This is a genomic window from Dyadobacter ginsengisoli DSM 21015, assembly GCF_059568735.1.
The window spans coordinates 1-57,671 of sequence record NZ_JCANTY010000015.1; the positions used below are offsets into that span (position 1 = coordinate 1).

General features: G+C 48.4%; 35 protein-coding genes and 3 pseudogenes. 27 read left to right on the forward strand and 11 right to left on the reverse strand.

All coding sequences use genetic code 11. The features are described from left to right. The 3 genes from BP71_RS36235 to BP71_RS36245 all read left to right on the forward strand — a co-directional run. A partial coding sequence (locus tag BP71_RS36235) for an integrin alpha (RefSeq protein ID WP_496386566.1) occupies positions 1-720 on the forward strand: 720 nt, incomplete at its 5' end. Beyond that, positions 687-3,821 (forward strand): FG-GAP-like repeat-containing protein, encoded by a 3,135-nt coding sequence (locus BP71_RS36240; protein WP_496386567.1) that lies wholly within the window; start codon positions 687-689, stop codon positions 3,819-3,821. The genes BP71_RS36235 and BP71_RS36240, both read left to right, overlap by 34 nt. Positions 3,822-4,379: 558 nt before the next feature. Then, positions 4,380-5,249, forward strand: a complete 870-nt coding sequence (locus BP71_RS36245; RefSeq protein WP_496386568.1) for a hypothetical protein — start codon at positions 4,380-4,382, stop codon at positions 5,247-5,249. Between the two features lie 518 nt (positions 5,250-5,767). Here the strand turns inward: BP71_RS36245 and BP71_RS36250 are convergent. Then, positions 5,768-6,136 carry a hypothetical protein gene (locus BP71_RS36250; protein WP_496386569.1) on the reverse strand — a complete coding sequence of 123 codons (369 nt, stop codon included), beginning with the start codon at positions 6,134-6,136 and terminating at the stop codon, positions 5,768-5,770. Positions 6,137-6,346: 210 nt separating this feature from the next. Here BP71_RS36250 and BP71_RS36255 point away from each other — a divergent pair. Further along, positions 6,347-6,808 (forward strand): annotated as a pseudogene (locus tag BP71_RS36255) (transposase family protein); the annotation flags it as partial. Then, positions 6,795-7,470 (forward strand): annotated as a pseudogene (locus BP71_RS36260) (IS1595 family transposase); the annotation flags it as partial. The pseudogenes BP71_RS36255 and BP71_RS36260, both read left to right, overlap by 14 nt. Positions 7,471-7,574: 104 nt before the next feature. Here the strand turns inward: BP71_RS36260 and BP71_RS36265 are convergent. Beyond that, a complete protein-coding gene (locus tag BP71_RS36265; RefSeq protein ID WP_496386570.1) occupies positions 7,575-8,570 on the reverse strand; it encodes a phosphotransferase enzyme family protein in 996 nt (331 codons plus the stop codon). A 388-nt stretch (positions 8,571-8,958) separates the two neighbouring features. Then, a complete protein-coding gene (locus BP71_RS36270) occupies positions 8,959-12,975 on the reverse strand; it encodes a two-component regulator propeller domain-containing protein (protein ID WP_496386571.1) in 4,017 nt (1,338 codons plus the stop codon). Between the two features lie 262 nt (positions 12,976-13,237). On the opposite strand from BP71_RS36270, the pseudogene BP71_RS36275 reads away from it, so the two are divergent. The 13 genes and pseudogenes from BP71_RS36275 to BP71_RS36335 form a co-directional block, all read left to right on the forward strand. Beyond that, a pseudogene (locus tag BP71_RS36275) lies at positions 13,238-13,645 on the forward strand (GMC oxidoreductase); the annotation flags it as partial. A gap of 99 nt (positions 13,646-13,744) precedes the next feature. Continuing rightward, positions 13,745-14,818 carry a LacI family DNA-binding transcriptional regulator gene (locus BP71_RS36280; RefSeq protein WP_496386572.1) on the forward strand — a complete coding sequence of 358 codons (1,074 nt, stop codon included), beginning with the start codon at positions 13,745-13,747 and terminating at the stop codon, positions 14,816-14,818. 123 nt (positions 14,819-14,941) lie between these two features. Further along, positions 14,942-16,741: an ulvan lysase-like protein gene (locus BP71_RS36285; protein ID WP_496386573.1), complete on the forward strand. Its 1,800-nt coding sequence runs from the start codon at positions 14,942-14,944 to the stop codon at positions 16,739-16,741. A 333-nt stretch (positions 16,742-17,074) separates the two neighbouring features. Further along, positions 17,075-17,992, forward strand: a complete 918-nt coding sequence (locus BP71_RS36290) for a sugar phosphate isomerase/epimerase family protein (protein ID WP_496386574.1) — start codon at positions 17,075-17,077, stop codon at positions 17,990-17,992. A gap of 35 nt (positions 17,993-18,027) precedes the next feature. Next, positions 18,028-19,557: a glycoside hydrolase family 28 protein gene (locus BP71_RS36295; RefSeq protein WP_496386575.1), complete on the forward strand. Its 1,530-nt coding sequence runs from the start codon at positions 18,028-18,030 to the stop codon at positions 19,555-19,557. A 48-nt stretch (positions 19,558-19,605) separates the two neighbouring features. After that, on the forward strand, positions 19,606-24,942 hold the full coding sequence (locus BP71_RS36300; RefSeq protein ID WP_496386634.1) for a glycoside hydrolase family 20 zincin-like fold domain-containing protein: 5,337 nt from the start codon (positions 19,606-19,608) through the stop codon (positions 24,940-24,942). Continuing rightward, a complete protein-coding gene (locus BP71_RS36305) occupies positions 24,929-26,176 on the forward strand; it encodes a hypothetical protein (RefSeq protein WP_496386576.1) in 1,248 nt (415 codons plus the stop codon). The genes BP71_RS36300 and BP71_RS36305 overlap by 14 nt, the downstream gene beginning before the upstream one ends. Before the next feature lie 29 nt (positions 26,177-26,205). Beyond that, entirely contained in the window at positions 26,206-29,043 is a 2,838-nt protein-coding gene (locus BP71_RS36310; RefSeq protein WP_496386577.1) for a TonB-dependent receptor, read from the forward strand. Between the two features lie 51 nt (positions 29,044-29,094). Further along, positions 29,095-29,886 (forward strand): glucosamine-6-phosphate deaminase, encoded by a 792-nt coding sequence (locus BP71_RS36315; protein ID WP_496386578.1) that lies wholly within the window; start codon positions 29,095-29,097, stop codon positions 29,884-29,886. Between the two features lie 178 nt (positions 29,887-30,064). Then, positions 30,065-31,354: an MFS transporter gene (locus BP71_RS36320; RefSeq protein WP_496386579.1), complete on the forward strand. Its 1,290-nt coding sequence runs from the start codon at positions 30,065-30,067 to the stop codon at positions 31,352-31,354. A 17-nt stretch (positions 31,355-31,371) separates the two neighbouring features. Continuing rightward, the gene (locus BP71_RS36325; RefSeq protein WP_496386580.1) at positions 31,372-33,315 is read left to right on the forward strand and encodes a primary-amine oxidase; all 1,944 of its coding nucleotides are present in this window, start codon (positions 31,372-31,374) and stop codon (positions 33,313-33,315) included. Between the two features lie 22 nt (positions 33,316-33,337). Beyond that, positions 33,338-33,754 (forward strand): hypothetical protein, encoded by a 417-nt coding sequence (locus BP71_RS36330; RefSeq protein WP_496386581.1) that lies wholly within the window; start codon positions 33,338-33,340, stop codon positions 33,752-33,754. Between the two features lie 109 nt (positions 33,755-33,863). Next, complete coding sequence (locus BP71_RS36335; protein WP_496386582.1) at positions 33,864-34,727, forward strand: AraC family transcriptional regulator; 864 nt, start codon at positions 33,864-33,866, stop codon at positions 34,725-34,727. A 21-nt stretch (positions 34,728-34,748) separates the two neighbouring features. Here BP71_RS36335 and BP71_RS36340 read toward each other — a convergent pair whose 3' ends face one another. The 3 genes from BP71_RS36340 to BP71_RS36350 form a co-directional block, all read right to left on the reverse strand. Then, positions 34,749-36,041, reverse strand: coding sequence for a sugar MFS transporter (locus tag BP71_RS36340; protein ID WP_496386583.1), 1,293 nt, complete (start codon positions 36,039-36,041; stop codon positions 34,749-34,751). A gap of 1 nt (position 36,042) precedes the next feature. Beyond that, positions 36,043-36,816, reverse strand: a complete 774-nt coding sequence (locus BP71_RS36345) for a phytanoyl-CoA dioxygenase family protein (protein ID WP_496386584.1) — start codon at positions 36,814-36,816, stop codon at positions 36,043-36,045. Between the two features lie 139 nt (positions 36,817-36,955). Further along, positions 36,956-37,114 carry a hypothetical protein gene (locus BP71_RS36350; RefSeq protein ID WP_496386585.1) on the reverse strand — a complete coding sequence of 53 codons (159 nt, stop codon included), beginning with the start codon at positions 37,112-37,114 and terminating at the stop codon, positions 36,956-36,958. A gap of 65 nt (positions 37,115-37,179) precedes the next feature. Between BP71_RS36350 and BP71_RS36355 the strand changes: the two genes are divergently transcribed. Beyond that, entirely contained in the window at positions 37,180-37,530 is a 351-nt protein-coding gene (locus BP71_RS36355) for a DDE-type integrase/transposase/recombinase (RefSeq protein ID WP_496386636.1), read from the forward strand. Positions 37,531-38,021: 491 nt separating this feature from the next. Next, a complete protein-coding gene (locus BP71_RS36360; RefSeq protein WP_496386586.1) occupies positions 38,022-43,259 on the forward strand; it encodes a S8 family serine peptidase in 5,238 nt (1,745 codons plus the stop codon). Positions 43,260-43,484: 225 nt separating this feature from the next. Here the strand turns inward: BP71_RS36360 and BP71_RS36365 are convergent, their stop codons facing one another. The 5 genes from BP71_RS36365 to BP71_RS36385 form a co-directional block, all read right to left on the reverse strand. Next, positions 43,485-43,640 carry a transposase gene (locus BP71_RS36365; RefSeq protein WP_496386638.1) on the reverse strand — a complete coding sequence of 52 codons (156 nt, stop codon included), beginning with the start codon at positions 43,638-43,640 and terminating at the stop codon, positions 43,485-43,487. Positions 43,641-44,004: 364 nt separating this feature from the next. After that, on the reverse strand, positions 44,005-45,114 hold the full coding sequence (locus tag BP71_RS36370) for a serine hydrolase domain-containing protein (protein ID WP_496386587.1): 1,110 nt from the start codon (positions 45,112-45,114) through the stop codon (positions 44,005-44,007). A 758-nt stretch (positions 45,115-45,872) separates the two neighbouring features. Then, positions 45,873-46,514 (reverse strand): DNA alkylation repair protein, encoded by a 642-nt coding sequence (locus BP71_RS36375; protein ID WP_496386588.1) that lies wholly within the window; start codon positions 46,512-46,514, stop codon positions 45,873-45,875. Positions 46,515-46,615: 101 nt separating this feature from the next. Beyond that, positions 46,616-46,822 carry a helix-turn-helix domain-containing protein gene (locus BP71_RS36380; RefSeq protein ID WP_496386589.1) on the reverse strand — a complete coding sequence of 69 codons (207 nt, stop codon included), beginning with the start codon at positions 46,820-46,822 and terminating at the stop codon, positions 46,616-46,618. A 2-nt stretch (positions 46,823-46,824) separates the two neighbouring features. Then, positions 46,825-47,364 carry a hypothetical protein gene (locus BP71_RS36385; protein WP_496386590.1) on the reverse strand — a complete coding sequence of 180 codons (540 nt, stop codon included), beginning with the start codon at positions 47,362-47,364 and terminating at the stop codon, positions 46,825-46,827. A 555-nt stretch (positions 47,365-47,919) separates the two neighbouring features. Between BP71_RS36385 and BP71_RS36390 the strand changes: the two genes are divergently transcribed. The 7 genes from BP71_RS36390 (at position 47,920) to BP71_RS36420 (ending at position 57,595) form a co-directional block, all read left to right on the forward strand. Then, positions 47,920-52,029, forward strand: coding sequence for a hybrid sensor histidine kinase/response regulator transcription factor (locus BP71_RS36390; protein ID WP_496386591.1), 4,110 nt, complete (start codon positions 47,920-47,922; stop codon positions 52,027-52,029). A gap of 141 nt (positions 52,030-52,170) precedes the next feature. Continuing rightward, positions 52,171-53,394, forward strand: coding sequence for an amidohydrolase family protein (locus BP71_RS36395; RefSeq protein WP_496386592.1), 1,224 nt, complete (start codon positions 52,171-52,173; stop codon positions 53,392-53,394). Between the two features lie 67 nt (positions 53,395-53,461). Then, positions 53,462-53,971 (forward strand): hypothetical protein, encoded by a 510-nt coding sequence (locus BP71_RS36400; RefSeq protein WP_496386593.1) that lies wholly within the window; start codon positions 53,462-53,464, stop codon positions 53,969-53,971. Positions 53,972-54,235: 264 nt separating this feature from the next. Beyond that, on the forward strand, positions 54,236-55,369 hold the full coding sequence (locus BP71_RS36405) for a redoxin domain-containing protein (RefSeq protein ID WP_496386594.1): 1,134 nt from the start codon (positions 54,236-54,238) through the stop codon (positions 55,367-55,369). Between the two features lie 466 nt (positions 55,370-55,835). Then, positions 55,836-56,183, forward strand: a complete 348-nt coding sequence (locus BP71_RS36410) for an Atu4866 domain-containing protein (protein ID WP_496386595.1) — start codon at positions 55,836-55,838, stop codon at positions 56,181-56,183. Positions 56,184-56,200: 17 nt separating this feature from the next. Further along, positions 56,201-56,638: a hypothetical protein gene (locus tag BP71_RS36415; protein ID WP_496386596.1), complete on the forward strand. Its 438-nt coding sequence runs from the start codon at positions 56,201-56,203 to the stop codon at positions 56,636-56,638. 51 nt (positions 56,639-56,689) lie between these two features. Beyond that, on the forward strand, positions 56,690-57,595 hold the full coding sequence (locus BP71_RS36420) for an AraC family transcriptional regulator (RefSeq protein WP_496386597.1): 906 nt from the start codon (positions 56,690-56,692) through the stop codon (positions 57,593-57,595). Positions 57,596-57,671 lie beyond the last annotated feature (76 nt).

Sequence of the window (57,671 nt, forward strand, 5' to 3'; positions counted from 1 at the left end):
CAAAATTTCATTGTTCAAAAGCCCTTGTCGGAAGATGAAGAGCTGAAACTGAATTTCAGTGTGCAGACCACATTGAAACAACGGTTGAGCAGCGACCGGCTGCAATTTGTGCATGAGCAGAGCGGTGTGGTTTTGAATTACGAACAATTAAAGGTTTGGGACGCCAATGGCAGGACACTGGCCGCAGCTTTTGAAAAAAATAAGGATGACTATGCGATTCATGTCCAAACAGCCGGTGCAGCATACCCCATCACCATTGACCCGATCAGCACTACGGCTGCCGCGATGACCGAAAGCAACCAGGCAAATGCCAATATGGGCTTTTCCGTAGCCAGTGCAGGGGATGTCAACGGGGATGGGTACAGTGATGTCATTGTAGGGGCCAACCTGTACGACAACGGCGAAACCGATGAAGGTGCCGCCTTTATTTACCACGGTTCCTCCACCGGGATCAGCACCACAGCCGCGGCAACGATGGAAAGCGACCAGGAAAATGCAGGAATGGGGATTTCGGTAGCCAGCGCAGGGGATGTAAACGGCGATGGTTACAGCGATGTCATTGTAGGCGCTTATCAATACGACAACGGCGAAATCAATGAAGGCGCCGCCTTCGTCTATCATGGCTCGGCGACAGGGGTTAATACCATCGCAGCCGCCATGACAGACAGCAACCAGGAGAGGCATGGTTGGGCTATTCAGTGGCCGGCGCAGGGGATGTAAATGGCGACGGATACAGCGATGTTATCGTTGGGGCTTATCAATACAACAATGGAGAAAGCGATGAAGGTGCTGCTTTTGTTTATCACGGTTCAGTCACCGGGATCAGTATTACAGCCGTCACTGTAGTAGAAAGCAATCAGGAAGACGCATACATGGGCATTTCCGTAGCCAGCGCGGGCGATGTGAACGGGGATGGATACAGCGATGTCATCGTGGGCGCTTATGTTTATGACAACGGAGATACTGATGAAGGAGCTGCTTTTGTCTACCTTGGTTCGACAGCGGGTATCACCATTGTCACAGCTACAATGATAGAAAGTAACCAGATAGCCGCATGGCTTGGCTATTCAGTAGGCGGTGCTGGTGACGTCAATGGTGACGGTTACAGCGATGTCATTGTTGGTGCTCAATATTACGACAACGGCCAAGTCAATGAAGGTATCGCCTTTATCTACCATGGTTCCGCAACAGGAATCAGTAACACCGCAGCCGCTACAATAGAAAACAACCAGGCAAATGCACAAATGGGTGTTTCCGTATTCTGCGCAGGGGATGTAAATGGGGATGGGTACAGCGACGTCATCGTGGGCGCTTTGCAGTATGACTATGGCGAAAATGATGAAGGGGCAGCTTTTGTTTACAATGGCTCGGCCACAGGGATTAATACCACAGCGGCCGCAATGCTGGAAAGCAATCAGGTGAATGCACAAATGGGCGTTTCTGTAGGCAGTGCAGGGGATGTAAACGGGGATGGATATAGCGATGTGATCGTGGGCGCCGATCTTTACGACAACGGCGAAGCCGATGAAGGTGCTGCCTTCACCTACCATGGCTCGGCGACAGGGATCAGTACCACCGCAGCGGCCATGACAGAAAGCAACCAGGCAAGTGCATTTATGGGCGGTTCCGTAGCCGGAGCAGGGGACGTAAACGGTGATGGGTACAGCGATGTCATCGTGGGAGCTCGTTTTTACAACAACGGCGAAAACGATGAAGGTGCTGCTTTTGTTTATCATGGTTCGGCCACAGGGATAAGTACGACGGCCGCCGCGATGGTAGAAAGCAACCAGATAAACGCACAAATGGGCTATTCCGTAGCCGGAGCTGGGGATGTAAATGGGGATGGTTACAGCGATGTCATCGTAGGCGCCCGGTTTTACGACAATGGCGGAACCGATGAAGGTGCGGCATTCGTCTATCTTGGCTCGGCAGCAGGAATCAGTACCATTGCGGCTGCTATGGTAGAAAGCAATCAGGCAAATGCAAATATGGGCTATTCCGTAGCCGGTGCAGGGGATGTAAATGGCGACGGATACAGCGATGTGATCGTTGGGACCAATCAGTACTTCAATGGCCAAGTCGGTGAAGGTGCTGCTTTTATTTATCATGGTTCGGCCACAGGGATCAATACCACTGCCGCAGCCATGGTCGAAAGCAACCGGGAAAGTGCACAAATGGGCTATTCCGTAGCCGGTGCAGGGGATGTAAACGGAGACGGATACAGCGATGTGATCGTGGGAGCTCGTTTTTACAACAACGGCGAAAGCGATGAAGGTGCTGCTTTTGTTTATCATGGTTCGGCCACAGGGATCAATACCACCGCTCCCGCTTTGGTGGAAAGCAACCAGGCAGGTGCCTATATGGGCTTCTCGGTAGCCGGTTCAGGGGACGTGAACGGTGATGGGTACAGCGACGTCATCGTAGGGACTCCTTACTACAGCAATGGCCAGAATCAGGAAGGCGCGGCATTTATTTATCACGGTTCAGCCACAGGGATCAATACCACTGCGGCCGCCACGACAGAAAGCAATCAAATTGGTTCAGGTTTTGGCGTTTCCGTAGGTGCCGCTGGGGATGTAAACGGTGATGGGTACGGCGACGTAATCGTGGGCGATAACACGTACGTCAATGGCCAAAACGGTGAAGGCGCTGCCTTTATATATCATGGCTCAGCCATCGGAATCAGTACCACCGCTGCCGTCATAGTCGAACCTAACCGGATTAATACAATCATGGGCTCTTCTGTAGCCGGCGCGGGCGATATAAATGGTGACGGGTTCAGCGATGTCATCGCAGGAGCCCAAGCTTACGACAATGGCCAAAACAATGAAGGCGGCGCATTTGTATACCATGGCAACGCGGCAACGACCAGCAACCGTAATAACCTTAATCTGTATAATGTTGATCTTGCGACCCTTATCAGCAGCAGCAATTTCCCGCTTGCCAATTTTGGCACAGGGCTCTTTGCCAAATCGTTCCTGGGCAGAAGCAAAGGCAAGCTGGTCTGGGAAACCAAGGTTAGCTACGAACCTTACAGTGGTACACCCATTACCAACAGTGTGTTGTATACGTCCCAGCAAGCCAGCTATACTGATCTGACCATAATGGGTACGGGGCTTAAAACCCTGGTTGACAAACAAACAGGCAAGTACACCAAAATAAGGGCCAGGGTTCATTACGATCCGGTTACAGCTATCACCGGGCAAATGTATGGCCCGTGGCGGTATGTGCCTTCTGTGAGCGCCGGTTCAACGGGTGGCGCTTTGCCGGTAGACCTGATCTCATTTAAAGTCGCCTGGCAAGACCAGGGCCAAACTGCGCGAGTCAACTTTGTTACTGAGAATGAAAGCGAGATCTGCTGCTACGAAATTGAAAAAAGCGACAACGGGTTTCATTTCAATGTAATTGGTCATCTGGATGCCAGAAACGCACCGGAGCTATATACATACAATTTTATTGACCTTGACGCCACTGGCAAAAAACAGTATTACCGGTTAAAGACCATCCATGCTACCGGTGAGATCGACCACAGCCGGATTGTCCTATTACAGGATAATACGGTGACGGAAATCCTGGTATTCCCCAACCCCACCGACGATGTATTGCAACTGCAGCTCAACAAGGCTTACAGCAATATCCAGGTGCAGATTGTAAGCAGCACCGGGCGGGTGGTCAAGCAGTTTACCGCCAGCTCCGATGCGAATCAAACGATAAAAATACCGGTTAGTAATCTAATCACCGGCACTTACTTTTTGTATTTGCAAACGGCTGGGCCAGCACGAGGAGAGGAAAAACAGGTGTTACAGTTTATCAAGCAATGAGAAGGGGCTTGTGGGCTGTAGTTCATAGCTGCGGCTCATAAGCCTGTTTAACATAACCACAAGTTATACAACGGTCTGGTAAAACCATTTCAGACAAAACATTCCCAACCGGATTCGCCGCACTTCACGAATCGCTCTCAATGTATCACAAACAACCCGGCATTTCCAGACTTAGCCACACGGCCGGCCACTACCCTCGGGAACAAAGCGATCCTCATCTGCAAACACTCAGAATGGGCCGGTAATTATCAATAATCTTGGAAATGTATTGGAATATTAGGTTCTAGGCATCATTTCCGGCTCTTTCCGGCTATTGTATACCTTTTGTACACTAAAAATTTCTCATCGGAAACCTTTTGTATACCTCCAAAAATTGCCGGGGGTTTTAATCCAGCCTACGTTTGTATCGTCTTCCGGGACACATTCAAACTGGACTTCGGAAGCATATTTATTATTCAAAACCATTGTAGTAACACAGTAAAGCAGGGGACGCCGAAAACCTGAAATTGAGTAGGCAAAAACGAAAAAAAAAAATTTTTTTTAAAATCCAACAAAGCCATGTTAAACAAAACACATTTTTTCAAAAGTACCCTTTTTATTGCCCTTGCAATTGGCTCCTTTGCCTGCCAGAATGACAACCTGGTGGATCCCATGTCGACTGACGCAGCCTCGGCAGCCACAGCACGGATCGGAAGTGATGTTGACTCACCTAACTTTCCCCAGGTGCACAAGCTCACTAGACATGGTCAGGCAACCCTGACTTACGACAACGATGGCCGACTCATGAACGTGACCACCCCCGTACGTGGCAGTCTGGCTATCCAAACCGATTACACCTACAGCCCCGGTAAGATCAGAGCGTTTACGCATCAGGGAAAGATCAAACTCCGGGATGAAACCTTTATGCTGGATGCCAGCGGGCGCTGCAAGGAATCAGCAGAAGTGATTACCGTTGTCAACAACAATGTTCCTTTAACTTACCTAAGGGAGTGGAAGTTTACCTACAATGAGAAAGGTCAGTTATTGAATTTCCAAAATAAAAACAGCTGCGTCGGTGGATTCGGGTATGGTTACAATGCTGACGGCGATGTGACCTCGGTGAGTAAATTTACAGGAATAGGAAGCAGTGATAATACAAAAATTGGCTACACTCCGGCAGGAGGCGACCCGATCATGAACGATAAATATCCTTTGAACGTGCTAGGGGTGAACGAACACGACGCTTACCTGCGGATTTTCGGTAAGCCGGGCAAGCACCTGGTCACGCTCGTAACCGAGCAGGGTTCACTCGACGGAGATTATTACAATTACGTTCTGGACGCGGATGGCTACGTGACCCAACGAAAGCAGTACAAACTGATTGGTAGCAGCCTGGTCGATACCAAGTCGTACGCCTACGTGACAGCCAACATCGGGATGCCGTTCTGAGCTGCCCGCCCCAGAAACTCGCGGGCCAACAGCTCCTAATAACGGGAAAGGTAATCCCGACAGAAAGCCCATCGATGTCCATTCCGGAGGGCTTTCTGATTTTAACCGAACGGGTCAATCGCCTGCTTGTGACTGGCTCAATAGGCTGATCAACAGAATTATTGGACAGGAGTTTATTAAGCTTGGCGTATTCCCGGATCATTATTTTATGTATAGCCTCACCAAGGTTTTTTAACAGATGCCAGCGATCGGTAACGGCTCCGGCCGCCCGGTTGTTGAGCCTGCGGCGCTCCGGATGTGATTGCTCAATGATATTTTCCTTAACGGTCCCTGGTAACAATCTTTATTTCTGGACGAACCTGTAGCCAGTCCCGTAAACTGTCTTCTTCCCGATCTGGCAGAAGGTCAATTATTTTCCAATGTGTAGGTCTACCAGGATACTTCCATATTTCTCTCGCTTCTTAAAAGTCCGGACGGGCGGCCCCCCAATCATCAACGCCAACCGCGGTTATGGTGCATTAGTTCGGTAGAGAAACTTTGCTTATCATTCTCAATAATGTGGTGTCGCTGACCGAAATAGAAAATTGCCGACTGATGCGTTCAGCAGGCTTGCCTCCCGCTTCCAAGGCGATGTTCAATAGCTTCTTTTCCAGCCTTTCAGTTGTTCTTTTATAGGCCTTAAAATGGTAGTCAAACCGCTCGGTAAAAATCCTTAAGGAGCACAAACAATTGGGGCATCGTCCTGTTTTCTGTTTTCCCTGAAAATGAATATTAAGCTGGTTTCCATGGCTGTCAACTGAAATCACTTTTAAAATATCGTCAGAATCAAAAATTATCTTGGAAGCACTCATTAATAGCACAACGAATGCCTTCCATTTTTGACGCATCTACCACTAAAAGTGGGGATGAGCCAGTTTCCCGTAATTTCCATTATGTTATGGATTTTTCACTTTAATCGAAGTCAAATCAACATAACCCGTTGTGCGGTTGAAATTTAAAGAAAAAAGGATTGTGCATTTCCTGAAATTCAGTAAGTTAATAAGGGTACCAAACCGTATTAACAATGCACAATCGCGCGGCGAACCGTCTGAAAGCCAATTTCAACCGCATCGGCGGTCCGAAAATTTTTGACTATTACCAAATCAGTTTTTCGGGACGAAATCAACGCGGATGGTAATTTTAAATTCTATCCAAACAAGCCTAAAATGGCTGATATACAGATCATAGCGCTTTCATGTTTAGCAGAGTCTCTGTCGATAGATTCAGAAAACTGGCTGTTTGGAAAGCTTCGTTCCGGGCATTCGAGATTGTTTCCCAATCTGGTTCATAGAACAAATTATAACAGGCGGCGACGCAGACTTTCCGAGAAGACGGCCCAATTATCGAAGCTGATCTGCTTGAAATTTTCTGGACATGATACTGAGTATGTTATTGACTCAATTCCGGTTCCGATTTGTCAAAAACCTCGTATTGCTCGTCTGAAAATATGCAGAGACGATGAGTTGGTTCTGCCTTCCACAGCCTGGCATGCAAGTCATAAGAGCTACTACCTTTCATTTGTGCAGATTTTCGCTGTTAAAAGCCTTTTACATGGTTTACTATATTTCAACAAGTAAGAAAAGGATTTCTAGTACCGAGCTAAGCCGTAAACTGGAATTGCGCCAAAAAACTTGCTGGCTCTTTAAGCAAAAGGTTATGAAGGCCATGGAAAGTAGCGGGAATTTCCCAATGGAAGGTACGATGAAACCTACGTTGGTGGCCAGGATGATGAAGCTCTGGGGCGTAACGAGGGAAAGAAGAAGTTGGTGGTGATAGGTATTGAGAAAAAAGGAAGGGGTATTTCAAGGATGTACGGAAAGGTTATTGAGACGGCCGAAAAAAAGCATCTTAAATCGTTTATGATCGACAATATCCACTCAAAAGCACGTATCCGAACAGATGGGTGGCCCGGAGATCGGGGACTTTTGACTGAATTTCCCAACATAGTCCATGAAAAATCGGAGAAGAAAGGAAAGAATTTCCCGCAATTACATCGTGCGATAATGATGTTTAAAGCCTGGTTGAGGGGCATGCATCATTCAGTCAATTATTACAGGCCTATCTCAATGAATACACCTACCGGTTTAACAGACACAAAATGAGCGAAGGGATATTCGAGAATCTGATGAATAGAATGATTTCGAAACCACCGTTTATGTATAAGATGATTATTAATCAATAGCCTAATTCAATAATTTTATTATTTTTCTGTTGAAAACGAATTTAGGTAAATATTTTTTTACTCCAAAAGAAAAGTCAAAGATAATTCTTACGAACAGAACGGCTTCACACACTCCAGTATTGCTTTGACAAATGCTGTAAAAAGCCGGTATATGCCTTCAATGTAGGCGCCTGCAAAAAAACAGAGAACTGATCATGGGTGGTATGAAACCCCATGTAAAACAACCAAAAACCGAGCGCGAGATAAGGTACGAGCTGCAATTCTTCTTCTGTGAGTGATCGTTGACTGCGATAAGCGTCAATAAAAACAGCATACATATGATCAGCTGTTTCTTTTTTCATTCTGCCAGCATACACATCTAACTGCAGGTGTTGCCAGTAAGTCATGATGTCATTCACCAGCCAGCCATACCCCATGAAGTCGAAGTCAAACAACGTTATCTTATTATTGCTGTCAAAATGAAAGTTCTTTGGTAGAAAATCAAAATGACAATAGCCGGCTGACAACGTTGCCTCATCTACGATACGCAATCTCTGTGCTACCTGGGCCGCAGCATCTTCTAGCCAGGCATACTCTTCAGGAAGTGTGTCAAAATAACCTTTCAGTCTATTAAGTGGCGTAAAAAGTGTTGTGTCCGTATCAAAGGTCCAACGACCGGATGCCAATGGAAGCGTAGATGATACATGATGAAAACGGGCCATCTCATGTCCCAGCGCCTGTAACTGTTCATCATTCAGTACCTTTACGGATGTGCCGGGCGCATACTTAAATAATACCGCATACCGGTCTCCCTCAATGGCGTTAATGACCTGTATCGCATGTCCAGCGACGTCTGCAATAGGGTATGCAACAGAAACGGATGCACGTTGCAGTGCAAATAGCAGGTCCACTTCGGCGCTGACCTGTCCCATCGTCCGATGGCCGTAACGATGTACTTTTAGTATAAACGATTCACTGCTGCCTTCTATCAGGTATGTATCGCCTACCCCTCTCTCCAGTAGCCCGGATTTCGCGCCGTACAATGCATATCTTTCAGCAATCAGCTCACCTAATGAAGCAGGTGCAAGTGTTGAATAAACAGCAGGAAATGTTATGGTCATGGAACGAATATATTTTGGCAATAAACTGCCTATAAGCATTGGTAACAGGTCTCAAATCAATGTGTCAATTAAAATATATATGTTGATGTCTGATTACATGAATTTATATCTGGGCTCACTTACTATCCAACGTCTTGATAGAATAAATATACAGTGTTCGATTTAATTATTCAATGCTTGTAATAAAAATACTTTGTTAACTTTTTTGTGATACATAACCTGCATTTCAATGAATACACCTACCGGTTTAACAGACACAGAATGAGCGAAGGGATATTCGAGAATCTGATGAATAGAATGATTTCGAAACCACCGTTTACGTATAAGATGATTGTTAATCAATAACCTAATTCAATAAGTGGTAGCTAATTTTAGCTGTCTGGTTGGGTTATTTTCTCGATGCGGGGATTTGCTTTTTAATTTCCATCGGTGTTTTACCGAATACCTTTCTGAATTCCTTACTGAAATATTTAGGGTCCTCAAATCCAACGATTGTAGCCACATCGCTGACATTATAAACGCCAGATTCAAGCAGTTTTTTCGCTTCATTTAAACGGAGGGTTTTGACAAATTCATTGATCGTCATACCGGTAAGCGATCGCAGCTTTCGATACAGCACAGACACACTTATCCCCGCCTCAAAAGCAAGTTCATTGACTCCGAAGTTGGCCTCCGAAATATGATCGATAACGAGATTTTTCAGCTTTGCGATGAAAACCTCATTCTTATCTTGGGCAATACTTCGCTGGACTTCCGGTGCCTCCAACACCGACTCCCGATAGCGCTGCCTCATTTGGTCGCGCAAACGGAGCAGATTATCGATTTTCAATTTGATGATTCTAGGATCGAATGGCTTCATCAAATAGTCGTCTGCCCCTGCTCGAAGCCCTTCGATAATTTGTTCGCTCTGTGTTCTGGCCGTCAGCAATATAACCGGAATATGAGAGGTATCAGTGCCATTCTTCAGCCGGCTGCATACCTGCAATCCATTTACTTCGGGCATCATCACATCGGTCAGGATAATATCAGGGATGTGTTCATTGGCTAGTTCAATGCCACGAAGGCCATTTTCTGCTTCAAGTGTGTTGTATTCTCCTTCGAAAAGTTCGCTGATGAAGCCTCTCAGTTCATCGTTATCTTCAATGATCAGGATGGTATTGAGTTGTTTATCTGCGATTTCGTCGCTGGTCAATGTAGCTGCGACTGTTTCCGTGAATACGCCAGAAACGTAATGTTGACCCCTTGGTGCAATTTCCTGGGGGGAGTAATGCATGTTTTCGCGCAGTAAGCGGATAACCAGCGCTGTTGAACCTGGTTCGGTTTGGGTTGAAAGCCGGCTTTCGGCAGAGAGAGAGCCGTGGTGCTGCTCGACAATGCTTTTCGAAAGAGCTAGTCCGATTCCGTAACCGGGCTTTTCCGAGTCGGCTTGGTAGTAGTAGGTAAATAGCTTCTTGAGATGATCGGGCGAGATTCCCTTGCCGTTATTCTCCACCATGATGTTGACTTCTTTGGAAATTTCGGTGATCCGTACGGAAACTTTGCCGCCCTCGGGAGTGAATTTGTAAGCATTACTCAGCAGATTGTAAAAGACTTTTTGCATCTGGGCGATATCAAACCAGAGCAGCACCGGCGTATCGGGGCAAATCAGCGAGGTCTCGATCTCTTTTTCGAGGGAAATATGTTCAAATGCAGCAATGATGGACTTGATGACCTTGACCACATCATGCTCGCGCACCTGCAAGCGTACGCCCCCGCTCTGGATTTTACGGAAATCGAGCAGTTCATTGACCAGTAGCATGAGTCTGTCGGAGCTGTTTCGTGCGTAATTAACGTTGCGCTCGACGTTCTCTCCATTCTGTAATTGCTGATGGACCTTTTCCAACGGCCCGCTGATCAGCGAAAGGTGGGTCCTGATTTCGTGGGACACGTTGGTGAAGAAATCCAGCTTGACCTGGTTCAGGGCGTTCTCCTTTCGGAATAAGCTTCGCAGCCAGAAAAAGCGGTTGATGGCATAAATGGCCCCTGCTATTACGAGCAGATAGAAAAGATAGGCATACCAGGTTTTCCACCAAGGCGGGAGGATGGTGATTTTAAGTTTTAATGGCTCCTTCATCCAGAAGCCGTCGCCGTTAGCGGCCTTCACGACAAATGTATAGTCGCCGGGAGGCAGGTTCATATACGTAGCTGTCGGCACAGAAGTCTCGTTCCATTTCTCGTCGAACCCTTCCATGCGGTATTGGTACAAGTTTTCACTCGACCGGGCAAAACTCAGAAGCGCAAAGTCCAGCGAGAAGATATTCTGATTGTGCCTGAATATGAGTTCTTTTTCCAAGCTTGCGTCCTGATTCAGTATTCCCGTTTCGTCGTCAGCTTTGACTACCCTGTTGAATAGCCGAAGGGAGCTGAGAACAATTTTCTCTGATCGGTCGTTTAAGAAAACCTTGTCAGGATCAAAGGAGAACATCTCCTTGTTGGTATTGTAAAACAACATTCCCGCCTGATTTTTTGCGGCAGTGCTGGCAGCTAATACTGATTTTCTGGGAATTCCATCCTGATAGGAGTATGTCTGGATCGTGCGTCTGTCGGGGTGGTAACGTACAAGGTCACTTCGCTGACTGAGCCAAAGAAATCCATTTCTGTCTGTCTGGATATCGTCTATGCTTGTGGCCAACGAACGCGAGGTGGCGTCGATGTATGAGAAGTGTCGGCTTCGCGGATTGTACAGCTGCAATCCCTGATTCGTTGCGGCCCATATTCTTCCCTTTCGATCTTCCGTTACCCGCCACGCAGATTGGAATCCCCCGGATTCGGCGGATTCCGGTTTGGCTAAGGGAAACCGCTCAGGAGTTTGGGAGCCGTTGGGGATTCGCCATACGTCAGTGCTTCCCCCAACCCAGATATTACCTTTCGAATCTTCGAATGTACACACAACAGTTGTTTCAAGTCCCCAGTCACGGCTTACTCCCGTTCTTTTATCGAAAGAAAACAGACCAAACCAGCCTGCCGCCCAAAGTTGTTGATGGCTGTCCTGAAATATCCTGAAAATCGTACTTCGCTTGAATGGAGCGTCTGTTCGCTTGAGAAACGGATAATCTTTGCGCGTACCTTTTCTGAAATCGTAGCTTTTCAAAAGCCAATTTTCTCCACACCAGATAATACCCTGTTCATCGATGAAGAAGTGATTGACGCCCTCTGTAAAATCCAGGTTCAGGTTGTGAATGGAAGTTTGGTTTGTCGCCGGGTCATACCATATTAATTGCTTCTTATCGGCAGAGATCATCCAGGGCTTTTGATCAGGCGTGAACCCCATCCAGCCATTATTGAATTTACTTTTCGTGAGCCGGTCGACAAAAAAAGGCCATTTTGAGAACAGCGGTAGGGAGATATTGAGATAATCGATTCCGAGGTCGTATGTTCCGAGCCAAATACCATTTTGCCCGTCCTTGAATAAGCACATAATCGCATTATCGCCCAGGCTCTGATCGTCAGCGGGGTTGTTAATATACCATTTTGTCTCAAGTGTTTTTACATCTAAATACGCCAGCCCCGCCATTGTGGCGATCCAGATTTTTCCGGGACTGGCAATTGCCATGCCTGAGAGATCGGGGAGATTGCCGTACCAGCCCTTGAAGTGTTCGACCAGCTTGAATTTTCCGGAGGCGATGTTGAATTGCATTAATCCTCCCGGCCTAAGTCCAAGCCAGATATTACCTGAATCGTCTTTGAACAACGATTTGAAGTCATTGACGGAGATAAATCGGGAATCCGGGTTTGGCTGGAAAAGTCGGACCTTCCCCTGGTCAAACGAAACGAGGCCATTATTGGTGGCCAGCCATAGCTGTTGCTTTTCCCCGGGAGTTATTCCGTTTATTACATACGTCGAGCTGCCCACTCGCGTATTCAGAAATCGTTTGAATACTATTTTCCCATCTTTGAGCTCCACGCGATTTAGCCCGTTGCTTGTCCCAACCCATAAGTTCTGCTGGCTGTCTTCGGAAATACTCAATATCGTATCCGAGCTGATAGAATTACCGTTTGACCTGTCGAGTCTGAACGTTTGAAAGGATTCGCTTTGCCGGTCGTACCTGCTGAGCCCATTCTGCGAACCGGCCCAAAGAACGCCCTTTGCATCACAAAATACCACCCTTATGAAATTTGAGGCTACGGATTTTGTATCCTTCGGATCATGACGGAAGGCCTTAAACGCATAGGTGTCAAACCTGTATAACCCGCCGGTTGTGCCAAACCACATAAAGCCGGCTTTGTCCTGCGTGATGGATATGATCTCGTTTGTTGGTGCTCCCGGTTTCTCGACAATATGCTGGAAGACCTGGGCAAAAAGGGAGGGGGCTGCAGTGCTTAGCCCGAGGAGAATGATGAATAGGACACGAAGTAAAAAGTTCACGATATAAACGGGGGCTTTGCTCGAAATATTTCTATCTAGGTCAATACAGACAAACTTATGCATTCGTTATCATTCTATATTGAATAGAAAAAGTTTGAATACTATTTGGTGAAAAAATCGCCCATTTTGACAAAAAATCACCTTTATGTGCAGCTGCCCAGCGATAGAAATGGTTGGATTGGGCATTGCTATGTAAGGACACCACGCCGAATAGCGCAAACCGGGGCAACGAAGGCCCTTTTTTTAGTGATTTTCCAAAAACAAGCGGCAGAACCACGTAAGGCTCAGCACCGAAGAAGTTGACCAATGGGGGATCCCGCTGCTGGTTACCTCGGTCGGGTGCGAGGATAATGGTGAAAAAATGTTAAAGGATTTCCTGAAACAAAGCGCGGAAATGCTCGAAAAAGCAGGTTAGGACATCGGAACACGTGATACCAAACAGCCTCCCGGACTGGATGTTCACGAGATGGGCGGCGTGCATATGGGAAAAGACCCGAAAACTTCCCTTCTCAACGAATGGAACCAACTGCACCATTGCAAAAATGTGTTCGTAACCGACGGCGCCTGCATGAGCAGTACAGGAAATCAAAGCCTGTCAATCTTGTATATGGCTCTCACTGCCAGGGCGGTGGATCACGCAGTGAAAGAGGTGAGAATGGGGAATCTGTAATCAGGACTTGCTGAAAACGCTATACTGTTGACTTCAACGGCAATCATAAATTATCGGGCGATTGTTTATATTTGGCCGGTATTCAATGATTTATGTATTGTGGAAGGAAAAGAAGACAATTCGCTGAGCGGTGTCAAGGAAATTGCACGCAGGGCGAACGTTTCTCTCGGCACCGTGGACCGGGTGATCAACAACAGGGCGGGGGTAGCAGTAAAAACCAGGAACCGTGTCAACGCAATTATCGAAGAGCTTAATTACCAGCCCAACGTGCTCGCCCGGCGACTCGCCCTGACATCCAGAGGTCCCCTGCGGCTTGCCGTGCTGCTGCCTGACATTTCGGAAGAAACAGAGTACTGGAAAGCCCCGCTGGAAGGGATTAATAAGGCGGACCTGGAAATCAGGCAATATGGCGTTCAGGTGGAGCACTACTTTTTTGATCAGAATGTCCAGTCTGGATTTGCAGAACAGGTGAAACGGATCATGGAAAATGCGCCCGATGGCGTACTGATCACGCCCACTTTTGAGAAGGAGTCGATCGTGCTGATGAAATTCTGCAAAAAGAAGGAAATTCCCTGCGTGCTGATGAACTCGGACATTCCGGATCAGCAGCGACTTTGCTATATCGGGCCCGAACTTTTCGACAGCGGGTATCTTTCCGGTCAGCTGGTCCACTATTGTCTGAAAGACGGGCAGAAGGCAATGATTGTCAATATCGCCCGGGAGATCGAAAACAACGTGGCGATCCTGCGCAAGGAAGATGGGTTTCTGGCCTATTTCAGAGAAAAACTTTCCGAAGACCTGCTCGTTCATCTGAATATGACTGATACGGGCTATATGGCGGTTGCTGGAAGGCTTACCGCCTTGCTGGAAGAACACAAGAAGATTGGCATCATTTATGTAACCAATTCCCGGGTAGCATTGGTTGCAGAATGGCTGGAATCGATTGGGAGAAGCGATATTGTACTCATTGGTTATGACTATCTGGACAAAAACCTGGATTATCTCAAAAGGGGAGTGATCGACTTTCTGCTTTGCGAAAAACCTCAGGAGCAGGGTTACCGCGGGGTGATGTCGTTGTTTCAATATCTGGTATTTTCCACAACGGTCCAGGAGGATTATCTGATTCCCATCGATATTGTTACCAGCGCCAATTACAGGTATTATAGAAATTAAGCGAGGACTATATTTTTAATCTCATTTCGTGCACGTGCACAGTTTCAGATGAAGTACCGATCTTTTTTTTCGCTGCTGGTTTTAATGTGCTTTGCCGGGGGAGCCCTGTCGCAATCCTTCTCCATGAAGAAAGAATATGCCTCGACTCTGGTACAACTTTCGGGCACATTGCTGGACCTGCAAATAAAGGACCAGGAAAAGGCCGATTGCGGCGCATTGGCATGTAACACCTGCCACGTGCTGCATACGCGGGCGGCGGAGGCCGTTTACCCTTTTGCGGTCTCCTACAAAATCACCGGAGAAAAACGGTATTTAAAAGCCGCCAGGAACGCAGCATTGTGGCTGATCAGTCAGCAGCAGCCCGATGGAAGCTGGAAAGAAACGCCCGAAGAATGGACAGGTACCACCACCGACCAGCTGCTGATGCTGTTACTTGCCTATGACGTTGTTTCAGGAGACTTGGACAAGGAGGAAAAGGCTTCATGGCTCGCAGCGATCACCAAAGCTGCCGACTATCTTTACCAGGTGATGAAACCAGAATTTGCCAGCATCAACTATGTAGCCACTACCACCGCCACACTCGCCAAGGCGCACCATCTGACAGGAACGGAACGCTACCTCACCCGTGCACGCGGGCTTGCGCACAGGACGGTCTCCAAAATGGATGAAAATGGGTTTATCAATGGAGAGGGCGGGAGAGGAGTAGGGGCCAAATCAGGCATCGACCTCGGCTATGAAATGGAAATGTCACTTTGGGGGCTGGGCCTTTATGCCAGGACTACGGGCGATACTCTGGTTGACAACCGGGTACGCAATGCTTTGAAATCGCATTTAAATTTTATTTATCCGGATGGGTCTACGGATAACTCGTGGGGGATTAGGTCCAATAAATGGACGATGTATGGCGGGGCTACTTCCGACGGATGCCAGGCGCTGTTCTCGCTTTATGCGGATGAAGATCTGCGGTATGCCAGCGCATCTTACAAAAACCTCCTCTTTTTGAGAGAGAATATCCTTCCCAATGGCCTGATTGGCTATGGCCCGCACCATAACCGTGTTTTCGAAACGCAGCCGTGCATTTACCCCACTTTTACCAAAGCAAAAAACCTGGCGATGGCTTACCAGTTTGAGACAAAGGAAAGCAGGCCCTATCAATCTTTGCCGACGGAGGAGACAGGGTGGGTCAAATATCTCGACAACCTGGATGTGGCGCAGGTGCGGACAAAGAATTTCATGGCAACCATTACAGGTTATCGTTATAAAGACCAGAAGGCGGGCTCTAAAAGCAAATATATGTTCCGGCCGGATGGTGGTACCATGTCGTACCTGTGGGTGGAAGGCCACGGTGCATTGCAGGTGTCGAGCGTAACCGAATATTCTCGTCCAGAACCCATGAGCTTTCCTGAAGCGCCGGGCGTAAAATGTCTGACGCCCCAGATCGCTTACCGGGATTCTATTGGGTATTTTACCAATTTGTTCGAATTCGACGCCCGATTGAGTACAAGTGCTTTGGATAACGGCCGGTTCAATGTCAAAGCCAATGGCGAATTGAAAAACAGGGATTGGATCAATGGCGGTGTGGCTTATACCATTATCTATACTTTTACTGACGATTTCATAGAAAAGAAAGTGTTGCTGACTTATCATGACGCTTTTCCGACCGTGACTATTATCGAACCTTTTGTGATGCAGCCGGGGATGGAGATCAGGCAGATTAGTGATAAGACGGTTGGAATAAAAGGAGGGAAGAAGCATTTTGTTTTTACAACTGACGGAAATGGCAAGCTAATTGTGGGCAGGGATGCTGCCCATTACTGGACACCCTATCCGGCGATCAAGGCGTTTCCAATAGAAATTGAGGTTACTCCGCCGAAGGAAGGCTTTACACAGACGGTGACCTATCGGATTGCATTGGAGAAATGATGCTCTCCTTTTTATTGCCACGAATACGCGAATGAACACGAATACATTGGTGTTCATTCGCGTATTCATGGCATATCATCATTTTGAAAAATTATAAACGATTAATTGTTCAAAAGACCTTCCTGTACTCTTTTATGCAAATCATCTTCAAAAAAACGATAAATAATTTGGACGCTATTTTTTTTATTTTAATTTTGTGCACGTGCACGATTGTTGATCACTCCTCATAAATATCTCAGGAAACCAGTGATAAGTCAGGCACATTTTATTTTAATCATTTTTCGTGCACGTGCACGAAAAATGCATTCGGGAGAGAAAAATATGAATAGCCCTATGGACATATGTTGTGCATACCTCTATATCATTTCACGATATGGATATCCGCCGCCCGTCGAGGATACGGTCGGCCATATCCGGGAAATGGCCGCGCTGGGGTTTTCGTCCATAGAGCTCGAAGGAATTGGAAAAAGGAATATTGAATACCTGTTCAAGCATAAAAAAACGATTAAAGAATCACTGGAAGAATACGGTTGTACTGTGCCAATTTTATGCATTGTATTGCCACAACTGGGAGCTGATCTGGATGCAGCGGGCCAGGCAGACTGTCTGGAATTATTTGAAATGGGCTGCGAAACGGCCCGGTTTTTCGGGGCTGAGGGTGTATTGGATAACGGGCCGCTTCTGCCGCTCCGATATCCTGTCAACATGCCCGTCATGCGTCATTATAGCGGCAGTGAAATTGATAACCTGCGACCTTTATCCGCTTCCCGGTGGGATCAGTATTGGGGGGCGTTAACCGACAGATACCGTTCAGTTTGTGCTTTGGCTGCACAATATCGTCTTGATTATCACCTTCATCCTTGCGAAGGCAGTCTGACGCCGTCTACTGATTCTTTTTTGTTTTTCGCGGAAGCAGTTGGCGCGCCCAATCTGATGTTCAGCCTGGATACGGCAAACCAGTTTCTGATCCGGGAAAACCTGCCGCTCAGTCTGATCCGTTTGGGTAACCGTGTTAAATACATTCATATTTCAGATAACACAGGTCAAAAGGCTGGTCATCTTCCGCCTGGCAGCGGGAATATTAATTGGGAGATGTTCTTTTCCGTGCTACGGGAAATGAGTTTCAGCGGCAGGCTTGCAATTGATGTAGGCGGGGCCGAAACGGAGATCCAGGATCTGGATGCCGCTTATATAGCGACGGCAGAGTGGCTCAGGCAACAATGGTCCAGCAATGTTAGTGTATTGTTGTAAGTATTTTATTATGAATTAATTAGATTGAAATATCAATGAGTGTGCCTGATAAAAGATATGCCGGGTTTGTTTGGATAATGCTTTACGCATTTCAGTTTCTGCTCGCCGGAAACCTGAAAGCGCAGCAGTACGACATCCGTAATTCCGGCGCGGTAGGGGATGGTATCACCGATAATACCCTCTTCATACAAAAGGCAATCGACTCGTGTAACATTACCGGCGGCACCGTGTACGTTCCCAAAGGCATTTACCTGATTGGAACCCTCTATCTAAAAAGCAACGTAACCCTCCATCTGTCAGTGAACGCGACTTTGCTCGGCCAACCCGCGGCAAAATTTTATCCATACCAGGATTCAGGAATCCATTTTTATGGTGAGGATTGGGCAAAACAGGCTTTGATTTTTTGTAGAAACCAAAAAAACGTAGCCATTGAGGGCAAAGGGACTATCGACGGACAGGGAGCCGCATTTGTGACCACTACTTTGAAAAAGCCGGACCGGTATAAAAACAGGCCTTACCTCCTCTGGTTCGCGGGATGTGAAAATGTCTCGGTAACAGGGGTGCAATTGCGAAATTCAGCATTCTGGATGCAGCATTATTTAGGCTGCAAAAAAGTACGCATCGAGGGCATCAGCATCTGGAACCACTCCAATAAGAACAACGATATGATGGATATCGACGGCTGCAGCTACGTGACTATCTCCAATATCACCGGCGATTCGGATGACGACGGGATTACGATCAAAAGTACTTCACCGCTTGTATCTGAGCACATTGTGATCTCCAACTGTATCCTGAGCAGCCATTGCAGCGCCATCAAGTTCGGCACCGAATCCGTCGGGGGCTTCCGGAATATTGCTATTTCAAATTGTGTGATCAAACCCTCGGCGCAAACGACAACCATTTATGGCAAACCCGCGGGGATCGGTGGCTTGGCCATGGAGATCGTCGATGGCGGTATCATGGAACATATTGCGGTCAGCAACCTTGTGATTGATGGCCCCGAGGTCCCACTTTTCCTGAGACTGGGAAACCGGGCCCGAAAATACATTGCCACAGCAGAAGTGCCCAAGCCGGGTATCATACGCGACATCAGCATTTCGGACGTGGTCGCTACCGGCGCGGGAATAACAGGCTGCTCAGTTTCGGGTATCGCCAAAGCCAATGTCGAAAATGTTTCATTTAACAACATCCGCATTGTATTTGCGGGAGGCGGGGTAACCGCCGACGTGACCAGTAAAATAGAAGAACTGGAAGATCTGTACCCGGAAGGGACGATGTTTGGCAAACTTCCCGCATTCGGTTTTTTTATCCGGCATGTGAAAGGGCTGAGAATGTCCGGCATCAGTATGTCGTCTCACACTCCCGAGCAAAGGCCCGCTTTTTTCGTAGACGATACCAAAGATTTTGCAATCCTTGACATTGACACAAAACAGGCGGGAACATCGGTGCTTGTAAGCAATAGTGTGGACGGACTCGTGTCGGCAAAAAGCAGTGGTAAGCCTTTGGAAGATTTTCTAAAAAAGGATGGATCTTCGAAAAACATCAAAGCCAGGCTCGATTAAGTTTTAAATAAAGGTAGAAAACCAGTTAACGTATATTCATTGTCGTTAGTGAGAATCGTCGGTCTGCTCGTGGGAGCGCTATTTACCTTCTGTCATGCAAACGGAAGGCAGGCTGATCATTTTTTGTTCGATATGGGATCTCCCGTTTCCAAAGTCGAAAAGGGATTTATCCGGGTAACACCGGCCACCACGTATTCCAAAGAGCGCGGTTATGGCTGGCTTTCGGCTCCCCGGCAGGCTTTTGATACCACCTACCACCGCATTCCGGATTCGCTTTTTCGGGATGGGGTTACCGGTAAGGGAAGTTTGGTGTTCAGGGCCGATGTTCCGCCGGGCGATTATTTTGTGTCGCTTACGGTGGGCTACCCCGGAGAGCAGGCAATACCCATGGAAATGATGATCAACGACAGCGCTCTGGCCAATATTACAGTTCCCTGGTACCGGCTTCCCTACCGCTCTGTGTGCAGGAAAGTGACGATTGGAAGTAAAGGGGCAATTGTAAAAGTAATAGGGACCGGATCCGCTCAATTAGTAGGTATTTATAGTCTAGAATTCAGGCCAGTGGCAGCCTGGCCGGTAAATACCTTTACCAAAGGACCTGAAACAGATCTGTCCGAAATGACTTCGGTGGCACTATCATTGGAGAAAGAACTTGGAAACGATCCCGACAATTTCGCTCTGGAAACCCGGTTGAATATCTTGCAAAAACACATCACTGCCGCGACATTTTACGAGCAGGCAGGCTGGTCTGCGGAGGTGCGGAAAACCAGGATGAACCAGATCCAACGCATGTATGCGGCGATCGATCTGCTGGATCAGGTAGTGGCAGACCGGACGTCCCCGTTGTATTATAAGTCCCTTTACCTTTTGGCCAAAATACATTACTGGCTTTATAAGGAAGATAGTGAGCTACTTAGCGAAAGCAAGGCATCGGTGTTTTTCAATGAACTGGCGAAGGCCTTCCCGGATCATCAGCTGATCAGAATGTACAAAGGAGATCAGATTGAAGATCCTTACGTTTCGGATGTGGATATGCAAAATGCGCCGGATTGGGTCAGGTTCCAGCGCGAAGCAATGGGACGAATGCTCAAAGTAATTCACTGGTGGGTGAAAGAACGCCAGGCTCCCAATGGCGAACTGGGTGGCAAATACGCCGACGATGTGGAAATGCTCCGCTGGTGGCTGCCCGCGATCCTGGGTGCGGACGATGAAACTGCCCGCAAAGGTTACACCCGTTTGGCCGATGGGATCTGGAACAGCGGGGAACTTATAAGGGGTTATGACAAAAAGATAGACGACGTCGAGCACGCTGCAGAGCTTTTCCGGGATTCGCATGCGGGCATGTTTTTGGTGCGTTATGGTGACCCGGCATATGTGGAGCGCGCGATGATCAGCATGCAGAATTTTGATAAGGTGTGGAGTGACACCACGCATTTGGGGCACAGGCATTTTAAATCTTACTATTTCTCCGCCACAGAAGCATTGGAAAAATCGCCTTACGGTGTGGACGTGCCGCTGAATGCCCGGGCATTGCTCACCGGATTATGGGCAGCCTGGTACAATCGCAACCCTGCTTTGCTTCGGCAATTTTCCGAGTGGGCCAAAGCGTGGGTAGCCGACGCAGGAAGAACTGAAAACGGCAAACCTGCGGGCATCATTCCGCCGGCAATATCCTTTAAAAACGAGGGAATCGGAGGCGATTCAGACAAATGGTACAATCCCAGACTGCGTTATAGTTACTACCAATGGGACCATCTGGGGCACATTGTGGAGCTTTACAGTTTCCTGAACGGCATGCATGACCTGACCGGAGACAAATCTTTTCTGAATCCGATCAATAAGGTGGCGGAATTGATGAGACACCAGCAGGAAGAGACGGAGACAGCCGAACCAGGCACCCTGAAATGGGTAGAACAGACATTGACCGCAGGAGGCGACGATAAAACGGCTGGTGCAAATCCATTTGGAAACTTGTTTGCCATGACAGCCAACCTGAGCGGGGATAAGCAATATGACCAGCTGATCAGGCAATATGCGTCGCCTTACAACAAGTACCAACTGACCGGCGACGTGAAGGAGTTGCTCGGCGGTTTTGACCAGATCCTGAATTCGCTCCACTACAATTTCCCGCTGTTGACCAGCGAAGTAAAATTTACCGACCGCGTTTATGTGCGGGGAAGTGACCTGCTGACGGGCATGTACACGGGACATTTCGGAAGAGGTTTTGAATATCCTGCATTGGTGGCAACCTGGAAAAATACAGGCAGAAATGTATCCGTATTCGTCAGAAAAGGCGACCGTTCTTCGGCAGTCGTTTCGCTTTACAATGCGGGAGCTGCCAGGCAGGTGGAAATGAATACCTGGATGCTGGCGCCCGGCCAATATAAGCTACGCATTGGGACCGACGAAAATGATGATACTGTCGCAGAAAAGCTGATTCACGAGGAATTGGTTACGATCCGGGAGCGGGTCGGGGTGATCCGGATTGACCTTCCTGCCAGAAGTCAGATAGTGGTCAGGATAGATCCGGAGAAATTATTTGAGCCGAATCAAACAGCATTACCGGATATTGCAGTTGCAGGCAGGGATATTCAGGTTTTGAAAAATGCAAATAAACCGGGTATTGATGTCAATGTACATAATATCGGTAATGCAGAATCAGGCAAGTTGATGGCTTACCTGATTGTAAATGAATCGGTTTCTGACAGTGTTGCACTGGCTTCCATTGAAGCCCCAAATGACCTGGTACCACGTGTGCAGAAAGTTTATTTCAATTTTAGTCCCAAGGCCGGCCAGGATCAGATCACAATTAAGGTGAAAAGTGACGGTCAGGAACTGAATTCCTATAACAACATTGCGACGATCCAATATGCAGATACGGTTGCCAAAGTGCTGCCGGTACTTCCTTTTCCTCAGGTGGTGAAGCAGGGAGGGGGTCAAATGTCTTTTGCGGCTTCGGCTGATTTCAAAGCAACCGGATTGGACGCCAGACAGTTGCAGCGATTGAAAGCGCATTGGGGAACATTTATATCCGAATTAAAAGGAACAGTTACAAATCAGAAACAGGTGATTGAGCTGGTTTTTGTGAAAGATCTGTCTGCCGCGGATACTGCATTTTTAGCCAGATCAAAACCTTACCGCGATAGCATTGGAAGCGAAGGTTACCTTCTGCAGGCACGCTCCGGAAAAATTACAATCGCCGCCAATACCGAAGCCGGGCTTTTTTACGGATTGCAGACCTTACGCCAGCTCGGGCGCGGCGGCTGGAAACAGGAGCTTTTCATTGCGGACTGGCCCGCATTTGCTACCCGGGTGATTTTCGATGATATCAGTCGTGGCCCGATTTCGACCATTGGCTATATCAAAAAGCAGATCGAAAGATTGGCCGAGTTGAAGATCAACTACCTCTCTTTTTACATTGAGCATATTGTGCAGCCACTATCTCACGCGGATTTTGCGCCCAAAGATGGTAAGCTGACTATTGCGCAGATCAGGGAATTATCGGCTTACGCAGATCAATTTCACATGAAATTGATCGGTGGTTTTCAGTCGTTCGGACATTTTGAGAAAATATTGGCTTTACCTCAATACAAATCCATGGGAGAAACCAGCTCGCTGATTTCCCCGCTGGACCCGAAAGCCAGACAGTTTCTGGAAGATGTGATCGGGGAGCTGGCGGATGCATTTAATGCGCCCTGGTTCAATGTCAATTGCGACGAAACATTTGACCTGAACAAAGGAAAATCGAAGGCATATATCGATAGTATTGGCGCAGACCGGTTTTATGCCGATCACCTGAATTTTCTGTACGGGGTTTTAAAAAAACACAACAAGAAAATGATGCTTTGGGGAGATGTGGCGATGCAACATGACAAAATTCCCGAAATGCTGCCCAAAGACGTGGTGTACCTGACCTGGGAATACGGCGACGCCAAAAGCTACGACCATTGGATCAAACCATTTGCGAGCCGCGGACTGGAATTCATGGTATGTCCCGGCGTGCTGAATTCGTACCGGATGTTCCCGGATATGGTGATGGCGAAGGGCAATATCAAAGGTTTCCTGGAAGCTGGAAAATCGCAGGGTGCCACGGGGGCATTCACGACTTTGTGGGACGACGGTGGTACCTATCTTTTCTCGGCCGACTGGTATGGCGTGTACGCCGCAGCGGAAAAAAGCTGGAACCTGGCCGTAAAAAGTGAGGCAGGATTTGACAGTCGGTACAGTTTAGCTGCATACGGATCCTCCAATGACAGTTATGTTAAAGCTATTTTTAAATTATTGGAATTGAGGAGCTTGCCGCTTACTTATAATATGAACGATGTTTTGTGGCAGCAGGAATTATTGCCGGAAAAAGGGCAGTCGCTGTGGTTGAACAATACTTCGGTACCGGAAGCAAAAAAGATCCTTTTGGAAGCCTCGGACTTCCTGGCGAATGCAAAATCGCAATTCAATACCGGCGATATCCAAACCGTCGAACACTCGATTGCGCAATACACCTTGATGATGGATTCCCGCCAAATATTGGCCTCCGCCTCGACGACCTACAAACAGGCTTTTGACCTAAAAGCTGAAAAACCTGCTGAGGCAAAAAAGCTGGTACAGCAATCCGCAGACGCGGTGAAGAGGCTCAGAGAAAGGTATGTTGTTTTAAAAAATAGTTATCGGAAAAGCTGGCTGGACGAGAACCAACCCTATTGGCTGGACGTGGTAATGGGTACTTATGATGTCAAAATCAATGCATTGGCGGGATTGGAAAGTGCGCTTGGGAAAGTAATAATGCCAACCTCGGGAAAGCTGACTTTGCCTGCTGCCAACAAGATCGGTTTCGATATTTCCGAAACGCCGCATACTTTTTTTAGCTATTGGCTGCTAAGTGGCCCGTTTCCGTCGGAAAAAGAGGGTATTGTACCTCCATTTCTTTATTCTGAAAATGAGGAATACAACAAACCGCCAATCCCCGGAGGCATTGCGAGTTTTAAGGGGAAAATCTACCGCTGGCACAAGTTCGCTTCCAAAAGCGGCGGGATGATTGATTTGGGCAACTATTTCGGAAAAACAAATACCGCAACCGGCTACGCGTACTGCACTTTGAATGTGACCGGCAAAAGTGTCGATGAGGTTTTTGTGACTTCTACGGCGGGGACGGAAGTTTTTTGCGATGGGAAGAAAATAGCCACGATTCCGGGTGATCAGAAAACTGCCGCCGAGCAGCGGATACCGGTTTCCCTCGGAAAGGGTACCCATTTATTTGTTTTAAAAATACCCCAAAAAACAGGCGTGCCCTGGGCATTCAACATGCGGCTCAGCGACGATCTGCAGGTCGTAAACACCAAGCATAAATACCAGACGAATTCTAAAAATAAAACCTATGAAGTGGAATAACCCCAATCGCTATTTGTTCGTGTTCATGCTTTTTTCGCTCTGGGTTACTGTTGCCCGGGGCCAGGCGAAAAAGGAGGATTATCTATTGGCCATCGACCAGATCGCCCAATACATTTCCGGCCCGATGATGGACGAGCAAGGCAGGTCGAGATGTGATTACAATATGACCGAGGGGAAATGGTACGAGTATGAAGTTCCATGGCATACCGGTCAGGCTGTCAATGCGTTACTGGCGGCTTACAAGCAAACAGGCAAAAAAAAATATCTGGCTTCGGCGATCAAAGGCGGCGAGTATTGGGCTGGATTGGAAATCAAAAACCATCCGGTGCTCAAAGGCATGGTGAACGCGCACCACGGGGATACGATCGGGGAGGATTTTATCATTTTCGCGACCGTATCCGATGGTACCCCCGGCATTTACGAGCTCTCGCGGGTGACCAAAAACGATAAGTATGCAAAGGTCGCCACGTCGGCCGCCTATTGGATGATGAAAAATATGTACGATGCTGAAAACGGCATTTGCTACGATAACATCGATGCCAAAACCGGCGAAGTGCTGAAAGAAAACAGTCCGTTCTGGAAGAATAAGGCGGAGCAAACGTTGTTCGATGTTTCGCGGCCCAATACCGAAGGCTGGTTGTTTAAAGATGCTTTTGAGTTTTCCGGGGATACCAAGTTTAAGGATGCTTTTATCAACCTGTGCAACAGTTTGATTGAAAAACAGGGCCCGGAGGGCGTTTGGATGAGCTTTATGCCCAATTCGGCAGAGGCTCGCTCTTTTCACCCGCGCTTTTCATTGTGGTATGCCGAGTCGCTGATCCAGGCATTCAACCTCACCGGTGACAAAAAATACCTGGACGCCGCTTCCCGCACCGCGGAGGTTTTTGCCAAAGCACAGCAAAACGACGGGACGATCTATTACGATAACTACCTCAACGGCCGGCAGCCCGACAAAGGGTCGATCACCGGTTCGGCCACGGCATTGGCCGGGATCGTCTGGATGCAGCTTTCCCAAAACGGCTACAAGCAGTTTGACCCAAACATTGAAAAATCGGCCAGCTGGATCCTGAAAAACCGTTACGCCCAGGACCACCCCGATCTCAACCTGCGCGGTGCAGTGCTCGAAACACGCATCCGGTTTAGAAAAGGCAAAGCCTGGCTTACCAACCGCGACACCGGAAGCACTTTTGCCCTTCGTTTTCTGGTGGATTACATCGGCTACAAATTCAAATAAATCCTACATACAACCGCTCTCGATTCTCTATGAAAAAACTATTCACTGACTATTGTGCCCATCTGGGCATGCTGGCCGCCTTTTTGCTCTTATTTTCCGGTTCGCCTGTTTTTGCGCAGCAAAGCCACGGCAGTATAAAAGGGCAGGTTACGGGTGTCAACGGAGAAATCCTTCCGGGAGCCTCGGTTTTTATCAAAGGGACCAATATCGGTGGCGTTACCGATCTGGCGGGAAACTACACATTGGTTAATGTTCCCGCCGGAGGCCAGACGGTCACGATCAATTACATGGGATTTGCGCCTGAGGAACAATCGGTTGGGGTTATTGCGGGCAAGACGGTTTTTGCAAATGCCAACCTGAAATCCGCCGACCTGAACCTCGGCGAAGTAACCGTCACGGCGCTCCTGGAAGGGCAGCGAAAAGCGCTGAACCAGCAACGGAATTCGGACAACATCAAACAGGTGATCTCCGCCGATGTCATGGGCCGCTATCCCGACCTGAACGTGGCCGAATCCTTGCAGCGTTTGCCGGGGGTAACCATTGGCAGGAACAGCAGCGGGGAAGGCGCAACGGTACAAATGCGTGGTACGCCGGGTAATTTTACCAACATTAATGTGAATGGCGAGCAGATCATGGGAACCCAGGAAGACGGTTCGCGGAACGCGCAACTGGATGTGATCCCCATTAATGTGCTTTCGTCGATGGAAGTAGTCAAGACGCTTACGCCGGATTTGGACGGGGATGCAATTGCAGGTGTGGTGAATATGAAAACACCGACTGCGGCTACATTGAAATCGAGATTTGCGGTGGATTTAGGCGCGGGGTATAACAACCTCCGCAGCAACCTGAACGGGATTGGTAATGCTTCATGGGGCAAACGGTTTCTTGCGAGCGATAACAGTCCGAACGGAAAGCTTGGCGTGATCGTGACGGGAAGTTATTTCCGTACTAAAAACGGCTATGATGAGATCAGGGCGCAGGTTTGGGAGAAAAACGATTATGGAAAAGGTGAGATCTATTTCCCGACAGATATCAGGTTGTTATATGTTGAAAACGAGCGTACGCGCATTGGTACTTCGGCTACGGTGGACTACAATTTCAGCCCGACGACCAATATCATCGCGAACTTCATGTACAGCACCCACGACAACGAGCTTACCCGCTACCGCAAACGTACCCGGATGCAAACTGCGCGGAACGTGCTGGGTGAAGACGGCGAATACACCAATTCGAGGGGACGCGGTTATAACGAGATCAAAGCGGCGACGGAAGATAACAGCAACCTGAATTTCAATATCCAGGGCGAAACCGTTGTGGGCAAAGTGAAGCTGGACGCCGGGGTTTTTATGAATAAATCAAAATTTGTAAACAAATCGGGGATCTATAACTACATCACCGGCAACATCCCGCTGGAAATCTTCGATATCAGTACCGACTACCTTTCGGCCTCCGGCACGGATTGGAAAAACGATGCTTCTCTTTATACCTACAACACCGTGGAACGCGACTGGTGGAATACCAATGGTACCAACTTCACGGCAAGGCTGAATGCCAGTGTGCCTTATCAGATCGGCAACAATTCGGCATTTTTCAAAGCTGGGGTGAAAGTGAAACGCATGCATAACGAACGTTCGCGCCCCGACGAAACCATTGTAACAACCTATGCAGGCGATGCCGCCGCTGGAAAGCTGACCAATTTCTCGGGATCGCCAGAAGTATCCGACGATCTGCTGGACGGAAATACCAATTTCGGATTGGGTGTGGATAAGGACAAAACGATCAATTTCCTGAATGATAACCTGGGTACAGACCTGTTCCCGATCAATGTGGGTGCCACCAGGAACAGCATTGACTCTTACTATTATGATGCCCTTGAAACCGTTTCGTCGGCATACCTGATGAACCGCATCCAGTTCAATAAGTTGATGTTCCTGATCGGTGTGAGGCTGGAAAAAACCGATGTGAATTATAAAGGCAATGTTATTCAGACGGACGCTGACGGAAATTGGGTTTCGACTACCCCTAATCAGCAAACGAACGACTACGTGAAAGTGCTTCCGAACATTCAGTTCAAATACGATATCGACAAATCGTCGCTGGTACGTGCGGCACTTACTTACGGCTACTCCCGCCCCAACTTTGTGGACCTGGTACCGGGCAGGCTGATCAGCATTTTGAGTGAAACGATTACGGACGGTAACCCGCAGCTCCAACCTGCTTTTTCAACCAATTTGGATTTGATGTATGAAAAATACCTGGATAATCTTGGTATCATTTCAGGAGGGTTCTTCTATAAAAAAATCAACAAGTTTCAGTACAACAGTGTGTTCGCATTGGCTGGAAACGAATTTGAAGGTGCAGAGCGCTATGAAGGATGGAGATGGTTCAGAACGTTAAACGGCGAAAGTGCCAATGTACTTGGGATGGAACTGAATGTACAGGCTAATCTGACTTTCCTGCCAGGCATGTTGAAAGGCATTTCGCTGATGGCCAATTATACCTATACCCATTCTAATGCGGACGCACAGTTCAGAAAAGACCTGCGCCTGCCTGGCCAGGCCGATCATACTGCCAATGGTTCGCTGGCTTTCAATCACAAGAAATTCACCATCCAGGGTAACCTCAACTACAATGGGGCTTACACGGTATTGCTCGGCGACCAGGATGCAACCGACGTGATCCGTAACCAGCGGATCCAGATCGACGCCAATGCGAGTTACCGGATCACCGACAAGATCTCCTTTTATGTGGAGGCACAAAACCTGACCAAAGCACCGCAAACGGACTATTTCGGGGAGCGTAACAGAATGTATCAGAAACAGTTCTATTCTTTCTGGGGCCGCGCCGGGGTGAAATTCAGGTTCTGAACTGGAAAAACAATGCTATATAAAAATCGATTAATTTAAAATATCTATTAAATGTCTATTATTAAAAAAGGAACAGCGGATCAGCTGGAAGTCAGGATTTTTGAAAACAGGGAACAGCTGGGTGAAGATGCTGCGACGACGGTTGCAGACAAGATCAACGAGCTGCATCAGACGCAGGAAGTAGTCAATATTATTTTTGCCGCCGCTGCTTCCCAAAACGAATTTCTTGCCAAACTGATCACGCTGGATATAGATTGGACACGCGTCAACGCTTTTCATATGGACGAATACATTGGTTTACCTGTCGGTGCTCCGCAGCATTTCAGTCATTTCCTGGGCGGGCAGATCTTTAACAGGGTACCTTTTGCGAATGTATTTCGTCTGGATGGGACCGCGGAAGATACGGAGGCAGAATGTGAACGTTATTCGACCTTGTTGCTACAATATCCGACCGACATTACCTGCATGGGAATTGGCGAAAACACGCATTTGGCATTCAACGATCCTTTTGTTGCCGATTTTAATGAAAATAAATTGGTCAAGGTGGTAGACCTGCAAGTTGAGAGCAGGCAGCAGCAGGTGAATGAGGGTTGTTTCGACGCGCTCGAAGAAGTCCCGAAGGTGGCCTACACGCTAACGGTTCCCGCCTTACTGAAAGCAAAAGCCATTTACAGTATGGTCCCCGGCCCTTCCAAGGCCCAGGCGGTATATCATACTTTGGTGGATGAAATTTCGGAACAATATCCCTCCTCCATCATGCGTACTTTGCCCAATGCAGTTTTATTCCTGGACGAAGCCAGCGCGGAAATGGTTTTCCAGGAGCAGCGGGTTGTTTTTGAGTAACTGCTTAGTTTGTCATGCTGAGCGAAGTCGAAGCACGTTACTGGCTCGACACGATGCCTTTTTTAGGTAATGCTTCTCGTCCTTCGACCGCCGGGCGGCCCCGTCCGCTCGGGATGACAAAGGAGAGGTAATCCCACTATTCATTTTTGCGTCTATCAATAACCCTTAACCCAAAACAATGCTAAACAACACGACCGGAAATTACAGGTGGGCGATCTGCACCTTGTTGTTCTTTGCTACGACGATCAATTACCTCGACCGGCAGGTATTGGGTTTGCTGAAACCGGTACTCGAATTGCAGTATGGATGGAGTGAGCAGGATTACGGTTATATTGTGATGGCTTTTTCCGCCACTTATGCGGTAGGTCTGGTTGTTTTCGGTCGGGTCGTAGATCGGATTGGGGCTAAAGCAGGGTATACCATTTCCGTTACAATATGGAGTATTGCGGCGATGTGCCATGCTTTAGTGACCAGCTCCCTGGGTTTTGGAATTGCACGCGCGGCATTGGGGATCGGTGAGTCGGGGAATTTTCCGGCGGCTGTGAAAACAGTGACCGAGTGGTTTCCCAAGCGGGAACGGGCGCTGGCGACGGGTATTTTCGATTCCGGCTCCAACATCGGGGCTTGCGTGGCACCAATATTGGTTCCCTGGCTTTTGGGGGCTTATGGTTGGCAGGCGGCATTTATCATTACCGGTGCGATTGGTTTTATCTGGCTGGTTGCCTGGCGGCTGATCTACCAGCATCCCGATCAGAATGCGAAATTGTCTGTCGGAGAGCTAGCTTACATCCGCATCGACGACGAACCAAAAGAGGATCTTACTCCGGCAGACAAGATCCCCTGGACGAAGCTTTTCACCCTGAAACCCACCTGGTCTTTTATCATGGGAAAATTCCTGACCGATCCGATCTGGTACTTTTTCCTATTCTGGCTGCCTTCTTATTTCAGTACAACCTTCAATTTGGATCTCAAAAAGCCGGGCTTGCCGCTGGTGATTGTGTATTCGGCGGCCACCATCGGGGCTATCGGGGGCGGTTTGTTATCGTCCTGGTTTATCAAAAAAAGCTGGTCGGTTTCCAAGGCACGGAAAGCCGCACTGCTGATTTCTGCACTTTGCGTAGTCCCCATTATCGGAGCTCGTTTTGTGTCGGATATGTGGGTGGCTGTGGGGCTGATTGGTTTGGCAGTTGCGGGTAACGCTGGGTGGAGTTCCAATATCTACACGATTGTTTCCGATATGCTTCCCAAAAGTGCGGTCAGTTCCGTGATTGGCATTGGCGGGATGGCGGGTGCAATTGGCGGGGTTCTGTTCCCATTGTTCATTGGTTATACCCTTGATTTTTATAAAGATGCAGGTAACCTCGTCGCAGGTTACAACATTATATTCATTGTGTGCGGCGTCTCCTTTCTGATCGCCTGGCTCACGATCCATTTCATTACTCCCAGGATGAGGCCTGTGGAGCTTTAAGTATATCTACTCAATTTATGAAAACCATCACTCCTTTACTACATCCCCTGCAATCGCTCACTGCTGAGGAAATCAGCAAGTTCGTTGCATTCGTCCGCCGTGAGAAAGGGTTTCCCTACGACACCACCCGGTTTGTTTCCATTGTACTCAAAGAACCTTCCAAAGCAGAGGTTGCCCGGTTCGCTAATGGCGGAGAAGCACCTGCCAGGGCTGCATTTGCAGTTATTTACGACAGCCTGACCGGCGTTACTCATGAAGTTACCGCGCTGATCCACGAGGAGCAAATTATCAAATGGAATTCAATCGACGGCGTGCAGCCCACGATGACTGCCGACGAACAAATTGAATGTGAGGAAGTGATCAAAAATGATCCGGCTTTTGCAGAAGCTTTGAAAAAACATGGCGTGATCAATCCCGAGCTGGTGATGATCGACATCTGGACCGCCGGTAATTATGGCGCAGAAGAAGAAAGCAAGTTGCGGCTGGCTCGACCGCTTTGTTTTGTGAGAAGCGACGAAACCGACAATGGTTATGCCCGTCCGATAGAAGGTTTACGCCCGGTGGTGGATTTGCGGCTGATGAAGCTAATCCGCATTGAGGATTATGGCTATACCCCGCTTCCTCAGCAATCGGCCAATTACCGGGCTGATCGCGTGAAAACGTTCCGGACGGATATCAAACCACTGGAAATTTCGCAGCCGGAAGGGCCGAGTTTTACGGTCAACGGGTACGAAGTGGCGTGGCAGAAATGGAATTTCGTAGTGGGTTTCAATTCGAGGGAAGGGCTGGTTTTACACAACATCACCTACAATGACGAAGGCAATGTACGGTCGATTCTCTACCGCGCATCTCTTTCCGAAATGGTAGTGCCTTACGGCGATCCGACTTCAACCCAAAAACGGAAAAATGCTTTCGATACCGGTGAATATGGAATGGGACAATGTGCCAACAGCCTCACGCTGGGCTGCGATTGTCTGGGTTATATCCATTACCTCGACGCGGTGATGAACAACAGCCGGGGCGAGATCGTGACCATCGGGAATGCGATATGCATGCACGAAGAAGATTACGGTATCCTTTGGAAACACACCGACCGCCGCGATGGAAAGGCGGAGGTGAGGCGGTCGAGGAGATTGGTTATATCCTCTGTTTCTACGGTCGAAAATTATGAATACGGATTTTTCTGGTATCTCTATCAGGATGGGAATATCCAGTTTGAAATCAAGCTGACGGGTATTTTATCGCTTGGTACCTTGCCGGAAGGTGTGAAATCCAAATATGGTACGCTGGTCGCGCCGCAGGTTTATGCACCCAATCATCAGCATTTCTTCAACATGCGCCTTGATTTCGACCTGGACGGAGAATCCAATTCAGTATATGAGCTGGATGTGGTCGCCGAACAGGAAGGGGAGGATAATCCTTTTGATAACGCATTTTATGTGAAAGCAACCCTGCTGGATACCGAGAAGAATGCAAGAAGAAAAATGAACCTGCCCACAGCCCGTACCTGGAAAATCGTTAACCCCAATTCCAAAAATGCATTGGGCGAGTCGGTTGGCTACAAGCTGATGCCGGGCGATAACTGTTTTCCGTTTGTTAACGAGCGTACCAGCTGGTACCGCAGGGCAGGGTTTGTACAAAACCATTTGTGGGTTACGCCATTTGAGGAATCCGAAATGTTTGCAGCCGGGGACTATCCCAACCAGCATCAGGGTGGCGATGGGCTGATCAAATGGACGGAACAAGACCGGGATGTTGCCGGGAAAGACATTGTGGTTTGGTATACCATGGGACATACCCATATTCCTAGAATGGAGGATTATCCGGTAATGCCCACGGCATATATTGGGTTTTTATTGAAACCAAACGGATTTTTTACCCAAAATCCCGCCAATGATGTACCACCGTCTGTTCCCCAGAAAGCCGGAAACGCAGCACAGGGATCTTCTTGCTGTCGTTAAAAGCGCTTAAAGGAATCAGGCGATGGATAGAAACGGAGACATTCTGAGACGGCCTTTTGGCTGGATGCATGAGGCTACCAAAATGGCTGCCGCTATTGGGATTTTACTATTGCCCAAATGCGGATTATGCCTGGCAGCCTATCTGAACCTGTTCAGCATATTTGGGATTTCTTTTCGAAGTTATGCTTCGTGGGTTATGCCGGTATTGCTGTCGCTGCTCGTCATCAATCTTCTGGTAGCCTACCTGAAAGCCCGCAAAATGGATAGCTACCATGCATTTGTGATTTTGACGGTGGGAGTTGGGTTGCTTTTTATGGGTAAGGTTTGGTTATTGAAGGACGCTTTGAGCTATGTGGGATTATTATTCCTGACGACCGGTTCAATTATCCAGCTACGGCAGTCGCGCAGGATTTGCAGTCGTTCGTTTTATAACAGGTAGTTCCAGAGCGACTACCAGTTTATAGCATTATGACAGGCATTAAATAATTATTGTCGGGTCCCGGCAGGGCAGCCTAAATTACAAGGTAAAAACGTAAAAAGGTCAGGCAATGAAAACAAAATCGACACGGACCATATTGGATCTGGAGGCGCTGGGGGTGTACAATGCGGTGCTGCTTGGAAGGTATTCGTACTGTGGCGCGTCTAGCAGTTTGCAGCCCCATATGCATGAGAACATCATGGAAATTGTTTATTGCGACAGAGGCCAGCAGGTTTATGAAGTGGAGCAGGAACAATTCGTGATCCGCGGCGGAGACGTATTTGTAACTTTCCCCAATGAGCAGCACAGCACCGCCGACCAGCCGGAGGAAAAGGGAATTGTGTATTGGCTTCAGATTGAGATTCCAGCAAATAACAGCCATTTCCTGGGTTACAGCGGTAAAAACGCAGCCAGTTTGCTAAATGCGCTGAAAAGCCTTCCTGCCAGACATTTCAGGGGGAACACGATGATCCGGAAATGTTTAGACGAAATCTTTCAGTTCGGCAAAGAAACCGCTACCGATTTTGACAGATTATCGATCCATATCCGGCTCGCTCAGTTATTGCAACTGATCGTAGTATGCTCGGAGACAGCCCGGACCCAACCCGGCAATAGCCTGAGAATCGAAGGGGTGAAAAAATACATTGAAGACCATTTGGATACAAATCTTTCTATTCCGGTACTCGCCAACCAACACAGGATTTCCCAGTCCCATTTTAAGAGATGGTTTAAAAACGAAGTCGGGGTTACGCCGATGGATTACATCCAGAGAAGGAAGATCGAGCGGGCGAAAAAAACTTTGGCCCACCACAGGGAGTTCAATGTGATGGATATAGCTTACCAACTCAATTTTTCATCATCCCAGTATTTCGCGACCGTTTTTAAAAAGTACGCCGGCCAGACGCCGCTGGAATACCGCAGCCGGTTTTTATAGAAAACCTGGCAGATTATAACCTTAGCGGCTTTTTCCCACCTTGTAACCGGAAACGGAATAATATAAAAGGAACAGATAAGATGGGATCAGCACGAGATAGGCGATTTGCGGATTGTACCGGTCGCTGAGCCCGCCATAAACCACGGGAGAAAGCGCGGCGCCGATTAGCCCCATGATCAGCAGGGCCGAACCTGTTTTGGTGAATTTGCCCAGCCCATCCATCGCCAGCGGCCATATTGCAGGCCAGATGAGCGCATTTCCCAGTCCCAGAATCGCGATCATCCAAAGCGATGCTGTTCCTTCCGATACCACGGCAATCATCGTAAATACAATACCGATAACAGACGAAAACAGAAGTGCCTGCCGCTGGTTGATCCACCTGGGAATGGTAAAGATCCCGATGATGTAGCTGACGATCATGATCAGGAGTGTGTAGGTCGAGAAGAACTTGGCTTCCTTAAATGTAGCTCCCTGAAATTCTCCGTAATTAATGATCGTATCTACTGCCAATACCTCCACAGTCGATCCGAAGAAAATAGCCACTGCACCCAGTAAAAGATATGGAAATTGGAAGATGCTTGTCTTTTCCGTCGAGGCAGGTTCCGCATTGATATCCTCATCGGCGACATCCGGCAGGGACGCGAAGCGGATCAAAATGCCCAGCACCAGCAATGTAACACTTAGGATCATATAGGGTACGATCAGTCTCGCAGCCAGGTCGTCGAGCAAAGTAATTTGTTCCGGGGCTGACAGGTTTGGCAGCATGGCGGCGAGCCGGTCGATCTCGTCCGGATCTTTTGAAATCGCGCCTAGCAGCAACAGCGGGGCGATTGCACCGGCTACCTTGTTACATACGCCCATCACACTCATTCGCATCGCGGCACTGTCGATCGGCCCTAAGATGGTAATGTACGGATTGGCGGCAGTTTGCAGAAGTGTAAGGCCCGTTGCCTGCACGAACAGGCCGGCCAGGAACAAACCGTAAACCCTGTGCATCGCCGCCGGAATAAAAATGAGGCTTCCGGCTGCCATGATCCACAAGCCAAGTACCATTCCGTTTTTGTAGCCTGTCTTCTTGATAATGTAGGAAGAGGGGAAGGCCATGATGAAGTAGGAAACATAGAATGCAAATGCGACGAGCATTGCCTGCTGGATGGTCAGCTGGCAGGCTAATTTAAAATACGGGATCAGTACCGCGTTTACCCAACTGACGAAACCGAACACAAAAAACAGCACCCCGATGATGATGATGTATTTTGTCTGGCTGCTGTTTTCAAAACCGGCAGGCGCGGCGATCACTGCTGAGTTTTCCATATTATCCGGCAAATTCGTCGTTTTTCAATTGTCTGTCACCCGCGTTTTGTCTGCCATGGTCAAAGCCGTTTTCCCGCTCGTAACGGATCATTTCGCCAGGCCTGAAATTTACAATAAATGCCCTTCTTTGATTTTCGGTGGCATTTCCTCTGCTGTAATGCAAAGTCCTTCCGTGGTGGAAAGTGCAGGAGCCAGGTTTGAGCTCAACAGCAACGCCTTCACCCTCGCTGGCCTCGCACATCAGCGCGCCGCCCTTTTTCTTGGCAAAGGTATGTTGCCTCACTTCTTTCAGGTTGGATCCCGGCACAAACCACATGCAGCCGCTGTCCAAAGTGGCGTAGTCCAGCGAAAGCCAGCAGCTCGCAGCCCTTTTATCGGGAACATTCAACCAATAAGCCTCATCCTGGTGCCATGGTGTGATGGTATTGGTAAATGGCGACTTATTGATCAGCATATCAAAATCCATATCAAGATCGTCGCCCATCAGCTGTCTGCTTATTTCTAATGCGCGTTTATGATACGACATTTCCAGAAGCTCAGGTCTGAAATCGCTGGGCCACATGATTTGTGTGATATTCTCTACCGTCTCACTGTTCCCAAGTTCCTCTCCCAGGTCCGATCTGCTCGCTCCGACATCGATCTTGCCGGAAAGGAAATCATCATACATGACTTTATAAAGCTCGATTTCTTCACTGGAAATCAGGTCTTCGACAACCAGGTACCCGTGGGTGGCAAAGAAATCTATTTGCTGTTTTGTAAGCAGAATGTTATCCATGATAATTCTATTAGATACGTAAATGCAGGTTAGTATGCTCAAATGTATCTATTACTTACCCCAGGCAATTATGATTTTGTAGGGTGATACAAAATTGAACATTTGGGGTTTACGTTATTTTTTGAATTGAAGTAGGCATTTACGCAATAATGAGTTTATAAGGATGTGGCGATTTTGATATCATTCGCTTCATTAAATTCTCAAATATTCCTTCTTTCATTTTATCTGATACCACCACATCACGGTAGTTGATTTGCAAACCTGTAAAAACTACCGGAGGTAACAATAGCTGTTTCATCCCCCGCCAGACCAGGGTTAAAGCTGATTAGCCCTTTGACGCCTCCGAAATATAGCGTACCATCTGTGGCTTTGCACCCGGAGCTAGCGGCGGCCGCAATTCTGGACGATTGTAGCCGGGAAGTGCTTGCAGTACATGCAGATTTTTCACTTCCTGCTCAGAAATTAATCGACGTTTTGGAACTGATAGCAATGGTCAGGCCATACCCCGAACAAATTCGAGTTGACAATGGGCCGGAGTTCCTTGCCGATAAATTCAGGCAAGGGTGTAAAGATAAAGGCATCGCGATCCACTATATTCAGCCAGGAAAACCAATGCAAAATGGCCGCGGCGACGGACTGCTATGTGGAAAGATTGAACCGCACCTATCGCGAAGATCCGGGCCGCCGGGCGGTCTTAGATGCCTATTTATTTGAATCACTTGAGCATCCGGGCGGCCGGTGCCGTTCGTATTTTGTCTGACGAATGGATGGAAGATTACAATCGATTTGATCCGCATCAAGCACTGGCTGGCTTAGCACCGGCAACGTTTGCCAAGAAACTAGAAATGGATAAAGTCTAAACGCACACTGTCCTCATTAGGGTAAGGCTTCATCAGGTCGAATGCAGAAACTATTCGGATTCCTAAACAGGTTGCGAGGTGTTATAACTTAAAAACCTTAAAACCAAAGGACATCAGATGAATTCAATTCAAGGGCAAAGAGAAGTCTACAAAAAAAGCAGCAGATCTTGTTGCACGTTGGGAATCAGCTTTTATTAGCTATTTTAGCACATCCCTTTACTATCGGTTACAATTTGTATGATTTCGAGAAGACAGACGGTTTGTCTATTGTTTCTGCTATTATTCCCTTCATTAAAAACTATTGCTCAAAGCTCGCCAAGGCGTCAATTATTTCTGAAAAACGGAGTGGTATTGCTCCCCGAAACTTCCGACGGCGAAATAGTTAGCAGTTACGGTCATCAACCGCCAGTTTCGGGGCGAAAATCGCTGGTGATTATCCAATTTAGCAAAATTCCCGATCAGGCAACACAGTCACGTTTGAAGGATAGTGGCATTGAGTTGCTAGAATATGTTCCCGATCATGCTTATACGGCAACGCTTACCCGGCCGCCCGATGGGAAAGCCCTGAAAAAGTTGGGTGTACGGGCTGTGTTCAGACCCGGGCCGGAAGATATCGTAGAACCTTCATTGTTGTCCGGGATTGTACCGGAGCACGCCCGCAAGGCTGCCGGTAAAACAGATGTGAGACTGAGCTTTGCGAAATCATTTACAATGGATGAGGTGGTTCGGGACATTCATCAGGGTGGCTTCGAGCTGCTATCCGACACGCTAAAATCGTACCGGATTCTCGATGTCAGGATTTCTGAGGGTAGTGTGCGGAGTCTAACCGGATTTCCTTGGGTGCAATATATCGCGCCGGTCCCGGGCCCTCCTGAAATGCTGAACGACAAAAGTACAGCGAATACCAGGGCCAACGTGTTGGCTTCAACGGCGCTCTTAGGCTATAAACTGACGGGCAAGGGGGTTGTCGTAGGTCTTGGAGATGATTCCAATCCGATAGTACACCCAGATATCGGTAAGCGGGTGATCAGTTATGTTCCAATGAGCGACACCTGGCATGGCATTCACGTGGGCGGAACAATTTCCGGATCGGGGCTGCTCAATGAAAAGTACAGGGGCTATGCCCCCAGGTCGGAAATTGTGTTGAGGTCCAGATATCACATATGGGACGACGCGTCGCAGCTGGTCCGGAACTATGGGATGGTTGTCACCAGCAATACGTATGGCGGCTCCGGCGGCTGTGGCGGTTTCGGTAGTTACACATACAATTCTCTCGCGCTGGATCAACAGGCATTTGAATATCCTTATTTACAGCATGTCTTTGCTGCCGGAAATAGTGGATTATCAACCAACTGCGAAGTTTCTCCGGCAGGTTTCGGTACGGTTCTTGGCGATTATCAGTCGGCAAAGAACGTTTTGACCGTTGGGAATGCGCAGGCAAGTGGCATTATTAATCCTTCCTCTTCAAAAGGGCCCGTTCAGGATGGCCGGATCAAACCGGAAGTAACCGCTCCCGGGACCGGTATCGTTTCAACTATTCAGGGTAATACCTACCAGTCGGCTTCCGGCACAAGCATGGCTACACCGGCAGTAACTGGCGGCGCGGCGTTGCTTTACGAGCGGTATCGTCAGTTGCACCAGCAGAATAACCCTAAAAATGCATTGATAAAAGCGCTGATTTGTAATGGCGCTACCGACCAGGGCTTGCCAGGACCCGATTACAGCTATGGTTTTGGACAAATGAACCTGCTTCGTTCGGTAACTATGTTGGACAAAGGCCATTATTTTAAAGGCGAGGTCACGCATCTGCTTACGAATACGCATGAAATCGTTGTACCGCCCCAAACAGCCAAATTGAAGGTTTTGATTTATTGGAATGATCCGGCAGCTTCTGCGCTCGCAGGTGGCAAAGCGTTGGTAAACAATCTCGACCTTTCGGTAATGCGACCCGGAAACGCCAGAGTCCTGCCTAAATTCCCTTCACTGGGTACGCCTACCGCCGCGGCCGTGTCGGGAGTCGATTCGGTCAACAATATCGAGCAGATCGTTTTGGATGGGCCTCCCGCGGGTACCTATTCAGTGAAGGTGGCCGCTACGCAGATTCCCCAGGGGGTGCAGGAATACTTTGTTGTTTACGATATTATCGAATCCTACGTGACGGTCACATATCCGTTGGCAGGTGAGCACCTGACCAAAGGCGATGTGGTTAATATCTGCTGGGATTCTTTTGGGGACACGCTCAGCACGTTCAACGTGGCCTATTCGCTCAATAACGGAACGGCCTGGACCACGCTCAATGCCAACGTAGCGGCAGACCAGCGGCAATTAGCCTGGACCATCCCCGACGCCACCACGGGAAACGCGAAGGTGCGGGTCATGCGGAACGGGACGGCTTTTGCGAATACGAGCGGCTCCTTTGCAGTGCTCGGCATTCCGATGGTTACGCTGCAAGCTGCTCAATGCGAGGGGTATATTGCATTGCAATGGACCGTAGTCACCGGGGCTTCCGACTACGAAGTGATGATCTCGACCGGTGGAGAAATGAATTCGGCTGGGGTCACAACGGCGTTGAAATACACATTGTCTTCCCTGTCAAAAGACTCGACCTATTATGTATCGGTCAGGGCGCGAAAAGATCAGGCGCCGGGGCGCCGGTCGGTTGCTTTGATCCGCAAGCCAGATAACGGAACTTGCCAGGGCACCATTTCGGATAACGATCTTGGTATCGAGGCCGTCGTAGCGCCTTTGCCAGCGGTAAGGGCTTTTACCAAATCAGTTTACACTACAGAACAGGCCATTACCATTCGCATTAAAAACCTCGATGACCAGCCACAAAGTAAACCATTCGAGGTCGGTTATTCGCTGGGCGGGGCCATGCATTGGGAGCAGGTCAATATCACGTTGCCGCCGACGGTCAGTACTGATTACACTTTTCAGCGGCGCGAGAATCTGGCATCGGTCAATCAAGCGACATTACAGGTGCGCGTACGCCTTGCGGGGGATCCCGTGCGAATCAATGACTCGCTCGTGGTGAAGCTGCACCAGATCCCGAATCCAAAGCTGGTATTACCTTATTTGCAGGATTTGAAATCCGTTCCTCCCCAGGACATCCGCGTTTCCACCGCGGGGATTCCAGGCGCGGATGCATTTGACTTCACTATTGCCTCCGGCAACAGCCGGTTAAGGACGGGTGGGGATGCAGGTTATGCATCCCAAGGCGGATTTGTCCTGGATGCCATCCCATTTCCGGTTGTGATGTCCCGAAGTTACCTGGATGGGACATTCAACCTTTCGGGTTACCGGGTGCAGGACGACGAAGTTTGGCTGCGGTTCAGGTACCCCTGGGGATACTTCAATAGTAATGCCACACCTCAAATTCGTGGAAGCAGCAGCGATCCCTGGATTACTGCCGATATTCACGAATACTGGGAGTATGGGAACGCTGATGAAGGTTACAAAATAGCGCAGGTGGAAATCTCTCCATTGCTTCGAAAAAACGGACAGGAATTTACGACGGACTTCCAGGTGAGGTGGATCAGTCAGGCGTTCGGCATGTTCCCATCCGATGGCGTCGTCTTTGGTGACATACAGCTCTTAAAAGCGAGCAGCGATATTGCAACGACCACACTGGAAGCCCCCTCTCTCTCGCACTGTGATCTCCCTATCGCTCCTTCGATGAGAGCGGTATTCAAAAATAACGGCACGCTTGACTGTTATGATGTGCGTCTTAAGATGTCATTCGACGGCGAGATATTCGACCGTGGGACAACTATCATCGCTAAAGGTGGAGAGGTGGAGGTAGGATTTTTCTATCCGGAAAAAGTGTATCAGGTAGGAAAGCATGTGGTGAAAGTTTGGTCCGAAAAAGCGATGGATATCAATCGGTCCAATGACACGCTTACAGCTGAATTCTTCACTACAGGGACGGTTGACGCCAGCCCGTACCGGGAAAGCTTCGAGTCGGGAAATGGCGGATGGTTTACCGGCGGGACCAACTCCTCGTGGGCGTATGGCGCGCCCACAAGCGCAGGTTTTTCGGATGTCGTCAGCGGTCGTAATGCATGGAAGACCAATCTGACAGGGCCTTACCACGATAACGAGGAATCCTATCTTTATTCCCCCTGCCTGGATACGCAATATTTGCAAACGCCGATGCTGAGTTTCATCGCACAGATGGACATCGAACGATGTAACAGTGAGCCATGCGACATGCTGTACCTCGAGTATAACACTGGCTATGGATGGTTCCGGCTCGGTATGAAAGACCGTGGCGTAAATTGGTATAATGCCGAGAGTGGCGGCCAGGGCTTCTGGCAGGGCAAGATGACCGAGGGATGGCGGGTATTTTCAGCGGAGCTACCGCGTACCAGCTCCTTGAGACTCCGGTTTGTCTTCAAAAGCAATGGGGCCGGAACGGCCGAGGGAGCGGTAATCGACGACATCAATATCGCCGATATGCTGAGTTCTGATATTTACTATGGGGCAACGCCGCCGAACGAAATTGCACCGGTTCCGACTATTTATGACGCCTGGTCGCATTTCAGGTTGGGGAATTTCATTGTGGCATCTGTCAATCCATATGGACAGGACATTGGGGGCTTAATGCTCCAAACCTTCGTGAACGACGGACCGTTACGCGTGAGTGAAAATGAGTTGGTACTGGACCGGAATTTTGTATTTAATTCTGCTAAAACCTTTGAAAAGCCTATCAGCGTGCGACTGTATGTTCCTGAAACGGATATCCAGCGATTGATCGCCGCGGCAGACCAGCCGAATGTAACGAAACCCAGGTCGGTCTACGACCTCGCCGTGACGAAGTATTCCGGAGCAAACCAGGATGGTTCCCTGGTAAACAATACAAGAGAAGGATGGGATTATTTCGACCCCGATAAAGTCGCAAAAGTCCCGTACTTAAACGGCTATTATCTGGAATTTGAAACAAAAAGCTTCTCGGAATTCTGGGTGGCAAGAGATTATATCGGGACGGGTACGCCGTTGCCGGTAACATTGGTCAGTTTTGTCGCGGAAAAAAGTATTTCAGGTGAAAGTGCGGTCGTCAATCTGAAATGGTCCACCGCTTCGGAAACGGATTTCAGCCATTTCGTGGTGCAGGTTGCGACCGGTGCAGAAAATGTCAAAAAGGGAATTTTCTATGACTTGGGAACGATCAGTGGGCAGGGCGGAAATGGAACGTGGTCCTACACCTTTACCGATGGCCCGCTGAGCTTCCACGGAACACGGTACTACCGGCTGAAAATGGTTGACCGCGCGTCGGACCGCTCCGAAAGGAGCATTGCCTATTCGTCCATCAAATCCGTCGCTTTCGATCATAATCAGGAATGGCACATTTTCCCAAATCCATCAAAGGGGATTTTCAGGCTTGCACCAAAAACGGAAATACCGGGACCGGTTCTAATTGAAGTGATTGACCTGAACGGCAAGCCATGCAAGAGACTGGAATTTCAGAAAGCTATGCCTGCTCTCGAAGTGGATCTCGGTTCACCGGACCTGGCCAATGGGCTATATGTGATTAAAGTGATGTCAAAAGAGGGAGAAAGGCGGTTTAAGGTTGTAAAGGAGTAAATCCGAAGGCCGTCCACTTGCCTCACGAAAACAGCGGGCTTCGTATTTCCTCTCATTCCGATAGGTGGCCACCAAGGATGATCGATTTTTGGATGTCCGACTGTTTTCAACAATGGATATGTCCGCATCTCCTGTTTGAAGACTTTTGCGACGGTTTAGATCTCTAAAACGTAAAAACTTACGTCTTCCAACCAAGCCTCACGAGTTCCGAGTGAGGCCGGCCTTCTAGAGGTTGTAAGCAATAGCGGCCATGATCATACATTTATTTGCCTGCATAATGCCCTTTACATTGATCCTACTCATTCCGGTATAATTGATTAGTGAACCAATCACGGGCTCCACTGTACTGGAACGGAGCTTTTTGAATAACTTGGCTTTTATCGCTTTTCAGTCGTTTGTGCATCTGATTATAGAGCGGTTTATCGGGCGAGTGCTTGATCCTCCGAGTACCCATGTGATTTACACACTTGCTTTTAAAATCTCTTCCAAGCAATCACTTCTGGCAAACCCTCTGGAACAAAAAGGGGATTAAGCGAACCACTCACCTGACATGTTTCTGATCGCCAAACCTAGGTTCAAAGCCGTTCTGAAATCTGTATTGAACTTAGAGGCAATGCTTTCAATAATAATACCTGAGTCAAATTCATCTCTAAAATTGTTTACGAGGATTAATCGTTGATTTTTGGGCATCACTTTACAGTCTCATAGAAGGATTAATACTTGAAATGTGAATGAACGAAGCAGATCAATACCCGGCAGCCACGCTGACGAATAGTGACGGCCAATCCGCATCCCCGCCGCTCTGCCCAAGCCGGACAATAATCAGATTCTTTGCAGGATTTACATACACAAATTGCCCTAGGATTCCCTGGGCCATGAAGTCCCCGCTGCGAGTAGGGAGCCACCATTGGTATTGGTAGTACCAGGCGCTGCCGTTTGTGGTATCAACCTTGATGGATTGTTCTACCCAACCGCGCGAGACGATCTGTTTGCCATTCCAATTGCCTTTGTTCAAATACAGTCTACCTATCTTTGCAAAATCCCTTGCCCGGGCATTGATGCAGCAGAATGTTTTTTCAACGCCGTTCTTTTTTCGGTCCAGGCTCCAGCTAGCGTCGTATTCCATGCCGATCGGTTGCCATATTTTTTCTTGCAAGTACTGGCTGATGGATTTATTTTCCAGTGCCCTTTCCAGAACCACACCAAGAATTTGCGGATTGCCGCTTACATATTCAAAGCGCTGACCCGGCTCTGTTTTACGTTTCAGCTTCGATACTGCGTTCCTTAAATTCCCTCCATAATAGAATGCGGCCACCTCCCCAAATGGATTAGCATAGCTTTCATTAAACTTCAAGCCAGATGTCATTTGGAGCAAATGCTCGATTGTTACTTTATCAAAACCGTTTTTATTCAATTCCGGTATAAAATCTGTGACAGGCTGTTGCACTGACCTGATCAGCCCGTCGTCAATCGCGCAACCAATCAATATCGAAGTCACAGACTTGGCCATCGAAAAGGAAGGGATAATAGACGCCTTGTCGTATCCCGCAAAATACTTTTCATATTTTACAGTATCATTCTGGATAATGAGGAAGGCCACAGTCTTATGCGAGCCAAGGTATGCATCGAAAGTATGCTGTTTTCCATTTATCGTCAGCCCCTTAGGGCTTTGGCCATTTTCTGAATTCGAAAATTGAAAAGCCTCAGTTCCTTTATTAATGCTACGTTCAGGAAACTTTTTGTAATCTCCGATGTCAGCGAAATTGTAGATTATTAACCTTCCAACAGTGCAGGAATTTGTGAAAACTAGTAAAACGCACGCAAGAATCGGGAAGATAACCCTTGAAGTTTTCATTGAAATATATGTTTTACCCAATATACATATACTGCACAGTAAAGAACCTGAATTTAAGCCTCCATAAAGCTTATAGTTAAATTTGGCCTCAATTCTATGCTTCCATTTTCTTCCACCGGGATAAAGTTGCAGAATGGCTAATTGAACTCAGCCAGAAATCGAAATGGCTACCTTCTTTCCACGACCATGGGTTCACATCTGAAATGTATTTACGACGGCACATGCCGATGGAAACGGCAAAGGAACACACAAACAAATACCTGCCAGCTACAACACCCGAATCAGAAAAGTAAACGGAGAGGCTGCCATAGCACCTTTGTGCCAACCACGGAAATCCAAGCATTGATTTTCTATGAATACTTCCAAACAGGCTTGCTTAGCCGGTTTTGTCGCTTGGAAAAGGTTGCGAGACAACAATACGCCGCCAGCTTGGCATCGCTGTCCCAGAAGTCGGGATGGATCTTTTTGCCCAGGGAAATGTAGTGTCGGTTCCGTCGATGGTAATTTAAACAAAAAAACCACACTTTCGTGTGCCTTCTGTAATCCCAGCGGGATTACAGAAAACCACATTTCCTGCGCATTTTCGAAGCTTTTTCAGAATGGGGTCCCCAAAAGGGTCCCATAAGATTTGACTCGTTTGGATTTGTTCTGTCGAAATCTTCGTGTTACTGTAAAATATTGAACTACGGTGACATAAGAAATTGTGCTCAATACCCATAAATAACGTACGGTTATATTTCGCGCCAAAATCAGGGCAATTATATGTTCCGTTTGTTGCTTTCAATTGCAATGAAATCTGGCAAATAATTGGGAGTACACCCTTTTGATACCATTTCGCCTTTATAGAGACCTGTGTTTTCACCGATAGCGATACAGCGGTTCCGATATTGTTTTTCATAAACGCCAATCCAGCCGGCAGTGAAGTTCATGGCCCATTGAACTTCCGGATCTTCATTGACGATGTTGGTTTCAATTTTAGTCAGCAGTTCTTCCGTATTCTCAGGAGGCCTTTGACCTACCCACCTTAAACGCCCCTGATGATACCAGAATACTCTTCTTTGAAGGGCAAAAGGACTATTTTCCCACGATTCAATCAGCGCAATGGCCTTCTTGTCTTTAAGAATTTGATTGGCCATTAACCAGTCAATCAGTTGGTTTCGCTCAACAAAAGAATGCGTCTGCATATCTTCGTTAAGCTCATCGATCAGCTCTTGGGAAATACATTTACTGTCCATAATCAAGATGGCCAATTGCCTTGGCAAAAACCTCCCGGTTGACCACAATTCAATAGCTAGCTCATGGTTCTTTTTGATTTCTTTGGCCATTTTCCGTAAATCTCCCAGCTTGGTTCGGGAATCGATCTGACTCAGGATGTTTTCGGCTTTTGAAGACAGTTTCATTACACATTTTGGTTTTACCGAGATGAAAAAGAAATTGGAATTAGTGTTGTCCTGGACAAAAAACAAGGAAACTGTTATGCTCGCTGTTACAATGCAGGCGGTTATGATTCACAATATTCCAGGATATCCCCTGGTTGGCAGTCGAGGGCCTTGCAGAGTGCTTCGAGTGTGGAAAAACGTACGGCTTTCGCTTTGCCGGTTTTTAGAATGGACAAATTGGCGAGTGTGATATCCACTTTTGCGGATAAGTCGTTTAATGACATTTTTCGTCTGGCCATCATAACATCCAGATTGACAATGATTGGCATATTCAGATCGTGAGCTCGTTTTCGTTTTGAATTTCTACCCCTCGCTTAAATAGCTGGGCGACCACGAATAATACGATAGCCATAAAAATCCATACGTCTGCGCCCCCAAGGATCAGCGATTGGGGATCCGGCATAGTGACTCCTCTCGCCGAAAGCCATTGCGTATAGTTTCCGCCAGAAGAAGAGAGTAAGCCGATCGTCAGCGAAAGTATCGATAGCGTCAGCACAAACCGCTGAACCTGTCTCACAAATGGCTGCTTGAAGTTGAGTTCTTTGCTTGCGAGCATTTTAATAATGACAAAAAACAGCCAGGCTTTTGCGCTGGCAACAAACCCAATTAGCAGCGTTAAGCCGAAATAATGCCTATGGCTGAAGGAAAAGAGTGCCGATAAATCAGCTTCATGCCATAAATATTTGACCATTTCAGGTTTGACTAGCGTAAAGACAGCATTAGTCAGATACCCACCCGCCTGGATACAAAGTCCAACAAAAATGATCCAGGAAACAACGTAGAGAACATTTAACACCTGTTTTACTTTCATGGTAATCCCTGTTTAGAAATGTGCTGCTAATGTATTAAATATTTATCGAATATCGATAAATACTATTGCTTTTTATTGAGTGATATTGACGTTTTACCTTTTGATCTTGCACTTTGGAATCAACCTGTTATTCAAACAGTTTCCGAACTCAAAAAGCATGTGCTCTTTATACAATGTCAAGCAGGTGAAGAGGATGATGCGGCTAATGCCGCGCTCGTAGCTTCGTGACAAGCGGCGTTAGGAGAACCTTACCGGGGGCAAAAGGTATGGAGGGGCTATGGAAGCAACAGGAATACGAGAAAAGCGCGGTACCTGCCTACGGAAAAAGCCAGTCCAAAAGACAAGCTAACAGACTGGATGTCTATACTACTAAGTTTTGTCTATAACCTCACTTTCAGCATTACTTTTTAGCGCTTCAACTCCGGGTTCCCCGTCCGTTATAATGATTCCCAATTTAAGCTCCGATTCATTAAAGCGATTACATCGTATCTTTGTAAGCATCAATGCGCTTTCCACCCGGAGTTCGCCTTATTTAAAGCATTAATATAGTTTCTCATGAGAATGTTAATGCATTTATCCCTAATGCTGCTGTTATCCGCAGGCAAGAATGTGGCCCAGCGCCATCCTGTTACTTTCAAGCAATTATCTACCCGGCAAGGGCTTTCGAATCATTTTATCAGCGCCATTTGCCAGGACAAGGAAGGTTTTCTGTGGTTTGGCACCGCCGACGGCCTCAATAAGTTTGATGGCTACCAGTTTACGGCTTTCCGGTTTGATCCCGAGGCGGGCAGCAATTCCATGCAGCATACCATCGTCACCGACGTTCACGAAGACCGAAAAGGGCGAATTTGGGTAGCGACAATGGGCGGCGGTTTGCACCAGGTCGACAAGCGCACAGGCAAAGTAACAGCCTACAATCAGCTTCTGGGGCTTTCTTATTACTGGAATGTTCATTTTAATATGTTTGAAGACAGGCAGGGCTACCTATGGCTGGGCACTCCTCTCGGCTTGCTTCGTTTTGACCCCGCTACTCATCAATTCATTCAATTTCCCATGGAGCGGGTCAATCATATTATCGGGCAGGATGCTCGGGGCGATCTGCTCGTGGAAGTAAAGTCTCGGGGCCAGCTTTTCAGGTTTAATCCTAAGTCGGGCCATTTTACGCCGATTTGGTTTCAATTGCCAAAGCTGGTCCATAATCCGGATGTTTGGCGCAGGGCCGCCAGCGGGCGACAGTTTGCTTTGCCTTATCAGGCGGTCAAGCCTGTCAGCCCCTATGCATTTATGCTGGATAAATCCGGTGAATTGTGGATAGGAACGGAGAGCAATGGTTTGTTTCGGGTTAAAATCGCTGGTGATTCGCTGAGGCCTGTCGCTTACAATCCGAAAGGGCTGCTATTTCAAACGATCTATGAAAGCGGTATTTTCGAAGATCCCGCCGGGTTTGTCTGGATTTCGTCACCGGAAGGGCTGCAACAAATCGATCCTAAAACTAATAGGCTGATAACCTATCGGGCTGAACCGACACAGCCGGGCAGTTTGAGTAGTAATGATGTGCGCACCGTTTTCCGCGATCGCACAGGCACTGTCTGGATCGGTACCGATAATGGCATTAACCAGCTTCCTGCCGTTCCAAAGGCATTTCATACCTATCCCACTCATTTGCCGAATGCCCCATTCAGGCTGCCGGAATATAATTTTCAGGCCGTGCTGCGCGACCGCACCGGCACTATCTGGCTGGGCAGTTTGCAAAAGGGACTCTACCGCTGGCGGGCAGACGCCGGAAAGCTGGAACACATTCCGGCCAATCCTGACCATCCGAATGCTTTGGCGAGTGAAGGTGTTTCGACCCTTTTTGAAGACCATGCAGGCCAGGTTTGGGTTAGTACCAAGGAAGCATTGCACCGGCTCGACCGCGCCAGTAGCGAATTCAGACGCTATCCCACTCAGGTACCTACTATGTGCATGGATGAGGACAAGGATGGCAAACTTTGGATAGCCGGATCGGTAGGGTTGAAAGGGGCTGTCGGACGGCTGGACCCGGTAACCGGGGAATGTGAGTATTACACGCGGGATGTTCTGCAACCCAAAAGTGAAGCCGCTTTGCGCCCGAACCGTACGCTGAGCCACTTCCTTATTCTTGACTTGCTGGTAGGCCGAAAGGGAGAGATCTGGATCGCTACCGCTCAGGGACTCAACCGGCTCGATCCGGCCACTGGGAATTTTACTTATTACCAGGCTGGTCGTTCCTATTCACCGGGCCTGCTGACCGACAACTGGGTGCGCGCCTTGTATGAGGACGAAAAGGGTATTCTCTGGGTAGGTACCAACCACGGCGGGCTCAACCGCTTTGATCCGGCGACTGGACAGTTTTCCTATTATAACATGAAAGACGGCCTCCCTTCCAACCAGGTGGTGAGCATTGCCCCGGACAACTCGGGGAACCTTTGGCTGGGTACGGGGCACGGGATCAGCCGCTTCAACCCCGCTTCACGCCAATTCAGGAATTTTGATGTACAAGACGGGCTACCCGATAATGAGTGCAACCTGGGCAGCGTGCATAGCAGGGATGGGCGCTTGCTGTTTGGTACACTCAATGGGGCCGTTGATTTTGAAGCTGCACAAATCAAACAGAACACCATAATTCCTCCCGTGCAACTGACAAGCCTGATGGTGCAGGAAAAGCGAAGACCCGTTCCGGCCGGTGTGCTGGAATTACCTTACGACGAAAATTTTCTTTCCTTTGAATTCGTGTCCCTGGACTATAATGCACCGGAAAAAAACCAGTATGCCTTTCAATTGGCAGGGCTGGACAAGGACTGGATCTACTCCGGAAACCGGCGTTTTGCACGCTACACGGACCTTAGACCCGGCACCTATACCTTTCGTGTGAAGGGCTCGAACAACGATGGCGTGTGGAACCAGGCAGGCATTTCGCTTCGCGTGATTATCCTTCCTCCCTGGTGGGAAACGAAATGGGCCTATGCTCTTTACGCGGCGTTCATACTTGCTCTTTTCTGGCTGGCACGGCAGCATTTGATCAATCGGGAACGGCTTCGGAGCGAGCTTAGATTTGAGCGGCTGACTGCCGAAAAGTTGCAGGAAGTGGACGCGTTGAAGTCGGATTTCTTTGCGAATCTGTCCCATGAATTCCGTACACCTCTTGCATTGATCAAGGGGACGATCGATAAGATAAAATCAGAGACGGGCGATGGACATGATGCTGATTATCAGCTTATCGATCGGCAAGCCGGGCAGTTGCTGGATATGATCAATCAACTCCTCGACCTTTCCAGGCGGGAAGCGGGCAAATTAGTACTTCATCCACACCCTGTCGATCTGAGTGACTTTCTGAGGCAGCTCAGCGGGTCTTTTGTTTCCCTTTTTGAGAGCCGGCAAATCACTTACCGGTACACTGTACCACTGCAACCGGTTTGGGTAAATGCCGACCAGGACAAGCTTGTCCGTATCCTGTCGAACCTGTTAAGCAATGCGGCCAAGTTTACGCCCGCCGGGGGCCAGGTGCAGTTTTCAGTATGGGCAGAAGCTATCCAGCCCGGTTCGATCGATTTACGGGTGCTCATGCAGGATACAGGTATCGGCATTCCCGCCCATCAGTTGCCCCATATTTTCGACCGTTTTTTCCAGGCCGACAGCTCCGTTACGCGCCTCTACGAAGGCACCGGCATCGGGCTGGCGCTGGTGAAGGAGCTGGTAGAATTGCATCACGGAACGATTGCCGTAGAAAGCAAGGAGGGACGCGGCACCACTTTTACATTATCACTGGCTTTTCCGGTTGCCGACCCGGAACAGCCTGCCCGGCAACCGGCTGCTGACCTGCCCGATTTTTCAAACAACATAGCAGCCCGGGAAATCGAAACTGAACATGCTGGTCGGAAATTGCAAATCCTTATTATTGAAGACAATGCCGATTTAAGGAACTTCCTGGTTGATTGCTTTACCCCGGCCTACCGAACGCTGGCTGTGGACAATGGCAATGAAGGTTTCGGCCTGGCCATCGCGCACCTGCCCGATCTGATCATCAGCGACGTGATGATGCCGGGGCTGAATGGGATAGAGCTATGCCGCAGGCTGAAAACACACCAGCTTACCAGTCACATACCTGTCGTATTACTAACAGCCAAAACCGGCTCCGAAAGCAAACTGGCCGGGCTGGAAACCGGTGCCGACGAGTACCTGACCAAGCCATTCGACCGGAATGAGTTGATCATGCGGGTGAAAAATCTTTTGGAAAGCCGGAAGAAACTCAGGGAACGTTTTGGCCGACAGCTCGTGGTGCAGCCGGGCGAAGTGACGGTTACCTCGACGGACGAGAAATTCCTGCAAGCTGTTTTTGCTTCGTTGGAAAAAAATCTGTCTAATGCCGATTTTGACATCAGTACCTTTTGTCAGGAAATGGGTGTGAGCCAAACCCATCTGCACCGGAAGCTAACGGCGCTGTTGGGGCAATCGGCCAATGAGTTGATCCGATCATTCCGGTTGAAGCGCGCGGCCAGTTTGCTGAGCCAGCAGCATGGCAATGTCAGCGAAATTGCGTTTATGGTAGGCTTCACCAATCCCAATTATTTCACCAAATGCTTCCGCGACCAGTTTGGTCAGACACCCACCGAGTATGCCCGCGTCAATGCAGCCAGCCGTTCCTAGCAGAATACTCCCTTTTTTCTACAAATTTTGACCATGCCTGATTTTTGCTGAATTGCGGCGGATCCCGGCTAACCTTTGCCTGCGGGATAAGCTAGGTTTGGGCATTGATTCATTTTCATAGCCCAATCAATCCTAAACGCAATGTGTGCACGCAAACTTTACCCGTTTAACCAGGGGTGTCAGGCGCCCCTCAACCGCCGGACCGCATTGGCGCAACTTTCCGCATTAGCGGGGGGGGCGGCCTGGTCGGGTCAGATCGGTACCGGACAAGACCAGCGCAGCGGAAACACCCCGATGATAGCCCCAAAGCGGGTAAAAAAAATTGCAACTGAGGAAGCATTCATGATTCCGGAAGTGGCCCATGCCGTGCGCGATCTGGTGCGAAAAGGAGGATCGAACCTGGATATCAAACTGCTTACCGCGGTGTTTGACAGTCCCGCCGTTTCTCAGGACCCATCAAAAGCACCGCCTCCGGTATCCAACCGGGATGCAGTCGCCCGGTTGCTGCTGCCCAATCTGCTCGACCTTGACGCCGGCCGCCTGGCCAATATGGATGCATCGGGTGTGGATATGCACGTGCTCTCACTGGGGCTGCCCGGTGTACAGCTTTTCGAAGCCGGCCAGGCCGTAGCTCTTGCCCGCCTTTCCAACGACCGGTTAAGTGAAGCCATTCGTCGGCATCCGACTCGTTTTGCGGGCCTGGCTTGTTTTGCGCCCCAGCATCCCGGGCAAGCCGCCATGGAGATGGAGCGCTCCATTGATAAGCTCAAATTGAATGGCTTTCTGGTCAATTCGCATACCGCTAACGGATATCTGGATGAACAGCGGTTCTGGCCGATCCTGGAAGCTGCCGAAGCTTTGGGTGCGCCGCTCTACATTCATCCCCGGGCTCCATCGGATGGTATGGCCGCGCCTTTCCGGGACTACCGGTTGGAAGGCGCAGTATGGGGGTATGGCATCGAGGCGGGCACGCATGCGTTGCGTTTAATGCTTAGCGGTGTGCTCGATCGGTTTCCGAAGCTGCGCATAGTGCTCGGGCATATGGGTGAGGCGCTGCCATTCTGGCTCTGGCGCCTTGATTTTATGGGTGCACCCGGAGCACGGGCTGGCCGGGGGAACCAGTTGAAACCCAGTGAGTACTTCAAGCGTAATTTTTCGGTAACCACCAGCGGGGTGGAAGACCCGCTCGTGCTTCGGTTTTGTATTGATAAACTGGGCGTCGACTCGGTCATGTGGGCGATTGATTATCCTTTCCAACCTACTGCCCCTGCCGTCGCATTCATCGATACCGCGCCGCTCACCGATGTCGAACGTGAAAAAGTGGCGCACGGAAATGCCGAGCGAATTTTTAGGATTGCGACGTGAGCGCCCGGCTCGATTGATTGAATACCCGGCCGGTTGAAATTGCCAAACAAACAAAACTTCTGTTATTATGAAAAATCTATGGGTGTGCGTGCTGCTGCTTGCGGCAAGCCTGATGGGTTGTGAGAAGAACGAAACTGCCAAACCAGCCGAGAATCCGATAACAACTTTGCTGAGCGAGCAGTCGCAGGCGTTGAAATTAATAAGGATTCGGGAAAATAGTTTCCAGGAATCGGGTGTCGTTTTTAGTAGTTCGCTTGCCGGTAAAATCACACATTTGGGTAGCAAACTGCCGGATGCCGGTATTTATGTAGTTACTGTCTGGGACTTTGATAACGGACAGATATTGCTACAAAAGAAGGTGGAACAAGAGATACCCGACAGTCTATCGCTCACCGACACGGAAGCATTTCCGCTGATGATCGGCAAGAAATATGTAGTCAGTATCAATAACAGATCGGGTAGTCGCAGCCTGGGGCTTTCACCCATGCTTTTAAAGCCAGCGGGGGTAATGTTTTGCCGACCACCAAAGGCGCTATCACGTTGCATGCAAGCCGCTCCGGAAATGGTAATACCATAGCCTTTCCAATGTCATCTAACAACGAGTTCAGTACAATTAACGGTTTCCCCGAATTTACGTTTATCCCCGACTGAGCTTCCGCTTTTCGGCAAGTCTTGCTTACCAGGACGCTTTTGTTTGTATTAATGATACGCGTCGGAGGATGAGTCCGGCTTCGTATTGACAGGCCACTTAACTTATGCCCAACAGAATAAAGAAGCAGAAATAGGAACCCTCGAAGTACTTCCGCCTTCGTAATGACGTTAATCTCAAAACCTGCATTCTATGAGATTAACATTTTTGCTCGCACTGATATTCGCTACCTTTCAAAGTGGCCTTGCTCAAAAATCGTCCGACAATTCCGGGGGTTACCGGATACAAGGGAAATTAAAAAATGCCGCTAATAAGAAAATCTATCTGACCGAAGAATCTTTTTATAAAAGCGAGCAGAAAAAGGATTCGACCGTTGCTAACGCACAAGGCGAGTTCTTGTTCGCGGGGCAATTGGATGAGGTCACCTTATATAATATCAGCGTTACTAAAAACGGGGAAAGAAAAGACTTTTACCTTGAAAACTCAACTATCCAGGTTACTGGTGACGCCGCTGCAATTAGCTCCGCAACTTTAATTGGCTCCAAGGAAGAGGATGTTCGAAAACTGGTTGGAAAAATGCTGCGTGATACCTCAATAAGCAATCGCTATGAATTCGCTCACGCCAGCTATGAGAAGGCAAGAAAGGCAAATGATGAGTATGGAATGGATCAAGCCGGTCAATTAATGGCGAAAGTGCGCGCTGACGATTGCCGACGCTTTTTACAGTTTATCGACCAACATCCCGGCACAGCGTCCGGAGTTAACCTGGTAGGGATGATTATGGACCAAGGAGGCCTTAATCAAGCGGACAGCATCTTGTCTGTTCTGGAAAAGATGCCGAGCGGTCAGACTGGGCAGGCGCGTTACTTCCGTACAATGATCAATCGAATGAAAGCCTTGGGAACTGGTCATCTTGCACCCGAATTTACTCAGGCGGACACATCAGGCAAGAAGGTAACACTTTCCGAATTCAGGGGGAAATTTGTATTGGTTGATTTTTGGGCCAGTTGGTGCGGCCCTTGCCGAGAAGAAAACCCTGCTGTGGTTAGTGCGTTTCAAAAGTATAAGGATAGCAACTTTACGGTTGTATCAGTTTCGTTGGACGAAAATAAAGATCGTTGGTTAAAAGCCATTTCAAAGGATCAGTTAACCTGGACGCATCTGAGTGATTTAAAGGGCTGGAAAAATGAGGTGGCCGTCGCATACGGGATTTCCAGTATACCCCGCAATTATTTACTTGACCCTTCGGGCCGGATAGTCGCCTCAAATCTGAGGGGATATGAACTGATCAAAAAACTGAGGGAGCTTATTCCAATTCCTCGCTGAGATAGATAAGGAAGGAAATATGCATCCAGTATTTTAGACTAACGCCAGAAAAGGCTTCTCAAAGAGCATTGGCCCAATCCGAAAGCCCGCATTTGAGGCAATGTTGACAAATTCGCCTTCGGGCAGATAAATGGAGTGATGTCACCAGCCATAAACATAGTCAGCCCGCAGATTTGGTTGAAGAATATTGATTGGTACGCTTGAACAGAAATCGGGTGTTATTGCGACGTAATAAATTTCACGGGCAGCCAGTTTGACACGGGCATATGCCCGAAATCGCTGTGATGGAATGTCAATGTTTGATTTACGCAATAAGCTGTTTCTTTCCTGCTAACCTGGCGCTCTTGGCCGAATATACCTTTGCTCTATCAAAAAGTTAACCACTTAAACGATAGCAAAGATGAAAACGGCATGGATTACATTAAACGCAAAAAACGCCGAATCGTTTAAGACCTGGGGCTAGCCTATGAAAACCGTTCAACTTGTCGCGGCGGCCATGCTGGCTGCCCTGGCCTTCTTAATCGTTCGATGCAAATCCAACCGACTGGTCGATATGAAAGCGAAACAAACAATGCAGGAAAGTAAAGACTACATCGGTATGTGGGTAACTGCCGATGGTTATATCCGACACCACTTATTGCCCGAAAACCGGTATGATGAAGTCAGGGGCAAGCGCGAAAGTGCTTACCGGGGTTCGTACAAAGTTATAGGGAACCATGTTGACTACAAGGACGATACGGGTTTCGCAGCCGATGGCGACTTTCGGGATGGCATCTTGTACCACGCCGGAATGGTGCTTTACAAACAGAAATAAGGCCAGGTAAATTTGATATGAAAGCTACCGCCACCAACATCTATGCCGGACGGCTCGAAAGCCTTGCTGGCAACTGCCTGCTTGCAGCGGGGCTACTGCCGGACTATTGGGTTGTCCTGCAAGTAGGAGTGCCCGATCAGTTATTGTTTATAAATGGGGAAGCCCTGGGGGCACAATGTTGGCCATCGACGGGACATCAAGGGTACTTCTGTGCATTCACACCATTGTTCATGCCAGAAAAACTAATGCACCGGATTAAAAGACTTTCATTATTTGCGGTTCCGGGTAAGGGAGTAATCAAATTAAGCCGGATGCAGGCATCTGCTGTGAGCCAGATTTTTGAATTGCTGCTGGCGGAGGTGAGCTCCCAATACCATCATAAACTCGACCTGATGCATAACTATGTGATCCAAATTATCCATTTTGGGCTAAAAAACGCAGGTAGCGCCTCCTGACCGTCATTTCAGTTGTGTATCTTTACATATTCTCAAAGGTATTCAAACATCATGGCCAATACAGAAACGCTTGAAGAGTTTTATCAACACAAATTTTCAGGAATGCCAGCCAACATCCAGCGTGAGATTGGTGATTTCAATGTGTTTGTGGTGGAAGACAGTATCAACCCGCAAGGACAGGTAACGGTACCATATGCACGTAGGGATTTTTACAAGATCAGCCTGATCACGGGCGACAACCTTTTTCATTATGCCGACAAGACCCTGCATGTAAAGGGGACCTCCCTGATTTTCTTTAACCCGAATGTCCCATACCGGTGGGAGACGCTTGCGGACGGCAACATGGGGTATTTTTGCATTTTCAAAGAAGCATTTTTCATGGAAAAGCTCAGGAGCAACCTCGGGGAGCTACCCATGTTTGCCATTGGAGGGAAGCCTTCCTATATTTTGGATACGCAACAAAAGGATTTTGTGAGCGGCATTTTTCGGAAAATGCTGGACGAGATCGGCTCAGACTACCGCTTCAAGCAAGATCTGCTGGTGAGTTATGTGACCGAACTGATCCACTATGCGCTGAAAATGGATGCCACCGAAACGCTGCACCACCAGGTGAACGCCAATGCGAGGATCACTTCAATCTTTTCCGAAATGCTGGAAAGGCAATTTCCCATCGATTCAACCGAACAGCGTTTTGCGATGCGCTCGCCAAAGGATTTTGCCGATCAGCTCTATGTGCATATTAATCATCTGAACCGGGCTGTGAAGGAAACGACCGGCAAGACCACATCGACCCTGATCGCCACCAGATTGGTCAGCGAGGCAAAGGCCCTGCTCAAACATACCAAGTGGAGCGTCGCCGAAATCGGCTATTCGCTCGGCTTTGAGGAACCGGCCCACTTCAACAACTTCTTTCGGAAGCATGCGGAAGTCTCGCCTTCCGCATTCAGGTCTTCATAGCGGTAATCTTCTACCTTCGATAGGGCTACTCTGACGGTAGCCCTTTTTTATTGTTTGATATTCGTAATAACCTGCC

What these genes read in the sequence shown, in the direction of transcription:
- BP71_RS36245 (WP_496386568.1), top strand. Translation starts at nt 4,380, where the DNA reads ATGTTAAACAAAACACATTTTTTCAAAAGTACCCTTTTTATTGCCCTT.
- BP71_RS36250 (WP_496386569.1), bottom strand. Translation starts at nt 6,136, where the DNA reads ATGCGTCAAAAATGGAAGGCATTCGTTGTGCTATTAATGAGTGCTTCC.
- BP71_RS36265 (WP_496386570.1), bottom strand. Translation starts at nt 8,570, where the DNA reads ATGACCATAACATTTCCTGCTGTTTATTCAACACTTGCACCTGCTTCA.
- BP71_RS36285 (WP_496386573.1), top strand. Translation starts at nt 14,942, where the DNA reads ATGAAGAAAGAATATGCCTCGACTCTGGTACAACTTTCGGGCACATTG.
- BP71_RS36290 (WP_496386574.1), top strand. Translation starts at nt 17,075, where the DNA reads ATGGACATATGTTGTGCATACCTCTATATCATTTCACGATATGGATAT.
- BP71_RS36295 (WP_496386575.1), top strand. Translation starts at nt 18,028, where the DNA reads ATGAGTGTGCCTGATAAAAGATATGCCGGGTTTGTTTGGATAATGCTT.
- BP71_RS36305 (WP_496386576.1), top strand. Translation starts at nt 24,929, where the DNA reads ATGAAGTGGAATAACCCCAATCGCTATTTGTTCGTGTTCATGCTTTTT.
- BP71_RS36310 (WP_496386577.1), top strand. Translation starts at nt 26,206, where the DNA reads ATGAAAAAACTATTCACTGACTATTGTGCCCATCTGGGCATGCTGGCC.
- BP71_RS36315 (WP_496386578.1), top strand. Translation starts at nt 29,095, where the DNA reads ATGTCTATTATTAAAAAAGGAACAGCGGATCAGCTGGAAGTCAGGATT.
- BP71_RS36320 (WP_496386579.1), top strand. Translation starts at nt 30,065, where the DNA reads ATGCTAAACAACACGACCGGAAATTACAGGTGGGCGATCTGCACCTTG.
- BP71_RS36325 (WP_496386580.1), top strand. Translation starts at nt 31,372, where the DNA reads ATGAAAACCATCACTCCTTTACTACATCCCCTGCAATCGCTCACTGCT.
- BP71_RS36330 (WP_496386581.1), top strand. Translation starts at nt 33,338, where the DNA reads ATGGATAGAAACGGAGACATTCTGAGACGGCCTTTTGGCTGGATGCAT.
- BP71_RS36335 (WP_496386582.1), top strand. Translation starts at nt 33,864, where the DNA reads ATGAAAACAAAATCGACACGGACCATATTGGATCTGGAGGCGCTGGGG.
- BP71_RS36340 (WP_496386583.1), bottom strand. Translation starts at nt 36,041, where the DNA reads ATGGAAAACTCAGCAGTGATCGCCGCGCCTGCCGGTTTTGAAAACAGC.
- BP71_RS36345 (WP_496386584.1), bottom strand. Translation starts at nt 36,816, where the DNA reads ATGGATAACATTCTGCTTACAAAACAGCAAATAGATTTCTTTGCCACC.
- BP71_RS36350 (WP_496386585.1), bottom strand. Translation starts at nt 37,114, where the DNA reads ATGAAACAGCTATTGTTACCTCCGGTAGTTTTTACAGGTTTGCAAATC.
- BP71_RS36370 (WP_496386587.1), bottom strand. Translation starts at nt 45,114, where the DNA reads ATGAAAACTTCAAGGGTTATCTTCCCGATTCTTGCGTGCGTTTTACTA.
- BP71_RS36375 (WP_496386588.1), bottom strand. Translation starts at nt 46,514, where the DNA reads ATGAAACTGTCTTCAAAAGCCGAAAACATCCTGAGTCAGATCGATTCC.
- BP71_RS36380 (WP_496386589.1), bottom strand. Translation starts at nt 46,822, where the DNA reads ATGCCAATCATTGTCAATCTGGATGTTATGATGGCCAGACGAAAAATG.
- BP71_RS36385 (WP_496386590.1), bottom strand. Translation starts at nt 47,364, where the DNA reads ATGAAAGTAAAACAGGTGTTAAATGTTCTCTACGTTGTTTCCTGGATC.
- BP71_RS36390 (WP_496386591.1), top strand. Translation starts at nt 47,920, where the DNA reads ATGAGAATGTTAATGCATTTATCCCTAATGCTGCTGTTATCCGCAGGC.
- BP71_RS36395 (WP_496386592.1), top strand. Translation starts at nt 52,171, where the DNA reads ATGTGTGCACGCAAACTTTACCCGTTTAACCAGGGGTGTCAGGCGCCC.
- BP71_RS36400 (WP_496386593.1), top strand. Translation starts at nt 53,462, where the DNA reads ATGAAAAATCTATGGGTGTGCGTGCTGCTGCTTGCGGCAAGCCTGATG.
- BP71_RS36405 (WP_496386594.1), top strand. Translation starts at nt 54,236, where the DNA reads ATGAGATTAACATTTTTGCTCGCACTGATATTCGCTACCTTTCAAAGT.
- BP71_RS36410 (WP_496386595.1), top strand. Translation starts at nt 55,836, where the DNA reads ATGAAAACCGTTCAACTTGTCGCGGCGGCCATGCTGGCTGCCCTGGCC.
- BP71_RS36415 (WP_496386596.1), top strand. Translation starts at nt 56,201, where the DNA reads ATGAAAGCTACCGCCACCAACATCTATGCCGGACGGCTCGAAAGCCTT.
- BP71_RS36420 (WP_496386597.1), top strand. Translation starts at nt 56,690, where the DNA reads ATGGCCAATACAGAAACGCTTGAAGAGTTTTATCAACACAAATTTTCA.